47 protein-coding genes and 5 pseudogenes are annotated in these 49,698 nt (G+C 54.8%); 21 read left to right on the forward strand and 31 right to left on the reverse strand.

Annotated features, from left to right (window positions below; genetic code table 11):
* Positions 1-753 precede the first annotated feature (753 nt).
* Together O2S87_RS07975 and fmdA are read right to left on the reverse strand one after the other, a co-directional pair.
* Entirely contained in the window at positions 754-2,409 is a 1,656-nt protein-coding gene (locus O2S87_RS07975; RefSeq protein WP_475408268.1) for a TCP-1/cpn60 chaperonin family protein, read from the reverse strand.
* 24 nt (positions 2,410-2,433) lie between these two features.
* Entirely contained in the window at positions 2,434-3,708 is a 1,275-nt protein-coding gene (gene fmdA / locus O2S87_RS07980; protein WP_475408269.1) for a formamidase, read from the reverse strand.
* Between the two features lie 440 nt (positions 3,709-4,148).
* Between fmdA and O2S87_RS07985 the strand changes: the two are divergent.
* A pseudogene (locus O2S87_RS07985) lies at positions 4,149-4,322 on the forward strand (IS630-like element ISHwa16 family transposase); the annotation flags it as partial.
* A 415-nt stretch (positions 4,323-4,737) separates the two neighbouring features.
* On the opposite strand, the gene ppk1 reads toward O2S87_RS07985, so the two are convergent.
* The 7 genes from ppk1 to pstS all read right to left on the reverse strand — a co-directional run bounded on the left by ppk1 (position 4,738) and on the right by pstS (position 13,646).
* Positions 4,738-7,284 carry a polyphosphate kinase 1 gene (gene ppk1 / locus O2S87_RS07990; protein WP_475408270.1) on the reverse strand — a complete coding sequence of 849 codons (2,547 nt, stop codon included), beginning with the start codon at positions 7,282-7,284 and terminating at the stop codon, positions 4,738-4,740.
* Between the two features lie 65 nt (positions 7,285-7,349).
* On the reverse strand, positions 7,350-8,069 hold the full coding sequence (locus O2S87_RS07995) for a metallophosphoesterase family protein (protein WP_475408271.1): 720 nt from the start codon (positions 8,067-8,069) through the stop codon (positions 7,350-7,352).
* A 270-nt stretch (positions 8,070-8,339) separates the two neighbouring features.
* Positions 8,340-9,401, reverse strand: a complete 1,062-nt coding sequence (locus O2S87_RS08000; RefSeq protein WP_475408272.1) for a PhoU domain-containing protein — start codon at positions 9,399-9,401, stop codon at positions 8,340-8,342.
* A 105-nt stretch (positions 9,402-9,506) separates the two neighbouring features.
* Positions 9,507-10,475: a phosphate ABC transporter ATP-binding protein PstB gene (gene pstB / locus O2S87_RS08005; RefSeq protein WP_475408273.1), complete on the reverse strand. Its 969-nt coding sequence runs from the start codon at positions 10,473-10,475 to the stop codon at positions 9,507-9,509.
* A gap of 108 nt (positions 10,476-10,583) precedes the next feature.
* Positions 10,584-11,471: a phosphate ABC transporter permease PstA gene (pstA, locus tag O2S87_RS08010; protein WP_475408274.1), complete on the reverse strand. Its 888-nt coding sequence runs from the start codon at positions 11,469-11,471 to the stop codon at positions 10,584-10,586.
* On the reverse strand, positions 11,471-12,451 hold the full coding sequence (pstC, locus tag O2S87_RS08015) for a phosphate ABC transporter permease subunit PstC (RefSeq protein ID WP_475408275.1): 981 nt from the start codon (positions 12,449-12,451) through the stop codon (positions 11,471-11,473). The genes pstA and pstC overlap by 1 nt, the downstream gene beginning before the upstream one ends.
* 10 nt (positions 12,452-12,461) lie before the next feature.
* Complete coding sequence (gene pstS / locus O2S87_RS08020; protein ID WP_475408276.1) at positions 12,462-13,646, reverse strand: phosphate ABC transporter substrate-binding protein PstS; 1,185 nt, start codon at positions 13,644-13,646, stop codon at positions 12,462-12,464.
* Positions 13,647-13,806: 160 nt separating this feature from the next.
* On the opposite strand from pstS, the pseudogene O2S87_RS08025 reads away from it, so the two are divergent.
* Positions 13,807-14,439, forward strand: a pseudogene (locus O2S87_RS08025) (transposase); the annotation flags it as partial.
* Positions 14,440-14,532: 93 nt separating this feature from the next.
* Here the strand turns inward: O2S87_RS08025 and O2S87_RS08030 are convergent.
* From O2S87_RS08030 to phnG, 11 genes are all read right to left on the reverse strand, one after another.
* On the reverse strand, positions 14,533-15,186 hold the full coding sequence (locus O2S87_RS08030) for a helix-turn-helix domain-containing protein (protein WP_475408277.1): 654 nt from the start codon (positions 15,184-15,186) through the stop codon (positions 14,533-14,535).
* A 17-nt stretch (positions 15,187-15,203) separates the two neighbouring features.
* A complete protein-coding gene (locus O2S87_RS08035) occupies positions 15,204-15,638 on the reverse strand; it encodes a low molecular weight phosphatase family protein (protein WP_475408278.1) in 435 nt (144 codons plus the stop codon).
* Between the two features lie 249 nt (positions 15,639-15,887).
* Complete coding sequence (locus O2S87_RS08040) at positions 15,888-16,556, reverse strand: HAD family hydrolase (RefSeq protein ID WP_475408279.1); 669 nt, start codon at positions 16,554-16,556, stop codon at positions 15,888-15,890.
* Positions 16,549-17,358 carry a sugar phosphate isomerase/epimerase family protein gene (locus tag O2S87_RS08045; RefSeq protein WP_475408280.1) on the reverse strand — a complete coding sequence of 270 codons (810 nt, stop codon included), beginning with the start codon at positions 17,356-17,358 and terminating at the stop codon, positions 16,549-16,551. Before O2S87_RS08045 ends, O2S87_RS08040 begins: the two co-directional genes overlap by 8 nt.
* Positions 17,355-18,554: an alpha-D-ribose 1-methylphosphonate 5-triphosphate diphosphatase gene (locus tag O2S87_RS08050; RefSeq protein WP_475408281.1), complete on the reverse strand. Its 1,200-nt coding sequence runs from the start codon at positions 18,552-18,554 to the stop codon at positions 17,355-17,357. Before O2S87_RS08050 ends, O2S87_RS08045 begins: the two co-directional genes overlap by 4 nt.
* A complete protein-coding gene (locus O2S87_RS08055) occupies positions 18,551-19,285 on the reverse strand; it encodes a phosphonate C-P lyase system protein PhnL (protein ID WP_475408282.1) in 735 nt (244 codons plus the stop codon). The genes O2S87_RS08050 and O2S87_RS08055 overlap by 4 nt, the downstream gene beginning before the upstream one ends.
* Positions 19,286-20,113, reverse strand: a complete 828-nt coding sequence (locus O2S87_RS08060) for an ATP-binding cassette domain-containing protein (protein WP_475408283.1) — start codon at positions 20,111-20,113, stop codon at positions 19,286-19,288.
* Positions 20,110-21,129: an alpha-D-ribose 1-methylphosphonate 5-phosphate C-P-lyase PhnJ gene (locus tag O2S87_RS08065; protein WP_475408284.1), complete on the reverse strand. Its 1,020-nt coding sequence runs from the start codon at positions 21,127-21,129 to the stop codon at positions 20,110-20,112. Before O2S87_RS08065 ends, O2S87_RS08060 begins: the two co-directional genes overlap by 4 nt.
* The gene (locus tag O2S87_RS08070; RefSeq protein ID WP_475408285.1) at positions 21,122-22,306 is read right to left on the reverse strand and encodes a carbon-phosphorus lyase complex subunit PhnI; all 1,185 of its coding nucleotides are present in this window, start codon (positions 22,304-22,306) and stop codon (positions 21,122-21,124) included. Before O2S87_RS08070 ends, O2S87_RS08065 begins: the two co-directional genes overlap by 8 nt.
* Positions 22,306-22,872, reverse strand: coding sequence for a phosphonate C-P lyase system protein PhnH (phnH, locus tag O2S87_RS08075; RefSeq protein ID WP_475408286.1), 567 nt, complete (start codon positions 22,870-22,872; stop codon positions 22,306-22,308). The genes O2S87_RS08070 and phnH overlap by 1 nt, the downstream gene beginning before the upstream one ends.
* Positions 22,869-23,312, reverse strand: a complete 444-nt coding sequence (gene phnG, locus O2S87_RS08080) for a phosphonate C-P lyase system protein PhnG (RefSeq protein ID WP_475408287.1) — start codon at positions 23,310-23,312, stop codon at positions 22,869-22,871. Before phnG ends, phnH begins: the two co-directional genes overlap by 4 nt.
* Positions 23,313-23,548: 236 nt before the next feature.
* Here phnG and O2S87_RS08085 point away from each other — a divergent pair, with 236 nt between their 5' ends.
* Genes O2S87_RS08085 through O2S87_RS08100 form a run of 4 tightly spaced genes read left to right on the forward strand, consistent with a single transcriptional unit; the run spans position 23,549 to position 27,064 of the window.
* On the forward strand, positions 23,549-24,580 hold the full coding sequence (locus O2S87_RS08085; RefSeq protein WP_475408288.1) for a PhnD/SsuA/transferrin family substrate-binding protein: 1,032 nt from the start codon (positions 23,549-23,551) through the stop codon (positions 24,578-24,580).
* 14 nt (positions 24,581-24,594) lie between these two features.
* Complete coding sequence (locus O2S87_RS08090; RefSeq protein ID WP_475408289.1) at positions 24,595-25,407, forward strand: phosphonate ABC transporter ATP-binding protein; 813 nt, start codon at positions 24,595-24,597, stop codon at positions 25,405-25,407.
* Positions 25,404-26,405, forward strand: coding sequence for a phosphonate ABC transporter, permease protein PhnE (gene phnE / locus O2S87_RS08095; protein WP_475408290.1), 1,002 nt, complete (start codon positions 25,404-25,406; stop codon positions 26,403-26,405). The genes O2S87_RS08090 and phnE overlap by 4 nt, the downstream gene beginning before the upstream one ends.
* A complete protein-coding gene (locus O2S87_RS08100) occupies positions 26,402-27,064 on the forward strand; it encodes a DapH/DapD/GlmU-related protein (RefSeq protein WP_475408291.1) in 663 nt (220 codons plus the stop codon). Before phnE ends, O2S87_RS08100 begins: the two co-directional genes overlap by 4 nt.
* A gap of 42 nt (positions 27,065-27,106) precedes the next feature.
* Here O2S87_RS08100 and O2S87_RS08105 read toward each other — a convergent pair whose 3' ends face one another.
* Positions 27,107-28,030 carry a PhoU family transcriptional regulator gene (locus tag O2S87_RS08105; RefSeq protein ID WP_475408292.1) on the reverse strand — a complete coding sequence of 308 codons (924 nt, stop codon included), beginning with the start codon at positions 28,028-28,030 and terminating at the stop codon, positions 27,107-27,109.
* A gap of 169 nt (positions 28,031-28,199) precedes the next feature.
* Here O2S87_RS08105 and O2S87_RS08110 point away from each other — a divergent pair, with 169 nt between their 5' ends.
* Complete coding sequence (locus O2S87_RS08110; RefSeq protein WP_475408293.1) at positions 28,200-29,213, forward strand: PhoU domain-containing protein; 1,014 nt, start codon at positions 28,200-28,202, stop codon at positions 29,211-29,213.
* 186 nt (positions 29,214-29,399) lie between these two features.
* Positions 29,400-29,704: pseudogene (locus tag O2S87_RS08115) on the forward strand (IS6-like element ISHli9 family transposase); the annotation flags it as partial.
* 528 nt (positions 29,705-30,232) lie between these two features.
* Here O2S87_RS08115 and O2S87_RS08120 read toward each other — a convergent pair.
* The gene (locus tag O2S87_RS08120; protein WP_475408294.1) at positions 30,233-30,577 is read right to left on the reverse strand and encodes a hypothetical protein; all 345 of its coding nucleotides are present in this window, start codon (positions 30,575-30,577) and stop codon (positions 30,233-30,235) included.
* Between the two features lie 382 nt (positions 30,578-30,959).
* Between O2S87_RS08120 and O2S87_RS08125 the strand changes: the two genes are divergently transcribed.
* Together O2S87_RS08125 and O2S87_RS08130 are read left to right on the forward strand one after the other, a co-directional pair.
* Entirely contained in the window at positions 30,960-31,958 is a 999-nt protein-coding gene (locus O2S87_RS08125; RefSeq protein ID WP_475408295.1) for a transposase, read from the forward strand.
* Positions 31,959-32,064: 106 nt separating this feature from the next.
* The gene (locus O2S87_RS08130; protein ID WP_475408296.1) at positions 32,065-32,892 is read left to right on the forward strand and encodes a DUF7260 family protein; all 828 of its coding nucleotides are present in this window, start codon (positions 32,065-32,067) and stop codon (positions 32,890-32,892) included.
* Positions 32,893-32,955: 63 nt separating this feature from the next.
* Here the strand turns inward: O2S87_RS08130 and O2S87_RS08135 are convergent, their stop codons facing one another.
* The 7 genes from O2S87_RS08135 to O2S87_RS08165 all read right to left on the reverse strand — a co-directional run bounded on the left by O2S87_RS08135 (position 32,956) and on the right by O2S87_RS08165 (position 40,064).
* Positions 32,956-33,660 (reverse strand): glycerophosphodiester phosphodiesterase, encoded by a 705-nt coding sequence (locus tag O2S87_RS08135; RefSeq protein ID WP_475408297.1) that lies wholly within the window; start codon positions 33,658-33,660, stop codon positions 32,956-32,958.
* 176 nt (positions 33,661-33,836) lie between these two features.
* Positions 33,837-34,949, reverse strand: coding sequence for an ABC transporter ATP-binding protein (locus O2S87_RS08140; protein WP_475408298.1), 1,113 nt, complete (start codon positions 34,947-34,949; stop codon positions 33,837-33,839).
* 1 nt (position 34,950) lies between these two features.
* Positions 34,951-35,829, reverse strand: coding sequence for a carbohydrate ABC transporter permease (locus tag O2S87_RS08145; RefSeq protein ID WP_475408299.1), 879 nt, complete (start codon positions 35,827-35,829; stop codon positions 34,951-34,953).
* A gap of 3 nt (positions 35,830-35,832) precedes the next feature.
* Entirely contained in the window at positions 35,833-36,720 is an 888-nt protein-coding gene (locus O2S87_RS08150) for a carbohydrate ABC transporter permease (protein ID WP_475408300.1), read from the reverse strand.
* Between the two features lie 5 nt (positions 36,721-36,725).
* Positions 36,726-37,925 (reverse strand): ABC transporter substrate-binding protein, encoded by a 1,200-nt coding sequence (locus O2S87_RS08155; RefSeq protein ID WP_475408314.1) that lies wholly within the window; start codon positions 37,923-37,925, stop codon positions 36,726-36,728.
* A gap of 354 nt (positions 37,926-38,279) precedes the next feature.
* The gene (locus O2S87_RS08160) at positions 38,280-39,725 is read right to left on the reverse strand and encodes an MATE family efflux transporter (RefSeq protein ID WP_475408301.1); all 1,446 of its coding nucleotides are present in this window, start codon (positions 39,723-39,725) and stop codon (positions 38,280-38,282) included.
* A gap of 147 nt (positions 39,726-39,872) precedes the next feature.
* Complete coding sequence (locus tag O2S87_RS08165; RefSeq protein ID WP_475408302.1) at positions 39,873-40,064, reverse strand: hypothetical protein; 192 nt, start codon at positions 40,062-40,064, stop codon at positions 39,873-39,875.
* A gap of 3 nt (positions 40,065-40,067) precedes the next feature.
* Between O2S87_RS08165 and O2S87_RS08170 the strand changes: the two are divergent.
* The 10 genes and pseudogenes from O2S87_RS08170 to O2S87_RS08215 form a co-directional block, all read left to right on the forward strand.
* Positions 40,068-40,646: pseudogene (locus O2S87_RS08170) on the forward strand (IS5 family transposase); the annotation flags it as partial.
* Positions 40,647-41,096: 450 nt separating this feature from the next.
* Positions 41,097-41,585: a hypothetical protein gene (locus tag O2S87_RS08175; protein WP_475408303.1), complete on the forward strand. Its 489-nt coding sequence runs from the start codon at positions 41,097-41,099 to the stop codon at positions 41,583-41,585.
* 132 nt (positions 41,586-41,717) lie between these two features.
* Positions 41,718-41,957, forward strand: a complete 240-nt coding sequence (locus O2S87_RS08180) for a hypothetical protein (RefSeq protein ID WP_475408304.1) — start codon at positions 41,718-41,720, stop codon at positions 41,955-41,957.
* 160 nt (positions 41,958-42,117) lie between these two features.
* Positions 42,118-42,798, forward strand: a complete 681-nt coding sequence (locus tag O2S87_RS08185; protein ID WP_475408305.1) for a nucleotidyltransferase domain-containing protein — start codon at positions 42,118-42,120, stop codon at positions 42,796-42,798.
* Positions 42,791-43,288 carry a DUF8154 family protein gene (locus tag O2S87_RS08190; protein ID WP_475408306.1) on the forward strand — a complete coding sequence of 166 codons (498 nt, stop codon included), beginning with the start codon at positions 42,791-42,793 and terminating at the stop codon, positions 43,286-43,288. The genes O2S87_RS08185 and O2S87_RS08190 overlap by 8 nt, the downstream gene beginning before the upstream one ends.
* A 363-nt stretch (positions 43,289-43,651) precedes the next feature.
* Complete coding sequence (locus O2S87_RS08195) at positions 43,652-44,647, forward strand: M48 family metallopeptidase (protein WP_475408307.1); 996 nt, start codon at positions 43,652-43,654, stop codon at positions 44,645-44,647.
* Positions 44,648-44,980: 333 nt separating this feature from the next.
* A complete protein-coding gene (locus O2S87_RS08200; RefSeq protein WP_475408308.1) occupies positions 44,981-45,202 on the forward strand; it encodes a hypothetical protein in 222 nt (73 codons plus the stop codon).
* Positions 45,199-46,128, forward strand: a complete 930-nt coding sequence (locus O2S87_RS08205; protein ID WP_475408309.1) for a hypothetical protein — start codon at positions 45,199-45,201, stop codon at positions 46,126-46,128. Before O2S87_RS08200 ends, O2S87_RS08205 begins: the two co-directional genes overlap by 4 nt.
* 464 nt (positions 46,129-46,592) lie before the next feature.
* Positions 46,593-46,838, forward strand: a complete 246-nt coding sequence (locus O2S87_RS08210; RefSeq protein ID WP_475408310.1) for a hypothetical protein — start codon at positions 46,593-46,595, stop codon at positions 46,836-46,838.
* A gap of 522 nt (positions 46,839-47,360) precedes the next feature.
* A complete protein-coding gene (locus tag O2S87_RS08215) occupies positions 47,361-47,753 on the forward strand; it encodes a DoxX family protein (protein ID WP_475408311.1) in 393 nt (130 codons plus the stop codon).
* 347 nt (positions 47,754-48,100) lie between these two features.
* On the opposite strand, the pseudogene O2S87_RS08220 reads toward O2S87_RS08215, so the two are convergent.
* Positions 48,101-48,226 (reverse strand): annotated as a pseudogene (locus tag O2S87_RS08220) (IS5/IS1182 family transposase); the annotation flags it as partial.
* A 2-nt stretch (positions 48,227-48,228) separates the two neighbouring features.
* Positions 48,229-48,399 carry a hypothetical protein gene (locus tag O2S87_RS08225; RefSeq protein ID WP_475408312.1) on the reverse strand — a complete coding sequence of 57 codons (171 nt, stop codon included), beginning with the start codon at positions 48,397-48,399 and terminating at the stop codon, positions 48,229-48,231.
* A 125-nt stretch (positions 48,400-48,524) separates the two neighbouring features.
* Between O2S87_RS08225 and O2S87_RS08230 the strand changes: the two genes are divergently transcribed.
* Positions 48,525-49,103, forward strand: a complete 579-nt coding sequence (locus tag O2S87_RS08230) for a DUF7978 family protein (RefSeq protein ID WP_475408313.1) — start codon at positions 48,525-48,527, stop codon at positions 49,101-49,103.
* The last annotated feature ends 595 nt before the right edge of the window (positions 49,104-49,698 follow it).

Consider the following 49,698-nt stretch of genomic DNA (forward strand, 5'->3'; position numbering starts at 1 on the left):
CCAGAGACATCCATGTCACACAGCTGTCCATCTTCATCAGCTATTGATCGCCAGCCCCGCGAACGGCGTCCCATTTCCTGGAGTTGATTGGTCAGCTACGGCGTTAGAACTTGTGGGTAAGAGACAGACTTAGAGGGTGCATTCAGCAGTCGATCCACTTAGCAGCCCAACTAAGATTTTAGTATTGTCTCTAGCTCAGGGCTCTGTTTCGTAGTTCGATGCCACACACCTTCTGTTCCCGATAACTGAAGGTACAACGAATGTAGTTGAGTGATCCACGCAAAGAGAATCCACACATACGACTACTGCCTTCGAGTAAATCCGGAGTTCGAAACCCAGAGTGACCTACTACAGCGAACAATTATCGACCGTGCCGGGCAGCAAGTTGCCCTGCCAGACAAGAGTGTTGATCCAAGCTACGTGAGTCGACACAATGCAGCACTTGAGTGGGTGTGATCGATTGTCAGCACCCATGGAGCGGTTTCATTTGTCGTCTCACAATGTATTTTGAGCTGGTTAGCATTTCTGAAGATAAGTATTGAGATCGACTCTTGTACCTGTGTCAGTCTATAACCACTGCGATAGCTATGAGGTCAAGAGCATACCGTAGGTTTGCGCCAGCGAACCCACCAATACCAACTAACAAAAACGGCTCGAGCCTCGTAAGGAATTGTCGATGCCGGATGAGTTGATTTTCTCGTTGCATGATAGGGGGTTTCGTGAATAAACGATTAGTAGCGGAAATCTAGCAAATCAATGACTCAGGGCCCACGGATAACCGCCACTGGAGTGTTGTGCCGTTCCTGAGTGATCATGGTGATCACAACCCCCATGACAGTCGGAATGGTGATGATCCGATTTCGACTCGGCGGCTGTTTTAACTGAATCAACACGGAGCACCATCGATGCGGCTTCGTAAGCAGTACGTAAGCTGTGTTCGAAAACCACACGTGGCTCTAAAACACCAGTTTCGCTCATATCATGCGGCGTCCCAGAGCGACTGATGCCAACGCCAGAGTTACCGTCGTTGTGTCGGTTGCGAAGAACCCCGAGCGTGTCGATCGGATTGTTTCCTGCATTCGTTGTGAGTACCCTTGGAACCCGTTCAAGAGCGTCAGCAAATTCTCTGATTGCAAGTTGCTGCCGACCGGATACACTATCGGCGAATGCCAAGAGGTCTTGAGCCAGCGCTATCGCTGTGGCTCCACCTCCAGCTATCACTGATCCATCTCTATGTGCGTGTTGGATGACTGTCGAACACGTCTGTGTGATGCGTTCTATCTCGTCTGAAACATGGGGTGTTCCACCTCGCATACAGAGCGTTGCGTGCGGTTCTTTGTTCTGACCAGAAATGGTGAGCACGTCCGCCGATCCAAACTGTCGTCGTCGTACTGATTCAGCAGAGCCAACAGCCGGGTGTGTCAGCTCGTCGACTGACTGGACAGCACTCGCCCCTGTAGACCGAGCGATGGCATCGAATTCGTCTTGCCGCGTGCGTTCGACGGCGAGTATACCCTCGGAAGCTAACTTAGAACGGATCTCCTCGTCGACCGATTTTTGACAGAAAACAATATCTGCTTCTACCGCACGCAACTTTTGTACGACTGTGTCCCGGACCGTCTGCTCGTATTTTCGGAAGTCGTCTACCTGTTGTGGATCCGTAAGCGAAGCTCTCTCGACACGCTTAGGAGTGTCAACAGCGATTTCAGACCCAACCAACGCAATACGTGGCGTGGTAAAACTCTGGAGGCCACGTGAATCTAGCACTTCGACCGTTGTCGAGGATGTCTCGAGATCCACGAGGATTCCATCGATGACATGAGAATCCCGGAGCTCACCGCCAGGGTAGGCATCAATAGAAAGTCGACGTGGTTCGAAATCGACTGCACGGAGGGCCGAGACCGTACGTGAAGCGAATAGTTCAGTCGATTGATCGTCCCATCGACCAGTTACAGCCGTCTCCGCAACGCTCTGGAGACGCGCATCATCGTCACTGAGACTAAGTGTGTAGTTCGGAAGCTGCTCCTGAGCGAATGTAGCGGCTTGATGATATCCTTCAATAATAGTCGTCGGATGGAGTCCATTTTCTCTAAGGGATTGAGCGTTCGATAGGAGTGCACCAATAAGCACTAACGAGGTCGTGGTCCCATCACCAACCGCCTGCTTTTGGATCTGGACCATGTTCTCTAAGACCTTGCCGATTGGTTCGGTGATATCCAACCGATCAAGAATACTGGAACCATCGTTGGTGACGATAACTCGACCATTAGAGCCGACCAGCATCTTGTCCATTCCATTCGGTCCAAGAGACGTATGAATCGCCTCTGCGAGCGTAATTCCAGATTCGATCGGTTCGTACTCGGTAGACTCAGAATCAGCACTATCAGTGGATTTTGGTGTGGTTGCCATGTATAAAATCGGGTGGTAAGAGAGCTACGACAGAGGGTTGTCAGTCACGCAAACGTTACCGCGGTCTGTACTATTGTCTCCGAGGCCGCTCGGGGAGATGTCGAACTCGAAGGCTCCTTTCGGAACAGCGAGTGTCGAACAGGCGTTGGGAATGTCGACGACACCACTCTGTCTGCCTTCAACCGGAACGGTTCCGAGAATGTGGTAGGCTTGTTCGCCAGTGTAGCCGAACTTTTTGAGGTAATCGATCGCCTGCAGTGAGGCACGCCGGTAGGCGGTATGAGAATCGATGTATTTCTGTTCGCCGTCTTCGGTGACCGAGTAGCCACAGAAGGTGACGTAGTCCTCAAACGTGGGTCCTCGGTGACCTGGCTCAAAGATTGGATGGTCGACGCCGTGTTTCTCCATCCCGTTTTTGATCACATCGAACTTCACGTCAGCATACCCTGCCATCTCAATCGCCCCACAGAAGGTGATTTCGCCGTCTCCCTGAGAGGCATGGAAGTCTCCGAGTGCAAATTTTGCACCTTCAACGTAGACAGGGAAATAGACAGTAGACCCTATTGAGAGATCTTTGATGTCGTGGTTACCACCATGTTCGCGTGGTGGAACCGTACGAGCAGCCTCTTCAGCAGCTGCTTCGGCTTCTTCGGGATCCATTTCACCCATCATTGCTCCTTCTGGAGTAGGGGGATTTGCGACACCAGGTTCCGCTTTCCCTGTTGGATGATTTGGTATCGATTCCGGATCTTCAGCGTGTTTGTCGATCAACTCTTGTTCACGTTTGTTCCACTCTTCGAGGAGTTCTTGGCTCGGCGCACAGCCAGCAAGACCAGGGTGAATTTTTCCTTCGTAGCGAACATCTGGAATATGGCGAGACGACACTGTGTAGCCTTCGAGGTTCCAGATCGATTTCGTGGCGTTCGGGAAGTGGTCTGTGAGGAATCCACCGCCATTCTGTTGGGAGAAGGTGCCCGTGAATCCGAACTCTGAACGATTATTGAGTGGACCCATATCGAGGAATTCGACTTTGAGAAGATCTCCAGGCTCTGCACCGTTTACATGCACTGGACCTGCCAAATAATGGACCTGGGTGAGATCTACGTCTCGGACATCGTTCGCGTTATCATCGTCTTTGATCTGTCCGCCGGTCCAATCAAGAGCCTCCAATCGCATCGTTTCGCCGGGGTCGGCTTCTGCCACTGCTGGAATATCTGGGTGCCATCGGTTGAACGGTTTGGCATCCGGCTGCTCGCTCGGGGGTCTGTCAACGTCAACTTCAAATGCAATCTCGGGCATTGATTATTAACCTACACACAACAAAATTACACACACTGTGATAAATCTATCTCAGAAATAGGGTTATGAGATATAGTAAAAGCGAAACTCGTTGTGAAAATTTATAATTTTGTTGTTTAAAAAATTAGTTTTATAAAATAAGTATTGGCCCGAAAGTCAGTCTAACAGAGATAGAAGTTGACTGACGTGGGGGCTACTGTACCCAACCCGATACGGACTGATTGTTGTAGGAAAGGATGAATGAGTGCTCAAAATTCATCGTGGAGGATCAATTACACACGCATTCCAAAAATAATCAAGTCATACGATAGACCGATCAAACCTCAATGTGCAAGACTGCGAACACGAATGCAGCACGGGCTGAAGCTCGATATCGAAGAGTAGTGGCCTGTCAACACAGGGTAGTTACCTTCCGCTGATTCGTTCAGCTGCGTCAGCATCTATATCTTCCGACTGGGATGGCTAAGCTAAATCCAACCGAAGAGTGTTGGCGGCAACTCAGATCGGCTCTTGGCAATCAGTATATTGGGGAAGTTGACGAACTTCGGAGTGAGTTCCGCCCAGCGTTGAAAGAGATTAATCCGCCCGGAGTGTGTCAGTATCTCTGTCGGTAAGTATAGCATTTCGAGGCTTAGTTAGCAGCTAAAGACGAGACAGAAACTCTCTACCCCTCACTGGCCAAGCGTGGAACAACTATGTTTCACGCCTATAAAACACTCTACGAACGGGTGCGCAACATATGTTTCAATACGTTACTGTTCAATGACTCGTATCTGTTCTTTATCAAGACTCAAAGATACTTTTTCACCCGGATCAGCTACTGGATTTGATACATCAAAGATGATTTCTTCACCGGAGGGGAGATACGTACCCTCCTGATGTCTTCTGCTCTTCGTTCTCCGGTCAAAATGAACTACTCAAGCTTGTTGCGGTCTTCTTCGGGAATATAAACGACGTGCTATTTTTGTCTCAGCCTTAAAAATACGTTCTCCGAGATCATAACCCAGCCAGTTGAGGTCTGAAGTTACACTATGAGTCGAACAGCTCTTCTAAGTACACTTCATTGAGATCAACTGATGTCTCACGTTGATCTGACTCGCTGGTATTGTATTCGATTGGCGTTTCTGGTACTGCCTCACGTGCTCGGTGCATTAATTTCTCGTGGGCGATCTGTCTCGGTTGGGATCCAGGTCGTTGTTGGACGTAGCGCCCGGTAGCGTCCATTTCCCAACGTTTGCGGTTATCCCCGAGTAATGAGTCAAAAATATTATCCAACTCATTTTGTAGCGTCGGGTTTTCGACGGGTGTAACTGCCTCAACACGGCGGTCAAGATTTCGTGTCATCCAGTCAGCTGAGCCAATGTAGTATTCCGCGTCACCTGCATTACCGAATTTGAATATCCGCGAATGTTCGAGAAACCGGCCGACAACACTGTGGACAGAGATTGTTTCGCTCAACCCATCGATACCCGGTCGAAGTCGACAGATCCCACGGACTATCAGCGTGATGTCGACACCAGCCTGCGAAGCGGCGTACAATTCGCGTACGATGTCGGGATCTTCAAGAGCGTTCATTTTGGCGACAATTCGGCCCTCCTGACCAGCCCGAGAGTGTTCGGCTTCACGCTGAATGAGATCAGTCATGTGGTCCCGAAGTGTTTCGGGGGCAACCAGCAGTTTCCGGTAAGATTCGTGTTGAGAGTGGCCAGTAAAGGAGTTGAACAGTTGAACAAGGTCCTGGCCGATGTCGCGGTCATCAGTGAACAACCCAAGATCTTCGTAGCTTTTGGCTGTCTCTGAATGGTAGTTACCGGTTGCAATATGTGAGTAGAGTTCAACGTCGTCGGTATCACCCTCATCGCGGACGGCCAGAGCGACCTTACTGTGGGTTTTGAGCCCAATTGTTCCGTAGGTAACGTGAATTCCTTCTTCTTCTAAGCGTTTGACCCATCGGAGATTGTTTTCCTCATCAAATCGGGCCTTGAGTTCAACCATGACAGCTACTTGTTTACCGTTTTTCGCCGCCTCAATCAGTGACTGTATCACTTGTGAGTCAGGAGCCGTACGGTAGATAGCCACCTTGATTGCCAACGTATCGGGGTCGTGAGCCGCCGTATCGAGGAACCTCTGGACCGTGTTGGTAAACGAGTGGTAGGGATGGTGGACGAGGATGTCGTCGCTGGCAATCTCATCAAATAGGTCATCCGGCCGGTCGCTGTCATGACCAATAATACGCGGATGTGGCTGCGGCTCCCACGATGGCAATTTGAGCGTTTCGTTATCAAGCTCCAATAGTCGGAAGAAATCCTGGAAGCCGAGTGGTTCGGGGCGTTCGAATAGCTCACACTCGGAGATATCCAGCTGGTCGACTAACAGTGATCGAATTTCTTTCGGCATATCAGTGGCAACTTCAACCCGGACGACCGTGGCGAACCGTCGCTGGCGGAGCACATCCTCGATCATCTCGATTAGCCCTTCGGCGACCTCCTCATTCCGCCGGACTTCGGCGTTCCGAGTGACTCTGAATGTCGAACAATCAATTACCTCTACATTTGGAAACAACAGGTCAATGTTTTCGGCAATCACTTGTTCAAGACGGACAAATCGACCGGTATCGGCGTATTCGATGCTATCGACATCATCCGTCATGACCGAGATCCCGTCAGTTGAAGAGACTGGGATGAGTCGTGGCCGGTTTTCCGGCAGCTTCACCCGTGAGAACTTTTTCGTCCCGTCGTCGTCGACCGACAGCACCGCCAGCGAGAGGCTCAGATTCGAGATGAAAGGGAACGGATGAGCCGGATCGAACGTCAGCGGTGTCAACGTCGGCAGCACCGCCCGTTCGAAGTATGATCGGAGTACAGCAGTTTCCTTGTCGGAGAGGTCCTTATATTCGACAATTTCGATCCCATTGTCGGCGAGGATAGGTTTGATTGCCTCGTGATAACACCGAGACTGGGTCTCAAAAATCGGTCGGGCAAAATCTAGTGCCTCCTCCCATTGCTCATGTGGGGTTCGCCCGTCGACGGTCTCGTAAGTTACTTCAGCGTCAATCTGTTGCTTGAGGCCGCCGATTCGCTTCATAAAGAATTCATCCATATTTTTCGTGAGAATAGCCAGAAATTTTAGCCGCTCAAGTGGGGGATTTTCATCATCAAGAGCTTCATACAAAACACGCCACTGGAAGGAGAGTTCACTTAATTCACGATTAAGATAACCTGCTGGATTCGAAAGTTCGTCACCACGTTGAGCGATACCATCGCGGATCGATTCCCACTCAAGAGCAGTGTGAGCGTTAGTATTTCCTGATTTAGCAATCGGTGGTGTTCGTGGTTGATTGTCAGTTTGCCACGACGACGGCGAAAGATTGGACGGCGAGGTGGTATCGTCACTACCATTGTCCGATAAGGACACGCAATCAGTTGAAGACGCTTCGTCGCCGTCTAGTGAAGTCTGATCGTTAGTTACTGTGGAACTCGTTTTGGCGTCGGTGTTCGATTGCTCGTCGTCAGTCTGTGTTTCGGTATCGTCAGGCATACTCTCAGTTGTGTTAGCCTCAGTGTCGTTGGATTGCATCAGCGAGAAGACTGTCAGCCGGGATCGAAGCTGGTTCAGCAGTAGCTTAGGCTTCAACAACCCATTCATCGGTTCAACGCGTGCTGCTGGTCCGGTTCTGGAGAATGGGTTGGCTCGATAAACTTCTCGTCACGACGATCGACATACGTCTCATTTGACGACACAGTGGTCAGTACGCCAGTTCGCCAGTTGTAGGCAGTGAGATCTCCGCCGTACACACAGCCAGTGTCAAGCCCAATAGCGTGCTCCCGGATGATCGGCTGTTCAAGAACGGTATGGCCGAAAAAGACTCGTTCGGGACCCTCATACTCCTCGAACCAGTACGGTGGGTCATAGCTCCCACCCGGGACTAGCGAACGCGTATTCTGTAAATCGTCGATATCGTGATTAATATGGGGCTTCTGCGGATTGATTCCCCCATGGACCACGAGCGTATCCGGCAATGAGATGACGACTGGCAGCGACGCAATCCAGTCGAGATCGTCTTCGGTGAGTTCAGGTAACGATTTTGTACCTCGGAGAAGCTTTTCCTCGTTGTTACCACGTACCGTTAGCATATTCGGTGTGTTCCGAACAAGGTCGACGACACCCTTGCTATCGGGTCCTTTTCGGACCAGATCACCGACAAAAACCACAAGATCCGTCTTGCTAATTTCAAGTTTCTCACAGAGCGTTTCGAGTTCTGCCCGGCAACCGTGGGGATCTCCAACAATGAAGATACGGTCCCATTCGTCAGCAGCTACCCGGTGATGGACGCTCTCGATAGTATCTGAAAAGTTTGCCATGAGACTATCTGCTGCACAAGTTGATAAGTACTAAGTAAACACTTGATAATATTTCTAATTATATCTATATACCCATACATCCACTATTAGAGTGGCTGTATCTGTACAAATGGCGTCGACAGTGAGGATCTCGATCCTATAATAATTTATAATATTAACCTAGTAGACGTCCCAAAGCTCCTCATCCAAGTGTGACAGCCACTCTTCCACACTCTTCTGAGAACCCGGTACTCTAATTCATTTGGGTGGAAAATTCGAGTTACGCAGTTGTCAATGTGAGTTGTTATCGAGACCGCTGATCGAGGTGTTGACGGGTTCGATCATGTCGTTCGATGGTTCAAGCGACCCCTGAATAGCAAGTTCGGCGATGTTTCCACCGTACTTCGCCGACCGGCACAGACTGTCGAGAACACGGGTGAGGAGAACCGCCTGAGTCGGTGCTCGCTCGACCAGTTCCCTATCGAACTCGGCTGTCTGCTCGATAACGGCCTCACACTGGTCGAGGGCGTCGTATGCCTGGTCGACGGTTGCTCCGTTCGCGACGACGAGGGTGGACATCTCGACGATCGATCGAGCCTCCTCGCCGAGCGCACGCAGTTCAGCAGCGAGCGGCTCGTCGACGGCATGGTCTAGCCCCGTGCCAATCCGTGCGATCTTTGTCGCATGGTCGGCCACCCGTTCGAGCTGGCGGGCGGTACGGAAATATCGGCACAACTGGGGTCGTGAGATGTCGAGCTGATCGAGCTCTTCGAAGCCAACCATCGATCGGTTGAAGTGTCGATTAATCAAACGAAAGAGCCGATCGACCTCGTCGTCGCGTTCGATGAGATAGCCGACATCGGAGTCATCACTGGAAATCGCCGCCACTGCGGCTTCGTGTATCGAAAGCGTAATGAACCGGAGATGGAGAACGGACTGACGAATCGAGACCTCCCGTGTGTTCAGTAACGCTTCGGCCCGTATCAGATCGCCGGTCTGTTCGGTGAGTTCGACACCGGTCAACCGCTGGATGATCCGGCGGGCGGCGCGGTGGTGGGCCTCGGTGAACGTTTCGACCGGATAGAGCGTCGTCTGCTTGAATCCAGCAGTGTAGGCCGCCATCAGTGCATTTTCGACCGCGGAAGGTTTCGCGCTGGCCGCCGAGAGATCGATCTCGACGGCCGCGAGCTGACGCCGGTCGCCCTCGGTGTGTCTGATGACGAGCGACCCATCGAGGTGGTCGTACAACGAGACCGGCTCACCGGCTTCGAGGCCGTTGTCGACGGCCCACGATGCGGGCAGCGACACCGTGTACGTTCCGTTGCCGATTTTCTGTACTTTGCGTGTTTCCATGTTTAAATCGTGGGTTTGGGAGTGTCTTGGTGTGATTCACTGGGTCTCAGCGTGTTTTCGACACAAATCGTGATACAGTAAGTCGCAAGCCGCTGAACGGCTCTCTCAGCCGAACTTGCCGGTGATGTACTCCTCGACACGGTCGCTTTCGGGTTCGTCGAACAGCTGTTCGGTGTCCCCGTACTCGACGAGCTTCCCGCCGGTCAGAAAGACCGCCGTCTGGTCGGAGATCCGCATGGCTTGCTGCATGTTGTGGGTGACAACAACGACCGTGTACTCCTCGGCGAGCTCTTCGATGAGCTCCTCGATCTTCGCCGTTGCGACCGGATCGAGCGCGGAGGCGGGTTCATCCATCAGGATGACATCGGGATCGACCGCGAGCGCGCGGGCGATACACAGTCGCTGCTGTTGGCCACCCGAGAGGCCGAGGGCACTCTCGTCGAGGCGGTCATAGACCTCATCCCAGAGCGCTGCCTTGCGTAGCGAGCGTTCGACGAGTGTGTCCACGGATTCGGTCTCGCTGTCACCGAAGAACCGCGACAGCAGCCCCGATTGGACGTCACCGTGCTTTCGCGGGGCGTAAGCGATGTTCTCGCGGATCGACTTCTGGAACGGGTTCGGCTGTTGGAACACCATCCCGACGCGCTTTCGCAGCGAGACGAGGTCGGTCTCCTCGTCGTTGATCTCGGTGCCGTCCAGTTCGATCGAGCCCTCGACGCGCGCTGACTTGATCTCGTCGTTGAGCCGGTTGAGACACCGCAGGAACGTCGACTTCCCACAGCCCGAGGGGCCGATCAACGCGGTGACGCTCTGGGCAGGAATGTCGATCGAGATGTCCTGGAGCGCCTGGTCATCGCCGTAGTAGACGTTCAGATCGCGGACCGACATCGAGGTCCGTTCGTCGAAGCGATACGTCGTCAGTTCGCCGTTCGACGACGCGGCCGTTTTCGCGGAGTCGCTCCTCGCGGTCGTGGTCTCGGCACTCGAAGTGCTGTCGTCAGCCACCCCGGTCGTCGACTGTGAGGTCGACGCGGAGACAGCCGTGTCGTCGATCTGCTGGCTATTGTCTGTCATTGGCATGGGTCAGTTGTGATTCTGTGGGTCGGCTGTCGTCGGTCGACAGTGATCGACTGTTCGTCGTCGATTCCTCGGTAGGCGGTGAGGTGCGTTCGTTGCGCACTGTCACTCACCTCTGGCCTTCCGGCGTTGGCGCATCCAGACGGTTCGGGCGATAATGTTCGTGATGAGGATCATCGAGACCAGCAGGAACGCCGCTCCCCAGGCGTGTCGGTTGTAGGTGTCCGAGGGCGAGGTCGCATAGCGGTAGACGGTCACCGACAGCGTATTGGTCGGCTCGAAGTAGCCCGCAAAGTCGAAGTCGGTGTTCCCGACCGTCCAGATCAACGGCGCAGTCTCCCCGGCGATCCGGGCGACCGCGAGCATCGTTCCGGTGACCACCCCACCGAGTGCCTCGGGAAGGACGACCCCGAGAACCGTCCACGTCTTGCCGACGCCGAGGGCGAGACTCCCGTGTCGCTGCTCGGTCGGGACGAGACTGAGTGCGTCCTCGGTGCCGATCGTGATCCACGGAATCGCGAGGATCGCCAGTGCGAATCCCCCGGCGAATGTCGTCGCCCCACCCATCGGGACGACGATCAACGAGAAGATGGCGACACCGGCGATGATCGACGGCGTACTCGACATGACCTCCGTCAGAAAGCGGACGGTCTGGGCATACCGCGAGCCGCCGAACTCGCTGAGGTAGATCCCCGCCAGCACGCCGATCGGCACGCTGATCGCGGTCCCCAGCGCGGTGACGGCGATCGTTCCCATGATCGCGTTCTTCACACCGCCGCCGGTGGAGTACGCCGAAGGTGGGAGTTCAGTGAGGAACTCGAGAGACATCAGCGGAATCCCGCGGCTCATGATCTCATAGAGGATCCCGCCCAGCGGGACCAGTGCCAGTGCGAGCGCGAATCCACACAGCACCACCATGAGTCGACCTTTCAGCCGACGACGACGGATTCCCGACCCCTTCGGCGTCCGAAGCGACGAGCTGTCGGTCGCCATTAGAGCCCACCTCGATTCGTCGATTCTGCGTTCGAGAGGCGACTGAAGATGAGTCTCGCGATCGCGTTGACGACGAACGCGAGGACGAACAACACCAGGCCGACCTCGACGAGCGCGGACTGTCGTAACGCGCCCGTCGACTGATTGAATTCATTGGCGAGCAGCGAACTCATCGTATAGGAGGTCTCGAAGAAGTCGACGGTGAGTCGTCGCGTGTTGCCGATCAGCATCGTCACGGCCATCGTCTCGCCGATCGCCCGGCCGAGGCCGAGGATCGCCGCCGAGAAGATCCCGGCTTTGACATAGGGCAGGACGACCCCGCGGACGATCTCCCAGCGCGTCAGCCCGAGGGCTGCACCCGCATTGATCTGCGAAGCCGGCACCTGCATCATCGCCTCACGGCTGAACGAGGTGATGATCGGCGTGATCATGATCGACAGCACCATCGAGGCGGTGAACATGCTCGCAATCGTGTTGGGCTCGCCGAAGAAGGGGAGCGCTCCGAGTGGCGTCGACTCGATGGCGGGGCCGACCTGCCGGATCAATATCGGTCCGGCCACGGTGATCCCCCAAAGCCCGTAGACGACACTCGGAATCGCTGCGAGCAGTTCGACGACGAACGTCATCGAGTCTCGGAGTCGATTGGGGAGATACTGCGTGAGTAAGACGGCGATGGCGACGCTGATCGGGGTTGAGAGCAATAACGCAAACGCACTCGTCATCACCGTCCCGTTGAGATAGATCAAGGCCCCGAACTCCTGGTTGGAGTTGCTCCACGTGCTGTCCCAGATGAACTGCGGACCGAACTCCATGATCGACGGCCACGCCTCGACGACCAACCCCTGCAGGATCAAAAAGAACGTACCGATGACCAGCAGCGTTGCGCCGATCGTCACGATGCGGAACGCCCGCTCGCCGAGACGCTCTGAGCGTCCCGAAAAAATAGTCGACCAAGGAGACTGTTCGGATTCTGAACTCATTGACGGTGTCTTAGACGAGTGATTCGCCGTTGTACATCATCTGATCGAGCGATTCGTGGGCCGATTCGGTGACTTCCTCGGGCAGCGGTGGGTACTGGAGGTCGGGGGCGTACTCTTGCTGGGCGTCCTGGCCCGTCGTCCAGCGGACGTAGTCGTTGGTCGCCTGTGCCTCGGCTTCCGAGATGTCGCCACCGTAGGCCTCGCCGGGGTCCTCGTACAGGATGTTGTAGGTGAAGGTACTGATCGGCCAGGACTCCTCGCCGGGCGTGTAGGTGATCGAGACATCGGCCCACGACTCGGTGCCATCAGGGAGATCCGAGACCGCACCGGCGGCGGCCTCCGAAATCCCATCGAGGGTCGGCATAACCCACTCGCCGTCTCGGTTCTGCATTTCGACGACCGGGATTTCGCCGCCTTCTGCGTAGGTCCAGGCGACGTAGCCGATCGCGTTTTCTTCTTGCTGCATGGTGTCGGCAACACCCTCGCTGCCTTTGGCACCCTGGCCGACCGGCCAGTCGGGCGAGTCGTTGATGCCGATTTCGTCTTCCCACGTGCTACTGACCTTCGAGAGATAGTCGGTGAACGCGAACGAGGTCCCACTGGCGTCCGATCGGTGGACGACGTTGATCTCGTTGCTCGGCAGGTCGACGTCCTCGTTGAGTTCGGCGATCGCGTCGTCGTCCCACGTGGTGATCTCCTCGAGATAGATATCGGCGACGACCTCACCGGTGAGTCGGAGGTCGTCGACGCCTTCGATCGTGTGAACGACCGAGACCGCACTCAGAGAGATCGGGACGTGGATCGATCCACCGTCCTCCTGGAACGACTCGTACTCCTCATCCGATAGCGGTGCGTCCGAGCCCGCAAACGTGGTCGTTTTCTCGGAGAGCTCTTCTCTGCCACCGCCCGATCCGATACTGTTGTAGTTGACCTGGAGACCCTCTTCTTCCTCGTAGGCGCGGGTCCACTCCTGCTGGAGTGGGTCCTGCAGCGAGGAGCCCGATCCCTGGATGCTGTCGACCTCGCTTCCACCGTCACCGCCGTCATCATCACTGCTCGAACCATCGTCGTCCCCGTCGGAACTGCCCGAACCGCCGGTACAGCCAGCGATTGCAGTCGCACCAGCGATTCCCGATGCGAGAACAAATTTCCGCCGCGATACACGGTCTGATAGCCGTTTTGATTCCTGCGCCATCAACTGAAGGACCGACAGATGCAATAAAGTAATTTAATATGAGTGATATATACAAGTACCATAGCTATAAATCAATCATACTACTAATATCAATTTAATATGGCTATATAGTACTCTATCGGTAGCCACCGGTGCACTTAGATCAGCGGTTTTTCGATGAGGCATATTCGCCGACTACGCACTCATTTCTCTTCATTGTCTACAGATCCACCTCAACACATCACACTGGATGAAGGTTGACCTCGTGAAGTGGATTCCGCAAATAGCTGGGAAGATCGGCCGCGTCAAGGCTGATCTACCACCCCATCCACGTTGTGTAAAGCGTTCGGCCGGATCAGTATGATTGTCTACCGAGTGCTGCTGTGCCAGTCGACACAGCAGCACGAGCCGTCGAAACACGGTACTATCGACACTACATGCAACGGACAAATATATGCGTGTTGACATTACTGCCAGCGAATTATCTACTGCGTGCAGAAGTTGAAAGTTACGGAGCTCGTGGATACAGACGCTCATGCCATCCTTGACGTTCATTGTTCGATAAATCAAGAAGGAAGCGATGCGGACCTCACCGAGTAGAATGCGGGCGATATCCGGTCTATCGCTGCCGACAAGAGATTAGCCCGCTTATCAAATATCGTATGGTCCTTTGGGACCCTACGACTACGCGCACAACATCAGAATCGACGAGCAACGGTATAATAAGCGTTCGATGCCCAAGACGGTGAACTCGGATGTCAAGTGCTTGCATGGCGAAGCCGAGTGAGCGCGATCATAGTTCCGTGAGTTCTGAGAAATCGCTTTGATGTGTGTCGTCTATTACATCAAGCGAGCGGTGAAACAGTGAATTCCACTACTATATGGCGATTCAACACAGCCGATTGTTTTATAAGCCTACATCGACTGACTGGAGTATTGTGTTTTCCAAGAGATTTTGCTGTCCGTTTTGAAGTCGAGACAGTACTGCAGGTTCTGTTACATCCAATCTCTCGCTTAATTCTTTGAGAGTCACGTCACGCGGTTGATTGAAATAGCCTTCTGCATATGCCAGTGTTAACGCTTCGTGTTGTTTCTCGGTTAATTGAAACTCACGGCCATTATACAAATGAACGAGGTCAGGAAAGCGTGTAAGCCTCACAGCAATGTCCTGTTCTCGACAGTCTCGTTGAAATTTCGACAGTTCCGCTGCTGATTCAGTACGAATTCGAACTTTCCATTTCTGTGAATCCCGACTCACAGATTCAACAATTGCATCGATATGACAAAGAATTTTTAGAATTCCGCCTCGGTCGTCTGGTAGATCGGCTCGGAAGAGTGAGGCATCAGCAACGGTGTCAATTTGTGTGACTGATTCGAAAGGGGTCTGCTCTACTTCTTCAAGGAATTCTGTTGATCCATTGTTAACCCAGAAGTAGACTACTGTTGAATCGTCTCTGGCTTTCAGACATTCTACCTCGAACTCAGAGCCGGCAAATTTGGCACAAGCTTGCCCGAACGGAAAATCCTGAGATGGGACGGTGTATTCAGCGACTGAAACCATTTTTAATGTTTGTAAATTTACTTCGAGCCGTTCGTGTCGACTTCGTCGAACACGTTTGTAACTCGCTGTTTGATATCGTCTCGGATTGCACAGACCTGATCAAGATCTTTACTGTCTGGATCTTCCAGTGCCCAGTCACGAATATCGACGTCGTCGGCGTCGAGTTCGAGTGTTGAACAGCCCATCGTTATGACGATATCACACGATTCGAGCTCGTCGGTTGAGACTTCTCGTGGCGTTCGGTCCGAGAGATCGATATCGAGCTCTTTCATGACCGTCACGACCTCGTCGTGAACGCTGTCGGCGGGGTGGGTGCCACCGGTAATGATCTCAACATCGTCTTCGAGGCCCCGACGGTCACGCTCGCGTTCGGCGAACGCTGTCGACATCTGACTACGACCAGCATTCTGTACACAAATGAAGCCAAAGGTAACCGACGAATCGTCTATCATAGACAACGAATTCATTGCTGCCGACTTGAGAGCTTGTATGTGAAATATATATGTCTCAATAGTACGGTACGCCGACTCCGAGTACTTACCGGACGATAAATCGAGAGCTGTCGAGTGCAATCAAAATAGCAGTGGCCCGGTTCGTTGCCTTGTATTTACGTCACTTCCAACACTTTGACAGACTGACGCTGACGAACCGTCTTCCACGGATGGCCAGGCGGTTCGTTTCGAGAATCCGGTTAGTAGTGGCTACTGTTTCGGTTCAACGGGCATCAGATCCGTGACCAGTTCTTCGAGGGTCGTTACCTCGATTGTCGGCTTTGTCGAGAGCTCGGTATCTGCAACATGATCTCGTCTCAGAAATGCCGAGTCGATCCCGGCCCGATGGGCGGCGACGAGATCTGTCTCGGAGTCGCCGACATAAAGCGCGTTCTCGACCCCGAGATCCGACAGCACGCGCTCGATGTAGTCAGGTTCGGGCTTTCGCTTTGCCGCACCGGCGAGCGTTGGCCGTCGACCGTACGCCACCTCAAAGGACGGTAAATCATAGTGAGCCAACAGGAACTCGATAGTCGCGTGCTGATTGTTGCTGACAACGGCAAGTGGTACGTCCAGACGATTAAGTGCAGCCACGTCGTCATAGGCCGGCTTCCCGCCATCCCGAACATGGCTCTGTTGGGCGAGGCTTGCGGTTAATTCTCGGTAGTGCCAGAATGCCTCAGGATTGATTCCGTGGTTCTTAGCGAAATCGGTCGGCACAGTGTTATTTTCGACCGTGCGGCGCGCGACCGATCGTTCGATATCGACCCCAAAGGCCTGAAACGACTCGACGACGGCGTCGACGAGCACCGCGGTGTCGGTCGGCGCCACCAAGACGCCATCATTGTCGAAGATGACGGCGTCGTAGCCGTCAGTCATCCGCAGACACCTCCGGTTTGGGAGCGGCGACCTCAGTACCGACGCTCGTTGCCACGTCTCTGGGAGACTTCATTTCGAAGACAAAAAAGTTCGCCGGGACTGACTCGACAACAGATTCGTAGCCGGGGAACGGTTCGTGTTGGTCAGCGATACCATCGTTATCATGGAGATGACACACCCGGATTCGGTGGCCGAACTCCTCGACGAACTCTCGGTAGTCGTGACCATTGACCTTTGCGTGGCCCACGTCAAGCGTGACGCTGAGATACTGCGGCGGCACGTCGACTTCCTCAATCATTGCTGCGAGGTCGTCTGGTGAGGTCGTGTAGCGCTGTTTGTCCTCGTCGATTGGTTGGTTCTCCAGACAGAGCGAAACGCCGACGAACTGAGCGTACTGTGCACATTCGGCGAGTGAACGACGGGCGTTCTCGCGGGCGCGTTTACGAACCCATTCAGGGTAGCGATGCGGGACCGACCCACCGTGGATGACAACGCTGGTCGCACCGGCCGCAGACGCGTCGTCAAGTGTCCGCTTGACTCGCTCGACGGAGTCTTGTCGAACCGTTTCGTCGTAGCTTCCCATGTTCCAATCACGGAATGGAGCGTGGTAGCTCAGAGTGACGCCGTACTCATCGGCTAGTTCTCCGACTCGTTCTGGCTCGGGTGTGTTTGGATGGCCAGCCAAATACTCGCTTTTGAACTCCACGTGATCCAATCCGAGGTCGGTGACGTAGGCCATGAAATCCTCGACGATCACGCCGAACCGGATGTCCATCGCCGCGCCTATACGTGGTTCGTTCATCGGTCCTCCTCCTTGGTGGCGTCAGCCCGATAGACGGGCTGTCCGGCGACAAATGCAGCGGTAACCGTCGGCGTCGGTTCGGGATCGACGACTACGAGGTCACAGCGTTTGCCGGGTTCGATCCGGCCTCTATCGGCAAAACCAACGGCGTCGGCGGGAGCGGCACTAACGCGCGTGACCCGTTCGTGAAGCGGTTCGCCGGTGTCGACGAATACTCCTGCAAGCAGTGACGGTGGGTGGTAGTCGGCAACGAGAGCGTCGACCACACCCGACCCGATGGCGTCGGCCGTCCGGAGGTTCCCCCACTGACTCCCACCGCGAACGAGGTTAGGTGCGCCCATTGTAACGGTCATCCCTCGGTCTTGGGCTCGCTGGGCTGTCGCACGGGTGATCGGATACTCGCTAATGTCGACGCCGACTTGGGCGAGACGGTCGACCTCAGCGGGTTCCTCGTCGTCGTGGGAGGCGGTCGGAATCCCGTGGTCGTGGGCCGTCTCGACGACATGGTCGATCCGCTCGCGGATCGTGCGTTGTTCGAGTCCCCCGCGTTCCTCCACGAGTCGTTCGGCCTCTTCGAGCGAATGGTTCTGCGAATGCTGGTAGTACTCGAAGAACGCCTCTTGGTCACGAAACTGGCCTTTGCCAGGGATGTGGCTCATCACCGAGACGAGGTCGGCGTTGCCCGCCTCGATGATCTCGATAATGGCGTCGACACACCGCTTTTGGGTCACCTCACAGCGGGCGTGAATCCGGTGGTCGGCCAGTAGATCGTCGGCGCTCTCGACGGCCTGGGTGATCTCTGCGCCCAGTTCGGGCGAACGATTCTCGTCGGGGTCAAGCTCGAAGGAGATGGCGTGGAATTTGGTCGTGATTCCAGCCGCGAGGTTCTCCCGGTCGGAGGCCGCCAGCGCCATATGCGTGTCCATCCGTGCGCCCGACCGCGGGTGAAGGTGTGATTCGATGTCGTCGCCATGAAGATCGACGAGGCCGGGCAAGACGAATCGACCCTTCGCGTCGATGGTCTCGGTGGGCGCTACATCGGTGTCGGTGCCCTCTGTGTCACCGCCTATTATTTCGACGATTCGATTCCCTTCGATCCTAATCGCGCCCTCGATAACGTCGTCGGGGGTGACGATTCGACCGTTTTCGACGATCCATGTAGTGTTCTGTATCTGGTCGCTCTGCTGGCTACTCATGCGACGACCACCCCTTCGTACTCCGCAACTGGAACGATCCGCTGGAGTCTTGCCCCGTCGAGGACGGCGACACGGTCGGCGACCGCCTCGACGACGTCGGTGTTATGGAAGACGCCGATGACGGTCGTCCCGTCTCCGAGGTACTCCCGCAGGAGGTCGATAGCCGCCGCCCGAGTCTCGGGATCGAGCGCGCTGGTGGGCTCGTCGAGCAACAGCAGGTCGGGTTGGGGGGCGATGGCTTGTGCGAGGTTCACCCGCTGGCGCTCGCCGCCGCTGAACGTCGCGGGGTATGCGTCCCACAGCTCTTCGGGGAGACTGAGCCGCGACAGCAGCTCTTCGGCCCGCTCGCGGGCCTCGTCGACCGACAGCCCACCCTCGCGGAGAGGCCGGGCGACCACGTCGACCGCCGGGACGCGGGGAATCTCGTCGAGGAACTGCGAGGTGTAGCCGATGGCACGCTCTCGCAGCCGGATCATCTCTCGGTCGTCGCAGGACGCGAGGTCGACGTCGCCGTCGGGGCTGTGGTAGATCACCTCCCCGCTCGTTGGCTCGTAGGTCCGGTAGATACATTTCAACAGCGAAGACTTGCCGCTGCCTGACTCGCCAACCACGGCGAGGAACTCTCCGTCGTCGACAGTAAGCGAAACGCCATCAAGGCCAACGACCTGTTTCTCGCCGAGGATGTGCATGTCGAACGTCTTCCGTAGGTTATCGATTGTAAGGACAGTCATTCAGATCACCGAGTTGATAAGCGTCTGCGTGTAGGCGTGGTGTGGATCCTCCATCACCCGATCCGTGAGGCCGGATTCGATAATCCGGCCGTGGCGCATCACAAGCGTGCGATCAGCAAGCAGGCGAATGACGCCGAGGTCGTGGGAGACGACGACCGCAGCGACACCCTCCTCGCGCTGGACGCGCCGGAACATGTCCAAGACCCTCGCCTGCACACTTACATCGAGGCCGGTCGTCGGTTCATCGAGGACGATCACGCGGGGGTCGTTCGCCAGCGCGCGGGCGATCTGGACGCGTCTTTGCATGCCGCCGGAGTACGTACTGGTCGGGTCGTCCATCCGGTCGACCGGGATTTCGGTTGCCTCGAATAGCGAGCCGACGCGCTCGCGGGTTACCTCATATTCCCGCCAGCCCGCCGACAGCAGCTTCTCAGCGACGTTGCCGCCGCCGGTGAATTCGAGTTCGAGCCCGTCGCGGATGTGCTGGTGGACGAGGCTGATTTCACCGCTCCGCAGCTCGTGGCGCGTCTGGTAGTCGACGTCCAGCAGGTTTCCATCGTGGTTAGCGTAGTGCACTAAGCCGTCGGTCGATCCGTCAGTAGAATCGAGCGCGAGCAGTTCGGCGACGCTGGATTTTCCAGAGCCGGACTCGCCGACGATGCCGAGGACTTCCCCGGCTTCGACCGAGAGGTCGACATCCGCACAGGCGACGACGCTCCCGCAGACGGGACACTGATTGGTTCCGGCACGGTCGCCCGTGTGATCCAGACAGACTGCACAGCCGTCGCCGTAGATTTTGGTTAGGCCCTCAGCCTCCAAGAGGCTCATTCGGCATCACCTCCGTGATTGTCGACCGGATCGTCGTCCGGCGTCCCCGGTCCCCAGTCGACGCCCTCGCGGTCGAGGTGATGATACTTCGGCAGTTCCGCGTTTTCCTGCCGTTTGAGACAAAACGAGGTGTCGTTGCAGACGTATTGGCGGTCACCGTCGTCGGTCTCGATCTCGGTGAGATAGGTGTCGGTAGAGCCGCAGGCCCGACACGACTGGTCGGGGAAGCGTTCGACCTGGAATGCTCTATCTTCGAACGCCAGCGGCTCGACGCTCGTATGGGGTGGAACCGCGTAGATCCGGGCCTCGCGGCCAGCAGCGAAGACAAAGAGAGTGTCCGCGTTGTCGAGTTTGGGCACGTCCCACCGGGGAATCGGCGAGGGGTCCATGAGGTAGCGGCCGTCGACCATCGTCGGATACCGCGCGGCGATGTTGATCTCACCGAACTCGACGACGTTCTCGTAGAGGTGGACCCACATCTTGCCGTAGTTTCTGTGGGCGTGCCGTCGCCGGTTGGCCGCATCCGAGGAGTCGACCTTACGCAGGGCGTCTGTAATCGGCACCTGCAAGACGAGGATCTGCTCGTCGGTCAGCACTTCTTCGGGAATCCGGTGACGCGACTGGATCACGTCGGCGGCGGTCGTGTCGGTGGTCGTCTCAACGTCGGCAGTTTCGCTCGCCAGTCGACGGATGTTAGCGGCGTTGACCGATTCGTCTGAGCCCTGGTCGATGACTTTAATGGTGTCGTCGGGCCCGATCAACGAGAGCGATGCCTGAATGCCGCCGGTCCCCCAGCCGCGAGCCAGCGGCATCGGTCGAGAAGCGTAGGGAACCTGATGGCCCGGAATGGCGATGGCCTTCAGGATCGAGCGGCGGACCTCTCGCTTGGTGTGTTCGTCGAGATACGCGTAGTTGTAGCCGTCGAGGCCGTCGCCAGAGTCGAGGCTGTTGAGGACGTCGTCGACAGAATCGGTCGATACTTCTCGTTCCGTGGTTGTTGGCTCCGTTTCAGTCATCGGTGTTGGCCTCCATCAGCGCAGGCTCTCGATCAGTGGGGTCGGGATCGTCTTCGGAAGGTTCGGTTTCGTCATCGCTGGAATCGCTGGATTCAGTTGGCATCACACCTGTCCGTTCGCGGATGCCGCGAATCCGGTCGAGAATCGACTGGAACGTAACGTAGTGCGGCAGTTTGAGATGCTCGATGAACCCAAACGAGTCCATCCCGTCGACTACGTCGAGGACGAACTCGGCGTTCTCGGCCGGATCGTCGCCGTCGAGTTGGATCGAGGCGTCGAGAATCGTCATGGCGATGGCCTTCCGTTCGTTGCGGCCGAAGGTCAGCCCGTAGCCGAAGGCGAACTGCGGGGCGTCGCGTTTGGCGTACACCGGCACGACAGCCTCGCTCTCGCTGACTTCGATATCGGTCACCCGAACTTCGTCGCCCGTGTAGGGGTGTTCGATCTTCACGGGCAGTTTGCCGACCCGAACTTCGGCGAGCGTCGGGTGGACTTGGCCATACCCCCGGAGCGCGGAGTAGCCCAGTGCGGTGATCGCCCCGGTTTCGCCGCGGGCAAGCTCTTGAAGGACCTCGTCACGGTCGACCGGATGGGTCACCGACTCGCGGGTGGTGTCGCTCGGGTCGCCGTCGAACTCGCCGTCGGGTTCGTGGACAAGCCCCTCCTCTCGGAGCACCTCCATCACGTTCGTCAACTGTTCGGGTTCTTCCTCGTCGACCTCCCAGTCGGCGGTCGGATCGCTTGGTTCGCTATCGGTCTCATTCCCACCCTCGTGTTCGAGGGCGAAATCCAGCAGCCGCTGGGTGTAGTCTTTGGTCGGCCCGAGAATCTGACCGCCCGGCACGTCCTTGTACGCCGGCGAGACACGCCGCGTGGCGAACATCTCGGCAGGATCTGCAACGGGGATCTCATCCCAGCGTTCGAGCGTCGACCGATAGGCCCGCAGCAGGAAGGCAGCCTCGACCGCGTCGCCCTGGGCCTGTTTGACCGCAAGAGCCGCGAGCCGGGGGGCGTACAGCCCGCCCTCGCTCATCGCTTGGGCGACTAATCGTTCGAGTTGCCCCTCGATCTGGTCGACCGACAGCGTCGCCTCCTCCCCGTCGAGTCGCTGCTTTTCGAACAGCTGTTCGGCGCGCTCGATGAGTTCTTCGCCTGCCTTGACAGCGACGTACCCCATCAGGACACCCCCATCGACGCCGACCGGGGAACGGCGACCAGCCGATCTTCGGCTGTGAAGATCGCATCGACGCCACGTGGAAAGGTCGACTGGGCGGCGGCGATCTCGTGGATTTCGTTGTCAACCAGCCCGATGTTAACAGTTCGCGTTCTTGGGACACCCGGCCCCGAGAGCGTGATTGTCGTCAGGTCGTGGGCGTCCTCGGCGTCGGAGCTTTCGGCAGCGAGGCCGTCGACCCGATAAATCACTGTCACGCCCTCGCTGGGTTCGACAAGTGAGCCACGAGTGAGGTCGGTGACCGACCACGACGGGATGCCGTGGGTGTGGACGATGTCGGCCTCGGTTGGCTCGGCGTCATCGAGTCGACCGTGACTCGCCAACGTCTCCCGAAGCTCGGTGTCGACCGTGTGTAGTGACACCTCGTGGTCGACAAGCGTGGCGACGACCGCGTGATCGGCCGGTGCGGTGGGAGTCTGCTGGATCGTCCCGGGTCGGCTCATCGCCTCGCACAGTGCTCGAAACGTCGACCGCGTGTCGTGGACGGGGTCGATACCGAGGGCCCTCACAGCTCGTCCTCCATAGTTTCGAACTCGACGGCGGTGTGGCGGCTCTCGGCCCACTCACGGGCACGATCAGTGGCCCGTTGTTCGCCAGCGGTTTCGAGTTCGTCGACGATCGCAGGTGTCCGGCCGTGGCCACCGGCGACTGCGGCGTCGACGATTGCACCCGAAAGCGCCTCGCGTTCGGCCTTGCCGGGCCGCATGGCGAAGCCGCGCTCGCCGCCTAAGTCGACTTCGGCGGGGGTGACGACGACTTCGCCGAGGTTGAACGGTCGACGCTCGACTGGCTCACGGACCTGTTGCATGAGCAGTGTCGGTTTGGGCTCCTGTCTGATCGTGAGTGGTGGGTCGGATTCGAGAATCTCGTTGGCGAACCGGGTGAGTACGGACCTATCGCAGGCAGCGATGAGTTCGAACCTGTCCGAGCGGTTGTGTGCATTCGTCATAAGATCGAGTAGGAAAACCCCAAACACCTGAATAAGGGTTCGCTGGGTACTCTCTATCCCTCACTGTGGGTCCCTGATCAATCACCCGTCGAGAAATGAGAGTATGGACGCGTCTGTACTCGTTCATACTGAGCGACGGCAATATCGTAACTGGTGTACTGGTAGTCCCTCGTGACAGTTGCCCCTGGACTTTACGCAGCTAACGGTTATTCTATCCCGCTAGTTCGACTCTGATGATGGCACCGAAGACCGTTGTCGACGCCTCTGACGTATCGAAGACGACCATACGTACCAAGAAACGATCACTGAGCCGCCGTCGATTCGCGGCCGGAACCCTGGGAGTAGCCGGACTCACCGGGCTTGCTGGATGTTCTGGCGCAATCGGTGAGGCAGCTAATTCCGCAGAGGAGATCACGATGATTCTCACACCGGGGACGCCTTCGGACACCGAACGGCGCTACGAGCCGATGCGGAGCATGATCGAAGGCGAGATTGACGACGTCGAAGTCGAAATGGAGACGCCGCAGGACTATTCGGCGATCCGCCCCGCGATGGAGAGCGAACAGGCAGAGATCGGGATGGATGACATCACGTTCATTTCCGAACCGGATCTCTTCGACGTGTTCGGAACGACGGTCGAGGGGGGTTCGGCGTTCTACTTTTCGATGATGATTACGAATCCCGATTCAGACATCGAAGAGCGAGCCGACCTCGAAGGACAACGGGTCGCCTTCGCCGACAGGCTCTCCACGAGCGGCTCGATTTTTGCTACCTATGCGCTCAAAGAAGCAGGACTGGACGTCGGTGACGCTCCTGACGGTGACCCGGTCGACTTCGACGGCGAGTGGTCGAACCACGAGCAAGCCCTCGAACGACTCGAAAACGACGAAGCCGACGCGGCCGTGACGTGGAGCGGTAACGGAATCCCTCACGTCGAGGAGGGAGACATCCCTGACGAAGTAATGGAAGAAGACTCGTTCGTCGGCACCGCGAACACCGAAGAGCCAATTTTCAGGCCATTCTGGTGGTCCTTCCCGATTCCGAATCAACCGGTCTATGCCCGAAGTAGCTGGGACTCCGAGAAGAAAGACGAAATTCGCGAGCTACTGTTGAACTCCGACGAAGAATTGGTCGAGGAGTATTATCCCGATGACTACGACGACGAGGAGCTCCCGTTCACGACGCTCGAAGAGACCAGCACCGAAGACTACGAGCCAGTCATCAAACGGATCGAAGACCTCGGACTCAATCTCGCAGAAGAGGAGTGAGAACAAGGTTCACAATGAGTAAACTTACCATTCGAAATCTGACGAAGAAGTACGGTGACGTGACTGCACTTGAAGACGTCTCGGTCGAGATCGAAGACGAGTTCGTCGTCTTACTCGGCGAGTCCGGCGCTGGCAAGTCGACGATGCTCCGGTGTATCAACGGACTCACCCAACCAACGAGCGGCGAAATCCTGCTCGACGGAGAACCGCTCTCGCGTTCGCAGCCAGACGTCGGCATGATCTTTCAGCAACACAACCTTGTCGAGGGCGTCTCGGCATTCGTCAACGCACTGACCGGTTCACTTGAACGGTCGACGACGGTCGAAAGCCTCCTGCAACGGCAGGATCGGGAGACGAAACTCAGTGCACTCGAGGCACTTTCAACCGTGGGGTTGATCGATGAGGCCCACCAGCGCGTCTCACAGATGAGCGGCGGGCAACAACAGCGCGTCGGCATCGCTCGGGCACTCGTTCAGGACCCCGCACTCCTGCTCGCAGACGAACCGGTTGCGAGTCTCGACCCATCGAGTGCCGAAGACGTCATGGGTTATCTGAAAACGGCTGCCGACGTCCATGAACTCACGGCACTCGTGAGTCTCCACCAGGTCAATATCGCGGCCCACTTCGGCGAACGCTTTATCGGTCTTCGAGATGGTCAACTCCTGTTCGATGTCGATGCTGACGGCCTCACGCCCGAACTCGTCGACGAGCTGTACGGCAGTGTTGAAACTGTCGGACTCGCCGAGCGACCCACGAAGACAACCCGACCTTCACAGAGTAGTGATGAACCCGAACAAAACACGAGCAAGCCGGGGATCGAAGCATGAGTTCGGATCAGGCCCACGGATTAAAGACGAGGCTGCTCAAACGCTTCGGCTTCGCTACCATCGGGTCGTCGCCGGCTGAACGGAAGCTCACCGATCTCAAACGCCGAAAGACTATTCGACGGCTGTATACCGGTCTCGGCGCGCTTTTCGTCGCTCTTCTGTTCTATCGGAGTCTCGGAATCGTCGGCTTCACACTGAACGAGCTGTTCACGCAGATCCCGTTCTTCATCGAAGCGCTCGCCGACTACTTCCCACCAACGACGTACTACGGGGTTCCGTTCATCGACGTGATGCAGTACTGGGAGTTCATCGTCGCGGAGAACCTGCTCTACGCTTCGCAGGTGACGGTGGCCATCGCGTTCGCAGGAACAGTGCTCGGGCTACCCACCGCGCTCCTGTTTGGTGTCCTCGCTAGCGAACGCGTGATTCCATACCCGTTCAATTTCGGATTCCGCATGGTGATGAGCCTGATTCGGGCCATCCCAGCGCTCGTTTGGGTGCTCATCTTGATCCCGCTCGGTGGGGTCGGTCCCTTCACCGCGACGCTCGCGGTCATGATCGACACGACAGGCTATCTCGGGCGGCTATTCACCGACGAGTTAGAGGAGATCGCCGACGGTCCCATCGAGGGGATCCGAAGTACGGGCGCGAACAAGTCACAGATAATTTCGTTCGGCATGCTGAGCCAGGTATTCCGGCAGTTCATCGCGTGGCTTGCATTCGATCTCGAGCACAACGTCCGAGTCGCCATCGGTCTCGGATTGATTGGGGCCGGAGGCCTCGGGCTCGAACTCGATGTCCAACAGAAGATGTTCAATTACACCGAGATGATGGCGTGTATCATCATGGTGTTGTTGCTTGCTGGCTCGGTTGAACTGCTCAGTCAACGGGTTCGGTCGTCCCTCCGAGACGAGGAGGTCGAACAGACGGGCTTCATCGAAGCGTTTGTCACTGCGCCAAAGAAGATCCTCGAATCGACCGTTGGGCGGCGACAGTGACGAGGATCTCGGTCGATTCGCGTGGCACAAATCAAACCCGGCAACTCGGTCCGGAGCCGACGATCCACGATCCAGTGGCAATTTTCGAAAGCGACCTTGGCGCGTGGACCGAGGTGCGACCCGACTGTCGACTCAACGCGTCGACACTCGGCGACTACAGCTATCTGATGGAGCGTGTACAGCTGGATTATACGACGATCGGTAAGTTCGGCAACGTGGCCTCAGACGCCCGGCTTGGGCCGACGAACCACCCGATCGACCGGCCGACAGCCCACCACTTCACCTATCGGGCGGAGATGTACGACCTCGGTGCGGACGACGAGTCGGTCTTCGAGTGGCGTGTCGACCAGCCAGTCGAGGTTGGTCACGACGTCTGGATCGGACACGGCGCGACCGTCCTCCCTGGTGTCGAGATCGGTAATGGGGCCGTTGTCGCCGCTGGTGCGGTCGTCACGACGGATGTCGAACCCTATACGATCGTCGGCGGCGTTCCAGCCGAACCGATCCGAAGTCGATTCTCTGAGGAAACCGCCGCACGAATAAATGCGACCGAGTGGTGGCACTGGGACCACGACATGCTGGCTGAGCGGATTGAGGCGTTCCGTAACCTCGATACCTTCCTCAGTGAGTACGCGCCCACGGTCGACGAGGTCAGTTAACAGTAGTAGCTGCCAACATATTTCGTCGTTAAATTGTTCTAACTAGATCCTCACGTGGTCCGGCCGGATGCCTGAGTGTAGTCGGACAGCCATCTCGGCGGCGTCGACCCAGTAGTAGATGGCTCGTTCGAGCGCGCGAGATATGGTGACCAGATACCCGTAAAGTTCGGGGTCGTAGGCTGTGACCAGTTCGAACAGTTCATCGAGGTCGCGGTGGACCGATTCTTCGAGCGTGCTCAGCCTGTCGTGGGCCGTAAGGTCACACTCAAACAGAATGGCTCGGAAGTGGTCGTTGATCGATGCGCCCGATTCGAAAACGTCGAGGACGCGCTCTTCGATAACTCCCGTGGCGGGCCGATAGCCGCGGTCGACCACGTCGGCGATGAAACACGCCCGGTCGCCAACGATTTCGAGGTTGGTGGCAATCGTCGAGAGATCCGCAGCTACGCGGTTGCCCGGCCAGTCGGTGGTGAGGGTGTAGGATTTGAGTTCGCTCAAAAGCGCAGAGTATCGCTCGTTGGCCAGCGGTTCGAGCGTGTCGGCTGACTGTTCGGGGACGTTCCCTACGAAAGCGCCGTGGGCGGCAGCATACTGCGTTGCGGTCACCTCATCGAGCCGTTCGAGCAGTTCCACCACCTCGGGTCCGCGGCCGGCGTCGGCTGTTGAGTGGGTGTCGGAATGTGCACTTTCGGCCGGTGAAAACGGTGGGGCCGAGAGCCGAGAGATGTACCGCGTCGAGCCGTACAACTGGTCGTTGTCGACGACGTAGGCCTTCCGGACGATGCCTTCACTTTTGAGTTCGCCCAGTAGTTCTGAGAGATACTGCTCGGAGATGCCAACCGTTTCGGCGAGCTGGGCTTTCGTGTCTGGTGCGGTCGAGTCGATAGCTTCGATCACCTGTGTAAGCGTTGTGTCGCGGCCGTGTGAGCTCGCGTCGCCTCTCGGGTGCCACATCCTACGGGACATAGTTGGTCGAGGAGACGGCCGTCTATAGCCGTAGTCCACAGAGAATCCAGACTCGTCCGGACCCGTCTGGACTTGTGTGATGTGTCGACTGATCGCTATATATCTCTCAGCACGTGAAGAGTTGTCTCATATAAACGGTCAAACAAGTGAACCGACGAGTATATTCCATATGGAGACACGAAAGGTCCAGTTGTCCGGTGGGACGACCTATACAATCTCGCTACCGAAAAAGTGGGCTCAAGAACACGGCATCGACGCAGGGTCCGTACTCGCCCTCCATCCGAACAGTGATAGTTCGTTACTGATTGAGGCGACTCCTGAGCGATCGACCGACGACCAAACGGTTACAGTCGACATCTCGACGACAAACGACAATGCCCTCCGCCACCGTATTTTGGCTCTTCATGCAGTCGGCTTTGACGAAGTGACACTGACCGATTCGACTACTATTAGCCCCGAAAGATGGCGAATTGTCGAAGAGACCATCGCGGAGCTGTCGGGGTTCGAAATGTTGGAAACAACCGACCACCGAATCAAGCTCACCAACCTTATTTCGGCCGACAATGTCGACATCCGCAAGAGTGTGTTGCGACTCCGCTTAGTTATGTTGTCGATGCACAGTGACGGCCTCAAGGCGGTCATCACCGGGGACACTGAACTTGCCAGACGTGTTATCTCCCGAGACAGTGAAGCCGATAAGCTATTTGCAATGATCACCCGCTACTTTCGGCGGTCGCTATCGAACCTCTACGAGGTAGAGAAACTGGAACACAGTCGAGACGAGCTGTTCGAGTACTACTACACCGCACGGCAGTTCGAGCGCATCGCCGATCACGCCGAGAAGATGGCGACGTTCACGCTTGATTCGGACGCATCAATACCTCAGCAGTATGCTGAAGAGTTCGCTTCGTTGGGAACTACAACCCGCAGAGTCATTGACGACGCTGCAAATGCAATTTTGACTGGCGGCGGTATCAAAACTGCCAACGGAGCGCTTGCCAAGTACGATCAGGTCAAAGATCTGTTCGATAGTATCGACCGAGAACTCTACGATCACGACGTACCGAATGAAGCGTACGTTCTCGGACTCGTTCTCGATAGTCTCCGTCGAACGGCTGATTACGGCGTTAATATTGCCACCGTTGCTATCGAACAATCAACCAGACAAAAAAGTGATCGCTGATGGGAATTGCCGCATATAGACGCCCTCGTCATTGAGATATCGTCTACTGAAATTCGCATGTTTACGAGAGTCATACTGTTAGGTTTGGCACCGACACGTATGAGATGACCTGCTTCGATTGATGATTGGCCACTGTCTAGTTAAGTCAGTTTGAGAAGCAAGCAGATCATAGATTAATTGGTCAAAATGCGCTCAGACCTGCTCAGCGAGCCGTTAACAGCGTATTATCAAGAATTTTGGGGCGTTAGCGGACGGCGACACCCATCAGAGTGTTCGCAGTTCAGCTCAACACGACCGGTTGTTCTCTGAGAGAAACATAAGAGAGTCCTCATCTATCAGGCGTTCAATGCTCTCACCAGACAATTTGGTAGTGGTTACATCGGCTAGCTGGCAGCGGTCACAACCCGCCTGAGGCGAAGCCCAAGCGTGTTACGGTAGACGAAACCGCTGTCAAAATCAACGGTAAGAGGTCTTGGTTATCTGCTGCAATAAAGACTCACCGCCACGAATTGTCGGTCACACGCGTCACCTGCAACCGCAGACGAAGGGCGAGGTACACTGCCAGGATAACTTCAAGACGATCTCGAGTCCCAGGTGGAGAAGGTGTCTTCGTCGAAACTCCCGAGTCACTGACTGCCCTTATTCGGGAGTCAGACGGTCATGTCAAAACAATCTCAATCAAATAATCAAGTGCGTCTTCGTTTTCAACAATTCCAACTCGGTTAGGTAGAGGGTAGGTTATTTGGTAATGAGTTCGTAATTCTTTGAGTAGTTGTGATTCGGTGACGTTGGTGGTTGTGGGCACAAAATAACTGTCAAACTCTTGAACATGCTTCTGTTAAGATGGAATTTCCATCGATGATATAGAGGATGTAGTCACCATCTTCTATGGGAGGTAGTAGAAACCCACAGGCGAATAAACAGTCAACCTTGAGCAACTTCTTACGATGTCCGGCGAACTGGCGAATTACATTCAGGTGGTCAGAGATATTGAGGTACTACAGCCAGGTGACGCCTGATTATTCACCTGGCTGTCTGAACGTGTAGGTTACTGTATCGGCGTCAACTGTGAGGGTGCCGGCGTCGTGATCCACGAAAACCGCAGCGGTATCGCCATGCGCGAAATCATGTAATTGCATCCCCGCCTGGAACGTCCCATCGCGCGACAGTTCGACATATGCAGAGCCGAAGTCAATGTGAATCCGATCATCAGCAGTCGTTACATCACCCGTCTGACCGAATCGGCGCAGTTCATTAGTGAGTGTATCCCACTCATTGAGTTGTACACGTGGTGTCATCTGTTGTTCAGTCGTACCGCTGCGTCTTGGAAAATTGTTGGTGGGAAATCTAGCCACAAAATCCATCGAATGAATTCACCCATGTGTCGGTAGTGCGTAAGACGATAGATCCTCTGCGCTGCAGGAGTTTGTTCGTGTCGTAAAACCAACCAATATGGTCCATATTGATGAATTCTTGGAGGATCGATGAGCGAGATAGTAGGTTGGTTCCCTGCACTGTGCGATCATCCCTTGCGGAAATTAAGTCAGATTGCGGACCACATTCGCGCCTAGTCATCAGCCCACCTGCGTAAATCTATCAACATCTGATGGACCCAATAAGCGCAAATATTTCCTACTCTTTTAGCTATACATACCGCTACCACTGCAATTCACATTCGACTCTCAACTAATTATATAGAGGGTGTCATAGAATACGTCGCATACGAAAGAGCAGGGTTGAGAAGCCGTGTCCAGCAGCACTCAAACCCTGCAAGATGAGCCTTGGATAGACGAGTTCTTTAATCTCGTGGCGGTTGAGACGCTTCCGCTCTTCGAGTACCTCGACTTTGATTTTCTCAGTGAGTATGACGTGTTCGCCCCCACCCGTCGGGGGCGAACACGTGACCATCATCCACCAGAACTGTTCAAAGGCTTGCTTCACTGCTACTACAAGGGTATCTACGGGACACGTCCTGTCGCCAGAGAACTACAGAACACGGCTGTCTGGCTTAGCTGTGGGTTCGATCGACCGCCGTCCAGAGACGCGGTCGATCGGTTCCTCACTGATCTCAACCTCGTTGTTGAAGACGTGTTCAGTCGCCTCGTCGAGCAGGCCGCTACCCGCGGCCTGCTTGACTTAACCTTCCGAATCGACTCAACCGATCTTGAAGCACTCGCGTGGAATGATGACGCTTCGTGGAACTACGATCCAACAGCTGAAGAGTTCTACTACGGCTTTGGTCTCAGCATCGTTTCGGCAGGGCCAAAGATACCAATCGCAGCGGAGTTCACGCAGGCGAAACAAGCCTCAAAAGAGACAGCGATGCGCGTCACACGTGACGCGCTCGCCGTCAAGCATCCAATCTGGTTGCTTGGAGACAGTGCATACGATATCCTTGATTGGCACGACTTCCTGCTGGAAGCAGGAGTCGTGCCGATCGTCCCATACAATCCACGAAACACCAGCGATCCACTCAATATCGACTACCGTGTCGAAGATCGAATCAACGAATTTACCGAGGATGTGATGTTCAAGCGTTCGATTCTTGCTGAGACCTACAAGCGGCGAACACAAGTTGAGCGAACGTTTGGAGCGTGTTCAGACTGCGGCCTCGGGACGCTGCGCGCCCGAGGCAGCGTCCATGCTCGGGTACAAGCATTCCTTGGACTGTGTCTCCGAGTAATAGTTGCAATCACGAACTACGAACAGGGTGAAAATCCAGGGCGGACGAAGCTTGTGGTATGAGATGAATTGTATGACACCCTCAATTATATAATTAAAATATTAATATAGTGTGAACAATATGGATATTATAATAACATAATATCGTAGAATGAGTTACTGATTGTTGATGTCGGCATATAGTATCAAAGACCAATCAATCTGTGAGGGTTTCAATTCGGTTTGTCAAATCGTCCGCAATGAACGGAACCGAACTAAAGTCGAGCGTAAAGCGTTCAAAGTGTTCAGACAAACTGTTGTTGATCTAGAGCCATCGGGAAGCGCCTTGAAAAGTACATCACACGACAGGAACAATGTAATTGGGGGTGCTTTATCTCACAAACCATCTCTATTCTTTCCACCATCTACCAACGGTCATCTTACGCAGATTAGAGAGGCGTACGAAGAGACAGTAATGGATGTTCCCTTTTATCAGACCGAATATGGAGATACCTACGAGGAAAGCGTCTGTGATGAGTTCGGACGCGAAGTTGCCACAGCGTTAGTAAACGGCTCTGATTTCACTCATGCGGTCAAACGACTTCTCCTCGGCAAAGTAAAACAAGCCACAAACGAACGAGAACTACTGATCACTACTTGTGAGCGCGAACGCAAATCAGTCGATAAAGCAGCATCTGTTCTAAAACCAATCGAGAATGAACTCAACTCGTTTGATACACTCTCGCTAACCGATGAAGGATTTGGTACATTAGATGCATACCGGGCCCAATTACTGACTCTTCAGGACAAATGTGAGCAAGCCGCCGCCACCCGCCAAGCAACGATACATTACCACTGGACGAAATACGATTCTCCAGTCGATGATCTAGACATCTGCACCTATTTGTACAAATCTATCGAACCGAGCTATCCGATTTTATTCTTTTGCAGTGAATTGGCTCAAAGAATCAATAGTCATCGTCAGCAGGTAGAACACGAAATGTGTGTCTCCTCCTGAACGCGTGGGCATTCTCCTTGCAGTTCGTCATTACTGGTCGGTCTCCAGACATACAACGGCAGCTCAAATGACATCCAGCCGATCACTAATCAGGCCGTCGACCCTCTCGTTTTGAAGTTCACTTGCAGTTCCTCCATCATCGATCGTCCAAGCATTCACATCAAGGTCCGCATCGTGTGCCTTTGCCACCAGATTAGAGCGTATACAGAGGTTGTACTGTGGGTTGATGGCTTCACAGTCCAAATCAACGGCAGTTTTCAAGTTCTCTTCAGGCCTTTCATCGAAGAGTAATCCGAGTGGTATTGAGTCCTCAAGTGCACTGAACTGTTCAAGCGCACTCGCGCTGAACGAAGACACAAGAATGTCGTGGTCAACGGCCCTTATCTCGTCTATAACTTGTTGAGCCATTCCGGGACGTTTGAGTTCAACATTCACCTCAACATCTGCTGGGATCGTCTCAAAGGCGTCCCTTAGCAAAGGAACACCTTCGTCAGAGTCAAGGACTGAACACACTGCAAGGTCTTCGTAATCTGTCTCATCCACCCGCCCAGTACAGTCAGTCACTCGATCAAGCGTTGAATCGTGAAAGATGACGATTTCCCCCGATCCACACCGCTGAACATCTAGTTCAATCCCGTCGACATAAGGTGAGACTTGCTCGAAAGCGTGGAGAGTGTTCTCAGGGTATTCTTTGGCACAGCCGCGATGGGCAATCAGGCGAGTGTTTGACCTTCCGGTGTGCTCATATAGACCTGGCAGGTCAGACATGAGTTCCTCCCCGACCGACAGACACCCTGTCGACGCGATGATAGCGGCCGTTCCGAGTGCTGACACGTACTTCCGTCTGGTGTTGGACGATTGGGTCATAGTCAAATCCGGTCGCGTGGAAAAGGGTAGACAGGTAATACATCGTGATTTGAACGTGGTTTTCGCTTTGTTTTTGGTCAGGATTGCTGGTGCTCCATGAGTTGGCTCTTGTTCGATGAACCTGCGTGGTAGATTGCCTCGCCGGATGCAGAATCGAAAAGGTGGAGCTTGGTTGGATCGACCTCTGCAGTAACTATTTCGCCCGGTTCGTAGGTAGTATCGACATCGGTCTCGATTGTTACCGACTGCCCACCAACTGATCCATGGATCAGATTCCTATTGCCTAAGGTTTCTGCGGCAAGCACCTCGACATCGAACTTGCCATTAGCGCTTTCGTTGACTATGATATCCTCGGGGCGAATCCCGAGCACAGCGTCCTCGATGTTCGATCCACCGAATCCGGGCAGGCGGATTGAGAGTCCTTTGGCATTGGCAGTATCTGTTCCGTCGACAGTTACCTCTAATGTATTCATTGCAGGACTGCCGATGAACTCGGCTACGAACTTGTTTGCCGGGTAGTCATAAATGGTCCGTGGTGGATCGACCTGCTGGATACCGCCGTCATTTAGGACAACCACGCGTTCGCCTAATGTCATCGCCTCGGTTTGATCGTGGGTAACGTAGACTGTCGTCGTTTGGATCTCGTCGTGGAGCTGGCTGAGTTCTGCACGCATCTGAATACGAAGCTTCGCATCGAGGTTCGAAAGCGGCTCGTCCATCAGTAGGAGCTTCGGCTCGCGTAAGAGGGCGCGGCCGATTGCGACCCTCTGTTTTTCCCCGCCGGAGAGTTCGTCTGGTTTGCGGTCGAGCAGGTCCGATATATCGAGCATCGCCGCCACTTCTTCGACTTTCTCGTCGACATTTTCGACTCGTGTCCCTTCGCCGTCGTTGACCCCGAAGGAGATATTCCGTCGAGCGGTCATGTGAGGGTAGAGCGCATAGTTTTGAAAGACCATTGCGACTTCACGAGCTGCAGGCGTCTGGTCAGTCACGTCCATACCGTCCATCAGAATCTGTCCATCAGTTGCTGTCTCTAAGCCTGCGAGCAACCGGAGAGTGGTCGACTTTCCACAGCCTGAAGGGCCAACGAGGACGACGAATTCGCCATCTCCGATCTCGAAATTTACCTGTTTTACTGCCGTTACATCATCGAATTCTTTCGTGAGGTTGTCTATGTGAATCTCGCTCATGTTACTTCTGTTGGACTCCAAATGTTTCGAGGAGCGGTTTTCTGAATACGAGCAGGACGGCCAGCGGTGGTATCAGGGTAATGACCGAGCCGGCCATCACTAGACCCCACCGTGGCACGTCGCTCTGGACACTTCCTTCAAGTAGTGTCACACCCACTTGTGCGACCTGTTGACTCTGACTCTCTATGATCACGAGTGGCCAGAGGTACTGATTCCATGCGTAGATGAACATGATGACCGAGACGCCGGCGATCATCCCCTTCGACATCGGGATTAGTACGTACACAAGGAATTTTAGCGGACCTACGCCGTCTATTTTCGCTCGCTCAACGATCGAAGCGGGGATTGAGAGGAAATGTTGCCGAAGGATGAATACGGCCGTTGCACTTGCGAGGTAGGGTATCGTAATCGCCAGCAACGAATTTGACCATCCAAGGGTGTTCATAAGTTGGAACAGTGGGACGATCCGAACTGGGATCGGCAACATTAGTGTCAGCAAAATCACAACGAACATCAGATTCTTGTACGGGAACCTGAAGTAGACAATGGATAGTGCCGCTAGTAGGGAGACGGCAAGTTTGCCAATGACGACTATTGTTGACATTACAAAGGAGTTGAGCAGATACTGGCCCATTCCGTAATCAACCATCACTGCACGATAGTTCTCAAAGGCTGCTGAACCGGGAAGCAGATCTCCGAATTCAGTGACGATACCTCTTGTTTGCGTGCTAACTATAAGCGCGATCAAGATAGGCAGCGCGATCACAAAAACGGTAGCAGCGAGTCCAACATGGATGGCTAGTCGGTCGGCGATCTGATTCCTCGTCTTCTCGCTGAATAGTGCAGAGATTCGATTTTCAAGGGTAGTTTTTGTGCTCATGAATTAGCCTCCGTAGTGAGCGTGTCGGTCGGAGTAGTGAAGCTGAATTAGCATCAACAGGCTAACGATTACAAATAGGACAACCGACTCAGCGGACGCCAAACCGTGACGACTGCCGTCAAAGGCGTTGCGATACAGGCTGTATATCATGATGCTTGTCCCACCGTTTGGGCCGCCTCCGGTCAGTACATCTATGAACGCGAACGTTCCGAAGAACGCGTAAATTGTATTCATAACTGATAGGAATATCAGTGTCGGCGAGATGAGTGGGATATATACCTCCATGAGCCGTTTCATCCGGTTTACTCCATCAAGATTAGCTACCTCACTGAGCGTGGTAGGGACGTTGTTCAGCGCCGCGATCATGAAAATTACATTGTAACCGATTTGCTTCCAGATCGCTCCTAATACGATGACAACGAACGCTTGCTTCGTGTTCGTAAACCAGTTGACGTTGACTCCAAGAGCTTCAATTGGGCCTGTGAAGACTCCAATGCTCGGATGGATTAGGTAGAGGATGACTAACCCGCCAACAGCGGGTGGGAGGGCGTACGGCCAGACAGCCGCGACGAGATAAGCCGTCTTACCGACTTCTACCTCGTGGATCATGTAGGCAATCATGAGCGAAATGGCCATTACGCCTAAGACCACTAGGATGCTGAACAAGAGGGTGATTGCAACGCTGTAGTGATACTCCGGAGAGGTCCCAAGGTCGACGTAATTGTCGAGACCGACCCAGACACGCCTGGTCCCAAACTGGAGCGTCGAAAATAGGCTCATGTAGACGGCCTCGACAGCTGGGTAGTACAGAAAGACTAAAGATACTACCACGGTCGGTAGAATCAGCAGATAACCCAGCCCCGGGCGGTCAAATACTTCTCTCGTGGACATGAATTTTATTCGGAATCTGGTCCGACTTCGCTGTAGCGTTCGAGCTCTTCTTCGACATCACTCTGTATGTCTTCGAGACCTTCTTCGACGCTCACCTCTCCAGAGAAAATAGACACAGAGGTCTCTTCAACGATGAGTTGGACCTCCCGTGCCGGGCCGATGAGTGCTCGGCGAGTGGCCGCGGTCGTCTCTGATTCGAGTAACTGATCGAGGGCAGTCTGATGGTTAGGGTTCTCGTCGAACCAACCGTCTTCTTCGAGTTGATCGACTGCTGACTGTCTGATCGGGTAGTACCCACTGTCTTTGTGCCACTGGGCTTGTACGTCCGTCGACGCCATGTATGCGAGCAACTCACCCAATAACTCTTGATCGGAGGCATTTTCGGGGACCCAGAACGACGCACCTCCGATTGGCACGCCTGTCCAGTCGTCCAGTGCTGGGTAGAAGCCGGTCCGAGCCTCGAACCCTTCCTCTTCTTCAGCGGCTTCTGGAACAGAACCTACGGATGCTGTCGACGTGAGCAACATTCCTGCTTCACCGGAGAGGAATGCGGAGTCTGCAGCACTCCAGTCTTCAACACCAGCATTAACATACAGATCCTCTTCGTAGAGGTCTCGCCACCATGTCCAGAGGTCGACCGCAAAATCAGAATCGACGTTGATAGTTGTTGCTTGGCCGGTCCGTCCGTTCTCCTCGTCGAAGAGTAATTCATCGGCCAGGGCATACCAAGTCTCTATCATCCAAATATGGTTTGGCCAAGTGATGCCGGATTCTGTCGCACCGGAATCGACAAGTTTCCTTGAGTAGTCGGTAACTTCATCCAGCGTTTCAGGTGGGGAATCGGGATCAAGACCAGCCTCCTCAAACGCATCGGCGTTGTAATAAAAAATTGCGTTAGAATTGTTGAATGGGATCGAGTATAGTTCATCGTCAACAACAAAGAAATCGATAACTGGATCTAAGAAGTCGTCTGTGTCAAAGTCGTCGGGGAGAATCTCCTCGATCGACATCATCGCATCTGTATCGAGGATTTGTTGGGCGTGTAGACTATCGATTTGGGCAGTATCTGGGACATCCCCCGATTCAATAGCGCTGAATATGTCGTTCAGAACGTCTTCGTAGCTGCTCTTATACTCTGCGCTGACATCACCGGTATCAAACTCCTCAACAATTGCATTGATCGCTTCTTCGTTTGAACCACCCATTGCGTGCCATAAATCAAGTTCTCCGTCATCTGGACTACCGCCTCCACCGCCGAGAACACTCGAACACCCTGCGAGCCCACTGGTAGCAATTGCACATGTTCCTGCGAGGACGCTTCGTCGGTTAAAGTTCCTATCCATATCTACAGAGTAGTTAATTTGCCAATTAATCCTTGCTAAGATTAGTATATATTTGTAATATCACAAATAGAGGTCTATATTCTAATCTAATTAAATAGTTGTTTAGAGTCTATGTAGTTGAAAATAAATATCAGTTCTTCTCAAATCATCCCTACTCAATCAGGCTGAATCCATAGTTTCTCCTGACTAACAATCCTCTACCCAAGAGCGGTAGTATTAGTCGTCACCCACGACGGCCTCGGGACGGTAGGTTCTGCTTATTTTCTGCCACCGGTCGGTTCGGAACCGCCAGTAGTTGATCGCCGCCGGAACAGTCGTCTCGGCGAAAAACGCCAGATAGATTCCCCAGTAGCCCAGCGGAGTCGTCGCGCCGAGATACGCTAGCAGAATCGCCCCACAAAACGTCCCCACGAATTGGCTTAAAAACGGGACGCGCGTGTCGCCGCTTGCATCGAGCGGGCCAGCGGCCGCGCCTGCGACGCCCTGAAAGACGATCCCACCACAGGCGGCGTAGACAAAGTCGACGGCGATCGGGATCTCTGGGTTCGTGGGCGAGTCGGCGAACAGGACGACAATCTGCTCAGCAAACCCTGCAACGAGGAGCGCCGAGACCAGATAGGTCGCGACGGCAAATCGGATAATATCGCGGCCATACGCTTTGGCCTCGTGTTCGTCGTTCGCGCCGAGCGCCTGACCGACGAGGCTTGACGAGGCGAGTCCGAAGCCCCAGCCCGGCGCGTTCATCACGCCCCAGATACGCCGGGTGATGACGAACGCCGCTACTGCGTTCTCGCCGAACAGATCGAGAATACCGAGCATCGGAAACTCTGCGACCGTCCAGACGAGGTTCCGGCCGCCGACCGGAAGCCCAATCTTAACCAGATCACGAAGTGTCGCGGGGTCGACGTACTGGCCAGTCAGATCGATCCGGACCGGAAACGCGCCGATACCCGGCACCCTGCCAGCGCCGATACCGAGCGCGAACGTCGCGGTGACGGCCACCGTCGAAACCACGGTGCCGAGGGCGGCACCGGAGACACCCCACCCGAGGCCGAAGATGAACACCGCGTTCAACATCACGTTCGCCCCGGCACCGGCAGCGCGGACCTGCATCGCGGTGTAGGAGTCGTCGACGCCGACGAGCGTCCGGCTCCCGACGAGATTGAGCCCCGCGAACGGAATGCCGAGCGCGATGATCCTGAGATAGGTCGAGCCGTAGGCGATCGCCTGGTCGTTGCTGCTGAGCACCGAGATGAGCTGTTCGGAAAACACCCAAAAGAAGGCCGAGACCGGCGCACTCACCACGATGACCAAAAAGACGCTCGTGCGGACCGCTAGGCCCAATTCCTCGTAGGCGTCGGCACCGAACCGCTGGGAGACCAGCGCGATCGTGCCGCCAGCGATACCTCCGCCAATGGCGAACGCGAGCCCCCAAAACGGTCCCGCGAAGCCGACGCCAGCGACAGCCGACGTGCCGATCGCCGCGCCGACCATGGCAACGTCGACCGCGTTTTTCGACATCCGGGCGATCCCCGTGACGATCCGGGGCCACGCCAGCGCGGTCGTCTGAATGGCTCGCGATCGGTCGATCAGCCCCGCACGTGCTAGCGCGAGCCCGATAAACAGAATCACCAACCGGAGTGGGTTTGCCAGACGAACCACGAGATGGCGCCGATTGTCGTTGAGGGGGTGAAAGGGTTCGCTCCCCGGCAACCGATCATCAGTGATCCGACAGAAACCGTGGCCTTGACACCACGAAATCGACACCGCGTTCGGACAGATCTTTATTTAAATAATCTGGCTGAACAGCTACGCCAGATTGTTGTACAGCGCGGCGTACTGCTCGGCGACCGTGTCGAGTTCGAACGACTCTACCTGCGTGTTCGCGTTCGCACCAAGTCGACGCCGGAGATCCGATGCTTCGAGCCGATTGATGGCCTGTCTCACCATCTCGCACGGCGTGTGAAGGTGTTGGGCGACACGGCCATGCTCGTACTTCATGCAATCCGCACCTGGTTTGGTCGGATTTCGATAAAGACGTGGCGTGCGTTTCTCAGCAGAACAGCCGAGAAACGCACAGCTCTCTCTGTTATCGATGCAACAGGCTTCGACGGCGATCAGCCCAGCCGACACTACGCTAACCGCACCTCCTACCGCATTCGTGCGTTGAAAGTCACCGCTTTGGTTGATGTCGAAACGCTGCACATCACCGACATCCACTGCACGACGACAAAGAAGCACGACGCGAAGATCGGTCCGCAGGTCGCCCGCAGGAATGCGGCCGACCTGCGTTCATTAGCTGCAGACCGTGGCTATGACTCGAAAGCCTTCAGGGACGAACTCCGTGGAAACGGTGTTCGTCCCCTGATCAAGCACCGTATCTATTCCTCGCTCGATCACGCCCACAACGCCCGCATGGACTGTGATCGGTATCACCAGCGATCCATGTCTGAAACTGTCTTCTCGTCAATCAAGCGCACGCTCGGCTCCGCCGTGCGTGCGCGGAGTTGGAATTTAGAGTTCCGAGAAATGGTTCTCAAAGCAGCCGTCTACAACCTTCGACGGAGCGTCCGATTTCCATGAATTTGACCGCCGTGTACCGAAACTACAGAGCCAAATATTGATTAGAGCACTCGGTCGAGTTTGTGTGTTAGACCACCGATAGTGAGCTGACCAAACTGTTACCACTCCTCCGTGAACAGTTTATTTCACTATTGAAGGAGTCGACGATGAGTTCCTACAATTGGACGCAACAGTACTCATTACCGATACAGACATGTTCGTCGGTACATGTATTTTCAGCTGATGATTCAAACAGCGGTTGGAGTTGTGTTCGTCGTTATTGGCGGATCAATCGGCTGGTATAGTCTCCGACCGCTCGAAATCCTTCCAAGTATCCTCCGTAGCGACGTACTGGACCCGAGCGAAATCTCTGACGAATCATTCGTTATCTGTCGTGGGATTGCGAACAAATCCTCGGAGACGTTGTTGGCTCCATTCACTGGAACACCGTGCTTGGGATTCGAGTTTGAGGTGACGGAACGACAACCGTTCGGGATTGGCATTCCATGGTTTCAGGCCCACCTTGACGACGGTGTCGCAACGCGATCATTCACACTCGATGGTCCGGATGGTGGTGTCGACATCGTACCGTCCCCGAAACGATTCGGGCTTGATACGGAGTCGACAGTCATTACCGTTGGTTCTAGCGAGAGACTACCGGAACGTATTCAACGTTTCATTGACGTTCGAGACGATCTCGGTTCGGTTGCGAGATGGATGCAGGTCATTCCCGGGCTCGGTATGCGTCGCTACATTGAACGTCGGATCGATTCTGGAGAGGTGTATCTCGTTGCGGGACCTACGGAACAGACACAGCACGGCGTGGCCCTCACAGGCGATCTCGTGATCACCGATCGCTCTCCAAGACAGTTTGCGATCACGCGTCTATGGACTGCGGTGTTTCCGATGTTAATTGCAGCTGTCTTTGTCGTTATCGGCGTCGGGGCACTCAGTATCTAACCTCTCGTAGGTTTATTTGGTTGATATTTACTACACCGTCTACTAAACGTTACACTGTCCACGAGAGAATGTCTGACATTATGCAGATAATTAGTTATAGGATTTATGTAGGTTTAATATATAATTATTTGCATGGTTACCGTTCCCTCTCAGCTCATCGGTGTTGTCCTTTTGATTGGTGCCGCATTCATTGGTCGTGAGGCCTGGTCCTACATTGAGCAGTACCGGATGATGGCCGCGATTGATCCCTCCGAGACGCCGGTGATACATAGTGCGAGCGCATACCCGCGTCTTCAGGCGCGGGAGGAGGTCAATGTGTTCGCTGCAGGCGGATTTGGTGGTCTTCTAGAACTCGGCACTAGTGGAGGATAAACTAATTCAATTTAGCGTCGAATAATAGCAACTGTGCAATCTGCTTTTTGGCCTTCTTCACTGGACGATATGTTGTATATCTCATGGGCCTTGTCAAACAGTCTGTGCTGAAATGCCGCTGTTTATATATGTTGTTGCACAAGCTCATACAGTGTCCGACATGACGAAACAAGAAATACGGATCTGTATTGATCCAGATCCAAATACCGATGCTGGGGTGTTTCGCATCGAGGCAGCAGATGATATCCTCCGTCTCCTAGCCGATGCCCACGACTCTGAGTTCACGATACCTGAACTTGTCGACACAACGGACGTCGCTCGATCAACAGTGTGGCGGGCTGTCGGCTTACTCGATAGTATTGATGCAGTCCACATTCGAGAGACGCCACAACGAAACTATATTTCCATCAACACAGATAATCTCGAAAAAGACGACCCAATACTGGCTATCGAACAATCGGAGTTCCATAAGCCGATCCGGGTGTTCGTCGACCACATCCAAGAAGAAATAAGCAATACAGATGATGTCGATTCGCTTCTCGGTATCGTCGTCTTCGGGAGCGTCGCTCGCGGTGAAGCTGATCGACAGAGCGATATTGACCTTTTCATTGTAGTCGACGGAGATCGAACACCTGCTCGGCGGGTTGTGACCGATGTCGTTGCCGACCTCCAAGACCAGCGATTCGATGGTGATCGATTTGAATTCGAGCCATACGTTGAATCTGTAAGCAGCGCGCAACGAGCAGGTTCAAAGCTTCGTGAGATCTTCTTGGAGGGAATTACAGTATATGAAGACGAGAAACTCCAATCTATCCGAAAGGCGGTAATCGGCGATGAGTAGTACACGTATCGACCAGTTTGTCACCGAAGTCCAAGCAGCATTCGACCGCCGACCGACACAAATCGAACCAGGTCTCGATGTCGAGGATGCTGCACTCCTCCAGTTGCGAAAGGGATGTCGACTGCTCGACGGTGCCGACACACTTCGGGATGCAGAATACTACACACTGGTTATCGAGGCCTCGTTCGTCGCAATCGAACGGACAGTCGAGTTTCGCTTGCTCGAACGGGGAACAATGGATCCAAACGACCTTCCTGGCACACATCCTGGAGTGTATCGAGAAGCGGCTGCTATCGGGCTTTTCGCTGAATCGGTCGCCGAGGATTTAGCGGATCTGTGGCGAGAACACCGGGCGAAGACGTACTATCAAGATGGTCTTGCAGCAGCTGACCGTGCAGAGGCGATGTATGAGCTTGCCAGCGAGATCCACGAGTTTGTCGTAGGTCGATCCCGACAAGGCCATGAATGTATCTGCGACTCTACCGACTGACATCTCTCCTTGAAAAAAGATAGCCCCACCGAGAGGAGGGTGCAAACGGCAAGCGAAAGAGAGTGACGGAGTCGCATTCGTGGATGTTACTCGGTCTCATCTTATATTGTGATCTCACTCCTGTTGCTGGTCGGCCTGTGAAGTACAGGCTGTTCCGACCATTCCCTTGTCAGAAGGCATATCTTTCTAAGGATTTCAACAGAGCCATATATGTACAATAGACGGGTTATAATGGCTCTGTTAAAATCTTCTTATTATTAATATCATTCTTACAGGCCAGTCATAAGCAATACTAACAATTTCATTTTTCAGGTCGTTGCATACAACTGAAATTTTTTACCCAACTCGTACGTACTTGTTTTCATGGAATGGTCCCCAGATAGGCGACTACAGTTGTGGATCGTCCTTGCATTGTCTGTGTTGGTATTGACGACGCTCGCGGCGGCAGTTGCCAGTGGAATTGTCGTGTACTTTATCGCGCTTATTCTATGGATTATCAGTGGCAATGGAGTCGACCTCTTTGGTGGGATCACCGGTGGGCTGATTATTATCTCCATGTCTGGTGTCATTCTGAGTATCGTGCTGTGGGGTGAACGTAACGCACCCGACTACGCAATTGCAATTACCGGCGCTCAGCGAGTCTCTGAGTCGGAGTACCCGAAGTTACTTTCGACCATTCGTAACACTGCGCACCAGGTGGCTGTTCCAGTCCCTACAGTCTACGTTGCACCGACGGAGACACCGATCTCGCTGACCACGGGTTTTACTACCCGCACATCTCGATTAGTCGTCAGTGAGGGATTGCTGGACAGCCTTGAGGAATCTGAACTACGTGCGGTTGTTGCACATGAAATTGCCCACATCAAAAACCACGATGCAGCAGTCATGACTACTTCGGCATTGCCAGTAGCTGCCGCCGAACGGGTCGGAGAGCTCCTTAGCGGTCCAACAGCCGGAATCAAACATGGGGTTGTTAGCCGTGCAGACCACGCCGACGCCATTCTCTCTGTCGGACTCGCGCTCGTTCTTCCTTTTTCGATTCTCTCGCAGATACTGTCGGCTTCTTTTGCACGTACCCGTGAGTTTGCCGCTGACCGTGGGGCAGTCGCGATCACCGGAGAGCCAGCAGCCCTTGTATCGGCCCTCAAATCAATCGATGGCTCATTCGACGAGCGCCCGACAACTGATTTCCGACGAACGTCGATTTCAGCCTTTGCAATCGTTGAACCGGAAGAGGCTGATCCAGTTGGGTATCTTGCACCGTTTACTCGGTTCAAACGTCGACTGTTTGCGACACATCCACCGACGAATGCGCGAATTGACCGACTCAAAGCGAATAATGAGAACCACGTCTCTTGAGGTCAGATCAACCCAATTGAGCCGTGATGGTGGTAGTGATGAACGGGCGATTGTAACTGTGACAGAAGATGGTGATATCGAAGATTATTATGATGTGATCTAGATCATAATCTATATCTTAAAAATGCATACAAGAATAATATAATGCATCGAAGATCGCTTCTTTCGCTTGGAATTATGGCGATTGCGGGATGCACGGCGTCACCAGAGCCGTCTAACAGACCACTGTCGACACCGAACGTCTTTGTTGAGTTTGACTGGACTGGATCAGCATACGAGCTTACCTTTGAGTACGGGACGACAATAACCAGACAGAACACCGAATCATTGGCAGTGTCCAATGAAACGGATGATTCGTCGATCTATTGGGTCTCCGAAGACGAAGACGCACGTGAGGAATTTCCATTGGAACCAGGGGCATCGATCACTGTCGAGGCAGACAAAGACGCGGATCTCCTTGTGGTTTGGTCGACGGTCGACCGATCAGTGGTCGTTGATGCTCGCCGCGCTGATGAGACAAACGAGTCCAGTGCTGAGACGACCGAGAACCAATGAACCGTCGACAGTTTCTCGGGACCGCTGGTGTCGTCACCGCTGGAATAAGTGGCTACACTGGACTTCGACTGAGTAACATCCGGCGATACACGCCCACAGATACGGTCGACGAGTCTCTGCCAGTGGGTGAGCGGATCTATGAAGCCTCTCGGCTGCTTTCGGTTCTCGATCACCGGGCCGTTTCGACCGTCACTGTCGAAGACGATGGCACTGAGGCTGCCCCCTACGAGAGCGAACGCTTCCGCTACGAACAGCAACGGTCGCGACACCGCTACCTCCAGGTTCATTCAGTATTCAAGATTCCAGCAGGTAATCCGCGATCACCGCTTACAAGCCACCCGACATTTATCGACCAATTCCGATTAAGCATACAAGACGACGATCTGCCGGAAGCTCAGGTATTGTACCTGTCGGCTGGAACAGAGATTTACGATCGAGGGATCGCTGTCCCAGAACGTCCCGCGGATCGCCCACGGGTCAGTTCGAGCGTTTACGATCGCGGAGTTGGACTCGGAGAGGAGGGTGGAACCCACCACCAAGTTCGTTCGAGGCCATACATTCACTCACCAGATGGCGAGTGGTCACAGCAGGATCGCACTGCAGAGACAGTCACATACGAAGTTACTGGCCGAGAAGACTACGCAACGGTCGTCCCCGTCGAACCCGCACTAGCGGTCGGCGAGGACAGTCGACTCGCTGCCACGGTTGATGGTCAGACTGGTCGACTACTGCGCCTCGTCGATCGCCGGATTGTCGATCAAGCAGCCGAAACTGGTGATGACGATGTGAGGACGTTTCGGTATACCATCGAAACCAAGTTCGACCAGTACGGAGCCACAGCGGTCCGACCGCCCGCGGGTCCAGTCCCAAACCCCTCACCAGCCGACCGCCTGAGAGAATTCTGGGCGAACCTTACGTTCTACTAGCTGCTGTTCGGATCCACTCTCAGAGGCAGAGACTCCTACTGTAGCGAGAACTCGGCTCTCGTGTAGTTGGCCCGTTCAGTACGCGCTCACGAGGCTCTGTGGTAGCGAGGGGCTGTTTCTCCCCCGACGATCCGGACGCCCGCAAGTCGTGGGCCGACTTCGGGACGCGGCTTGATCCGACAACCTGAGATTTACATCGACCTACACACTTCTGGTCGGCTGCTGTCGGCGCAGATCGGGTCGAAAAACACGATCGGACGACTCCCCTTCGGAGATCTCAGTAGGCGAACAGATCCCACGTCCACTCGCCGATCGAGCGTGACCCGAGTGCATCCGGTCGACGGGCATCTACCTCAGATCCAGTTTCAACTGTGTAGTTGTACTCCCGATCGATTCTGTTCTCGGAATCCCCGTTATACGTCCCGTTCAGGCGTGCACGGCCCTCACGGACGACCCCACGCTCCGTGTCGACGCTTATTCTTGTTGCCGGTATCGGATTACTACTGAACTCCCTGTATTTCGCCCCGGACAATCTCGATGGCACTGGGACTGAGATTACCTACGAGGTTGCCCCCATAGAAAACGAGACGATGGCCGAGCCCGTTGTTTCGTTTTCCGAACAAACGCTTCGGTGTGGCACTGAACGAGCCTGTGTGACCGAAACCGAGATCAACGAGAAGGGTGCGGTTGAATACAACGGGACGATCTAACATGGTGATGAACGTCGTCGCTGGGACCCTTATACCGATTCGTGGAGTCGATACAGCCTCGTATCCATCTATGGGGAGTACTTTATCCCCGAACAGGAGTACACGAACGGATCAACACGTCTCACCCACGAACGAGCGTCGACGATGGAAGCCCTTGACCACATTGCTGTAACGAGCGAAGAGACCTCAGCCGCCGTTCGTGCCACTGTTGAACAGGGATCGATCAGACTCGTCGACCGACGAATCCCTGAATTCGAGCGAGAAGATCCAATCGAACACGACGGCGAGATCTATTATGTCACGCACAAATCTTACCAGAGCAACTCGGCTGAGGCGATTATCCCCGTACGAATCTTCTTCTGGCTCTTCGGGTCGGCACTGATCTATTCGGCTTGGGAACGACGTGGGCGCACATCCTAGCTCTAAGCTCGACTACTTGTTCTATTCTGCCACGGGCAGATTGCAGTTGTATGCGAGTTCAAAGGGTGAGCGTTAACTCGCCAAGACTCGTTTGTTTTAGTGATGTCAGATACTGACTCTATAGACGAAAATGTGCCGTCGACGTTAGGGAGAATTCTCTTTGCAGGTGGACTCGCAATCCTTGCAGTTCGTAACCTCACAAACCTTGATGGACGGGTTGCCTATGCGGAGGCTAAAGGAGTCCCAGTTGCAGACAAACTTGTCCCAGTATCAAGTGGCCTCCTCCTCGGTGGGAGTCTCGGGATTGGGCTCTGGAAACTCCCGAAACTTGCAGCCGGGAGTGTTGCTGCATTCTTTATTGGAGTCACACCAGTCATGCACGATTTCTGGGCTGTCGACTCCGAATCACGTGGTGAGGAGCTTACGTCATTCCTTCAGAATCTCACGCTCCTTGGTGCTGCAATCGCATTCTTCAAACAGGCCAGTCAAAACTAACAAAGAACGTCCAAGACTACACCTCTAAGTGTTGCAATTGAATCAAACCTACGGCGAGAAACCTATACCGAGTATCACTACTCACCGACAGTAGCTTAGCAAACAATATTGCCAACTGATCGGACCTCAACTGACTCACTCAGCACTAGGTTTATGCCACTCGTCGACCTTCGTTTGTGTATGGATCTTGAAGAAACAGTCGACTATCTCGCTGAAGAGCTCGAACTTGAGCGGAGTGAACACGTCCGTGAGGTTGGTCACTCTGTTGCAGAGCTTCGCGACTGATCAGAACATTTCTTTGAACTTTCGGCCGACTGCTTTATTGAAAATGCGGTACGGCGGTAAGATCATAGCTTCTCAACGGTCTTTTTGATGTTGTGAAGAGCGAACATCAGGACGATCTCACGGAACTGTCGATACCAGAACTGCGAACGCAAGGCGGAGGTTTGCGTTCGCTTCGTTGTTGAGTAAGATGCTACACTGCGACCCCCGGAATGTGGCTCCGGAAGCGCTTCTGGGTCGCGGCTGCTCCAGTGAGCGCGCCGGCGCGGTGATCCGCGTCGCCTTCAAGCACCTTGATCTGGACAGTGTCGCCGTCAGTCACTACCCCGACAACGCGAACTCCTGACGGGACCGTCCATGACAAGGTTTGATGTGTAATTTCATAGGAAGAGTGGCGGGATGCGGTCGCGTGACGGTCCACGGAGCGGTTCGATTTGTTCTTTCCCCGAGTCAACAGACACTTACCCTTCCCGAAACGATGCCGAGCACATGTCTGTCCCCGCTTCTCCGAGCCGACGGACGGGAGCTATCGGCGGCGCCATTGCCGGCGCCGTCGCGTACGTCCTCGGCTACCTGTTCGCGTACGTCACCCAACAGAGCGCCGTCGAAGAGCAACTGCAGGGGTTCAACTTCTTTGCCGACCTGTTCGGTGGTGATCCGATCCCGACGTCGCAAGCCGTCGGATGGGTGTTCTACAACGGCCATTTCGTCGACACGCAGGTCCCCTCGCTGGTCGGGGGCGCGCGCTCGCTCAACCTCATCGCGGAGGCTGAGGGCGGTTCGTTGACGCTGTTGTACGCCGTCCCGCCGCTCCTTTTGATCGTCGCGGGACTCGCAGTGGGTCGCCTCACGGGCACGACGGAGCCGACAGACGGTGCCCTGACCGGGGCGTTCGTCCTCGCAGGCTACCTGCCGCTCGCCGTGGTCGGTGCGTTCGTGTTCCGATACTCGGTCGGCGACGGGACGGTCGCACCCGATATGGTCACCGCCGTGCTGCTCATGGGCGGCGTCTACCCGGCGGTCTTCGGCGCGATTGGTGGCGCGATCTCGACGTTCCTGAACGACTGAGAGTATAGCAATCCGATCAGTTAGTCCGCCGTAGATGTGCGAGCTCTTCTTCGTCGGATAATAGGTGGTTCCCCGACAAGCAGAATTAACCTCTAACCCGCGTGACATGCTAAGACAAAAACATGCGAGACTGCAGACGCTAATGTAGCACGTAGTGGTGCCGAGATTGGAGACCGCGACTCTGTTGAAATTCTTGAGAAGTTACAAGTTTGGACAGTAGTATAACCGATTGCAGACTCGCCAATCAATACTCGGCGGGCACTCACCCATAATGTCACAAAGTTTATCACAATGTTGCTAATATTTTTTATTATGGTCGCCCGTTCTGAGTCGTCTTCGCGCCCGCTGGGGATCACCCTCTTATGCGTTTTATATGTATTACTGCTCCCCGTGGTGATTTACGTCAGTGGCAATCTAATTTTGATGCTTCCGGAGGTTATCGCACAAGAAGGTCTCACAGGAATTATTGGTCGCGTCTCAGAACCGTTTAGACTTCACCTCCAGTAGCCTCAACCGAGGCGGTACAGTGAATCTTCTCGTGGAGTGATTCACACAGAATCTCATTGAAGAACCGGTTGTAGCGATCTGGATCTTG

This window comes from Halohasta sp. A2 (assembly GCF_056175805.1).

Excerpts from the sequence above, each read along its gene's own strand:
- O2S87_RS07975 (WP_475408268.1), bottom strand. The coding sequence starts at position 2,409 with ATGGCAACCACACCAAAATCCACTGATAGTGCTGATTCTGAGTCTACC.
- fmdA (WP_475408269.1), bottom strand. The coding sequence starts at position 3,708 with ATGCCCGAGATTGCATTTGAAGTTGACGTTGACAGACCCCCGAGCGAG.
- ppk1 (WP_475408270.1), bottom strand. The coding sequence starts at position 7,284 with ATGCAATCCAACGACACTGAGGCTAACACAACTGAGAGTATGCCTGAC.
- O2S87_RS07995 (WP_475408271.1), bottom strand. The coding sequence starts at position 8,069 with ATGGCAAACTTTTCAGATACTATCGAGAGCGTCCATCACCGGGTAGCT.
- O2S87_RS08000 (WP_475408272.1), bottom strand. The coding sequence starts at position 9,401 with ATGGAAACACGCAAAGTACAGAAAATCGGCAACGGAACGTACACGGTG.
- pstB (WP_475408273.1), bottom strand. The coding sequence starts at position 10,475 with ATGACAGACAATAGCCAGCAGATCGACGACACGGCTGTCTCCGCGTCG.
- pstA (WP_475408274.1), bottom strand. The coding sequence starts at position 11,471 with ATGGCGACCGACAGCTCGTCGCTTCGGACGCCGAAGGGGTCGGGAATC.
- pstC (WP_475408275.1), bottom strand. The coding sequence starts at position 12,451 with ATGAGTTCAGAATCCGAACAGTCTCCTTGGTCGACTATTTTTTCGGGA.
- pstS (WP_475408276.1), bottom strand. The coding sequence starts at position 13,646 with ATGGCGCAGGAATCAAAACGGCTATCAGACCGTGTATCGCGGCGGAAA.
- O2S87_RS08030 (WP_475408277.1), bottom strand. The coding sequence starts at position 15,186 with ATGGTTTCAGTCGCTGAATACACCGTCCCATCTCAGGATTTTCCGTTC.
- O2S87_RS08035 (WP_475408278.1), bottom strand. The coding sequence starts at position 15,638 with ATGATAGACGATTCGTCGGTTACCTTTGGCTTCATTTGTGTACAGAAT.
- O2S87_RS08040 (WP_475408279.1), bottom strand. The coding sequence starts at position 16,556 with ATGACTGACGGCTACGACGCCGTCATCTTCGACAATGATGGCGTCTTG.
- O2S87_RS08045 (WP_475408280.1), bottom strand. The coding sequence starts at position 17,358 with ATGAACGAACCACGTATAGGCGCGGCGATGGACATCCGGTTCGGCGTG.
- O2S87_RS08050 (WP_475408281.1), bottom strand. The coding sequence starts at position 18,554 with ATGAGTAGCCAGCAGAGCGACCAGATACAGAACACTACATGGATCGTC.
- O2S87_RS08055 (WP_475408282.1), bottom strand. The coding sequence starts at position 19,285 with ATGACTGTCCTTACAATCGATAACCTACGGAAGACGTTCGACATGCAC.
- O2S87_RS08060 (WP_475408283.1), bottom strand. The coding sequence starts at position 20,113 with ATGAGCCTCTTGGAGGCTGAGGGCCTAACCAAAATCTACGGCGACGGC.
- O2S87_RS08065 (WP_475408284.1), bottom strand. The coding sequence starts at position 21,129 with ATGACTGAAACGGAGCCAACAACCACGGAACGAGAAGTATCGACCGAT.
- O2S87_RS08070 (WP_475408285.1), bottom strand. The coding sequence starts at position 22,306 with ATGGGGTACGTCGCTGTCAAGGCAGGCGAAGAACTCATCGAGCGCGCC.
- phnG (WP_475408287.1), bottom strand. The coding sequence starts at position 23,312 with ATGACGAATGCACACAACCGCTCGGACAGGTTCGAACTCATCGCTGCC.
- O2S87_RS08085 (WP_475408288.1), top strand. The coding sequence starts at position 23,549 with ATGGCACCGAAGACCGTTGTCGACGCCTCTGACGTATCGAAGACGACC.
- O2S87_RS08090 (WP_475408289.1), top strand. The coding sequence starts at position 24,595 with ATGAGTAAACTTACCATTCGAAATCTGACGAAGAAGTACGGTGACGTG.
- phnE (WP_475408290.1), top strand. The coding sequence starts at position 25,404 with ATGAGTTCGGATCAGGCCCACGGATTAAAGACGAGGCTGCTCAAACGC.
- O2S87_RS08105 (WP_475408292.1), bottom strand. The coding sequence starts at position 28,030 with ATGTCCCGTAGGATGTGGCACCCGAGAGGCGACGCGAGCTCACACGGC.
- O2S87_RS08110 (WP_475408293.1), top strand. The coding sequence starts at position 28,200 with ATGGAGACACGAAAGGTCCAGTTGTCCGGTGGGACGACCTATACAATC.
- O2S87_RS08120 (WP_475408294.1), bottom strand. The coding sequence starts at position 30,577 with ATGGATTTTGTGGCTAGATTTCCCACCAACAATTTTCCAAGACGCAGC.
- O2S87_RS08130 (WP_475408296.1), top strand. The coding sequence starts at position 32,065 with ATGTCGGCATATAGTATCAAAGACCAATCAATCTGTGAGGGTTTCAAT.
- O2S87_RS08135 (WP_475408297.1), bottom strand. The coding sequence starts at position 33,660 with ATGTCTGACCTGCCAGGTCTATATGAGCACACCGGAAGGTCAAACACT.
- O2S87_RS08140 (WP_475408298.1), bottom strand. The coding sequence starts at position 34,949 with ATGAGCGAGATTCACATAGACAACCTCACGAAAGAATTCGATGATGTA.
- O2S87_RS08145 (WP_475408299.1), bottom strand. The coding sequence starts at position 35,829 with ATGAGCACAAAAACTACCCTTGAAAATCGAATCTCTGCACTATTCAGC.
- O2S87_RS08150 (WP_475408300.1), bottom strand. The coding sequence starts at position 36,720 with ATGTCCACGAGAGAAGTATTTGACCGCCCGGGGCTGGGTTATCTGCTG.
- O2S87_RS08155 (WP_475408314.1), bottom strand. The coding sequence starts at position 37,925 with ATGGGTGGTTCAAACGAAGAAGCGATCAATGCAATTGTTGAGGAGTTT.
- O2S87_RS08165 (WP_475408302.1), bottom strand. The coding sequence starts at position 40,064 with ATGAAGTACGAGCATGGCCGTGTCGCCCAACACCTTCACACGCCGTGC.
- O2S87_RS08180 (WP_475408304.1), top strand. The coding sequence starts at position 41,718 with ATGGTTACCGTTCCCTCTCAGCTCATCGGTGTTGTCCTTTTGATTGGT.
- O2S87_RS08185 (WP_475408305.1), top strand. The coding sequence starts at position 42,118 with ATGACGAAACAAGAAATACGGATCTGTATTGATCCAGATCCAAATACC.
- O2S87_RS08190 (WP_475408306.1), top strand. The coding sequence starts at position 42,791 with ATGAGTAGTACACGTATCGACCAGTTTGTCACCGAAGTCCAAGCAGCA.
- O2S87_RS08195 (WP_475408307.1), top strand. The coding sequence starts at position 43,652 with ATGGAATGGTCCCCAGATAGGCGACTACAGTTGTGGATCGTCCTTGCA.
- O2S87_RS08205 (WP_475408309.1), top strand. The coding sequence starts at position 45,199 with ATGAACCGTCGACAGTTTCTCGGGACCGCTGGTGTCGTCACCGCTGGA.
- O2S87_RS08215 (WP_475408311.1), top strand. The coding sequence starts at position 47,361 with ATGTCAGATACTGACTCTATAGACGAAAATGTGCCGTCGACGTTAGGG.
- O2S87_RS08230 (WP_475408313.1), top strand. The coding sequence starts at position 48,525 with ATGTCTGTCCCCGCTTCTCCGAGCCGACGGACGGGAGCTATCGGCGGC.